Raw genomic sequence first — 57,671 nt, forward strand, 5'->3', positions numbered from 1 at the left:
TTTTATACCTATATATATGGGGTTAAACCTCCACGTACCCCAGCTATCGACTGATCTGAATTTTCAGACAGCACCCCGAAAACTGTGTCGGCACGTGTGTGATTTTGCCTTTGCTAAGGCGCGCATATTATTCCACAGTTACCAACTAAAACAAAGCACCATCAGTATATCGCTTTGATTCCGCCGCTTTGCTGGCGGTTGACGGGTTTTTACGGCAAACTATGTCTTCTCATTTTATCGTTAACAGCAATCAGGATCTGGCATGGGCGTGACCATTAAAACAGCCGAAGAAATTGAAAAAATGCGTGTGGCAGGCAAACTCGCTGCAGACGTGTTAACCATGATCGAGCCACATGTGGTTGCGGGCATTACTACCGATGAATTAAATACTATCTGCCATGATTATATTATCAATGTGCAAAATGCCATTCCTGCCCCGCTGAATTATCACGGTTTTCCGAAATCTATTTGTACATCGGTGAACCATGTGATTTGCCATGGCATTCCAGGTGACAAAAAGCTCAAAGATGGCGACATCATTAATATCGACATCACCGTTATCAAAGATGGCTATCACGGTGATACCAGTAAAATGTTTCACATTGGAAAGACCTCTATTCTAGCTCAGCGTCTGTCCAGAGTAGCCCGTGAATGTATGTTGATTGGTATTGATATGGTCAAGCCAGGTATAAAATTGGGTGATATTGGTCATGCTATTCAACAGCATGCGGAGAACGAGCATTTTTCAGTTGTCAGAGAATATTGTGGACATGGTATTGGTCAGGTGTTTCACGAAGAACCACAGGTTTTACATTACGGTTCGCCAGATACCGGCATGACCTTGCAGGCTGGCATGACATTTACGATCGAACCAATGATTAATGCCGGTAAACGTCATGTACGGCAACTGCCTGATGGCTGGACGGTGGTCACCAAAGATCGTTCGTTGTCTGCACAATGGGAACATACCATTCTGGTGACAGATGACGGTCATGAAATCTTAACCCTTCGGGATGAAGAACGCTCATAGGAGCCCCCAACAATGGCAATTTCTGCACAATCTGTCTGGGAATTTGGCCAGACAGATAATGCAATAGGCTGTCGAGATCTTCTCGCTCAAGCCTCCCAGCATTTAAAAAAATGCTTTTTTGAAGACCAAGCTGACATTGATTGGCTGGTGCATCAACAATCGCATTTTGTCGATGAAGTGCTGCAATTTTTATGGCAAAAAAACCTGGCGACTGAAACGACCGTAAGTTTGATCGCAGTAGGTGGTTATGGCCGCGGTGAATTACACCCGCACTCTGATATTGATTTACTAGTACTATTGGATGATTCAGTAGCCGAAACACCGCCGGCCGCCTTATCAATATTTCTCACACAATTGTGGGATATCGGCCAGGAGATAGGCCACAGTGTTCGCACAATTAGTGAATGCCGCCAACAAGCCGAAGAAGACATTACTATTGCCACTAACCTGCTGGAAGCACGGTTTTTATCCGGCAATAAAACGTTATTTGAACAGTTACAGCAACTGACGGTTTCCAACAAAACCTGGGATAACCGACTTTTTTACGAACGTAAGAAACAGGAACAAATCCAGCGCCATCATAAATACAACGATACCGGCAATAATCTTGAGCCCAATCTGAAAGAATCTCCCGGCGGTCTGCGTGATATTCAGGTCATCAATTGGGTCGCACAACAACACTTTGATGTACGTAATCTGCAAGGTTTGAAATCCAAAGGTTTTCTGGCAGAAAGTGAGTTCGATATTCTGCAGCAATCGCGCCGTTTTTTATGGCGGGTGCGTTTTGCATTGCATCATCTCGTCGGTCGAAAACAAGAAAAAATGATGATTGATCATCAACGTGAGCTGGCAAAACAGTTAGGTTACGTTGAAACCAACAGCCGCATGGCCGTTGAGCATTTTATGAAGGACTATTACCGAACAGTCCGTGCGGTAAGTCAGATGAATTCATTGTTACTTCAGCTGTTTGAAGAAAACATCATCCTGGCCGACGAGCCACGGGATATCGAACCGATAAACCGTCGCTTCCAATCACATAACGGCTATCTGGAAACCATCAATTCCGGGATCTTTGCTTACTATCCGTATGCCCTGCTGGAAGTGTTTTTGATCCTGCAGCAAAATCCGCATATCAAAGGTATTCGTGCCTCGACCATCCGTCAGATCCATGCACATCTGCATTTAATCGATGAGCGCTTTCGGGCTGATATCAAAAATCGCACTCTGTTTATGGAAATCATCCGTCAGCCTAAAGGTGTGACCCATGAATTTCGTCGAATGAATCAACTTGGTGTATTAGGTGCATATTTGCCGGAATTTGGCAGAATTGTCGGCCAGATGCAGCATGATCTATTCCATGCTTATACCGTGGATGAACACACGTTATTTCTGGTGCGTAATTTACGGCGTTTTTCCTGTCCTGAATTCAAAGATGAATTTCCGCTATGTTCCGAAGTGTTTTACCAACTGCCTAAACCGGAATTGCTCTACATCGCCGGTATTTATCACGATATTGCCAAAGGACGTGGCGGAGATCACAGTATTTTGGGCGTGCAGGATGCAGAGCAATTTTGTACCCAACATAATTTAAGTGATTACGACACCAGCTTAGTGACCTTTCTGGTTCGTCATCATCTGGCGATGTCCTCTACCGCCCAAAAGAAAGATCTGGAAGACCCTGAGGTTATTCAGGACTTTGCAGCTTTAGTCGGCAGCGTGAATCGCTTGAATCATTTATATCTGCTCACCGTCGCCGATATCCGGGCAACCAACAATAATTTGTGGAATGGCTGGCGTGATTCCTTGCTCAAACAGCTTTATCACAGCACCTATCAATGGCTGGAACACACAGAAGTCCAGGCAAAAAACACGCAGGAAAAAAGTCTCAAAAAATATCAGCTTGCTCTGGATAAGCTGGTTGAAATGGGTTGGGATCATGAAAAAATCACAACTTTATGGCATGAATACGATCTGGATTATTTTCTGCGCCATACCGTTGATGAAATCGTCTGGCAAAGCAATGGTCGTTTGGAAAAACCAGATCAAGAACCTCTGATTCTGGTACGCCAACATAATGATAAACACACGCTAGAATTATTTATTTTCGCTCAAGACCGTCGTGGCTTGTTTGCCGCCATGACAGCCTGTCTGGAACAATTACAATTAAACATTCTCGATGCCAAAATCAATATCAGCAGTGATGGCAAAGCACTGAATACATTTATCATTAATGGTGCTCAGCAACGCTATGAGGACATCATTACAGCGTTAAGCAAACAACTTGCCCGAGAAGAACTCACCTCTGGATACAAACCGCAATTGATGCCACGCATCACCAAATTGTTTAAAACTGAACCAGTTATAATTTTTTCAACTAATTCACAGTTAAACCATACTGTTATGGAGTTATATACACATGATCGGCCAGGGTTGCTGTCTGCCGTAGCACAGGTTTTTCTGTCACATCAGATACAGGTAATTAATGCAAAAATGGTGACCTTGGGCGATCAAGTAGAAGACGTATTTTTCATTACAAACAGTGATGATAATTTTTTAACTGAAGCCGAAAAACAAAACTTGGATGAAGATCTGAAAGATAAGCTAGTGATTCAAGCAGAATCGGCCGTATCGACTTCCGTTGCTTTTTAAAGACTCATAAAAAAGGTGAGGTTATTAGCCTCACCTTCTTCAAATTTAACAACACCGGTTCAGTCAGATACCGTTACTTGCTCCGCTAAACTAGCCACTTTCTTTTCACCGACACCTTTGACATTGACAAGATCATCAACACTGGAAAAAGTACCATTTTCCTCACGATATTGCACGATAGCTTCGGCAGTAGATGGTCCCACACCTTTCAGCAACTGCAATTCATCTGCAGATGCTTTATTGATATTGATTTTATCTGCTGCGAAGGCAGCAAATGAAGAAAGTGATAACGCCAACAATAAAGAAATAATCCATTTCTTAAACATCTTTCCATACTCCTTGTATTAATTGAATTCAGTTCATCCGAACTGCAATCAGATACTAAAATATTGATGCACTGGACGTCTAGCGGAAAGCTTTGCAAAATTACTTATCAGGAAATAATCCTGTTTCAAATAGAGACATCGGTCACAAATCATTTAGTTATGCTCATGGCTCGCCATGACTTAAATCAGTTTTAAAATGAAAAGTACCCCCTAAATCATAACCAAGAAGAGAGAATTTACAAATTGGCTCTTTTGACAAGATCACGATAAAGCCCTGCGTATTTTTCTACCATTTCATCGGCAGTAAACAGTTGCCAATATCTTTTTTCAGCTTTTATACCCATTTGCGATGCTGCTACTGGATTATCCCAAAGCCAGCTCATAGCTTGACTGAGTGCAGCTGGATCGCTCGGAGGCACCACGATCCCCGTCTCTCCATCAATATTAATGAAGGTTGTTCCGGTTCCAATTTCACTGGAAATCATAGGCTTGCCATACATAGCACCTTCCAATAATGATATCCCAAACGCTTCGGAACGCAGATGAGATGGAAATACAACGGCATAAGATAACTCGAGCAAAGCTACTTTATCAGCGTCTGAAACACGACCAGCAAAATAAATATTTCTCAGTCCGAAACTATCAGCCAGCGCCTTTAACTCCATCTCAACAGGTCCAGCGCCTACTATCACAATGGGATAATCTGCCGTTCGCGCAGCCTCGATCAAAATATGCAGCCCTTTGTAATATCGTAATACGCCAACGAATAGGAAAAATTTATCTCCCACTTCATGGCGCCACTCATTAACACGTTCTATTTCGGGTGTAGGATAAAGACTTTTATCGATTCCAATCGGGATGATTTCCACTTTTTCCTTAAAACGTTTGAGAACATCACTGCTTTTAAGGTAGTTAGGTGAAGTAGCAACAATTCTATCTACGCTTGACAGAAAGCTGTTTTTCAATGGCTGATAAAACTTCATCAGCCGTTTTTGTCTGACAATATCTGAATGATAGGTAACTACACTTGGCTTATTGACGCGTGTCAGCAGATGCACCATATCCATAAGTGGCCAAGGAAAATGGTAATGTATTACATCTGCTTGCTTGGCGAGTTGAGAAAAGCGAAGAAAAACTGAAAAAGAAATCCCTGTAGAAGCAATGTAAAAATCTTGTTTTGCACGATGTACTTTATGACCGTTTAGCGTGATAGTACGTTCGACTTTTGTTTTACTTAACGAAAGTACATGCGTTTCAATACCATGTGCAGCGGATCCACGTGCGATTTGATTAATAACTTGCTCAATACCACCATAGGAGTCAGGAAAATAGGTTTTGAAAAAATGTAAAACACGTATTTGTTTTTTAGCCATTGTTAATCTTTTTGGTATATGGCTAAAGTCTCATCTAGACACTTTTCCCAAGTAAATTGTTTTGACCGAGCTTTTCCTAGCAAACTATATTCCTCCCGTAATGTATTGTCAGACAAAAGCTGTTGCCAACCAGATCTAATATCCTCCGAAGAAGTCGGATCAACCATCATACAACTGTCACCTGTCACTTCTGGGATAGAGGTTGTATTGGATGTAAGTACGCTAGTCCCGCAAGCCATTGCTTCCAGGACAGGCAAACCAAAACCTTCATACAAGGATGGATAAATAAATATAGCCGCAGCTGCATATAGCTTAGGCAAATCATCCTCTGCAACATAGCCAAGATACTTGGCATGTCCTGCAACGACCAACCTTTCAATAGCTATGTGTATATCATCACTTAACCACCCTTTACTACCCACTATCACAAGAGGGTATTCCGCTTTCAAGTTCTCCGGTAGAGAGCTAAAAGCATTAATTATACGGCGAAAGTTTTTTCTGGGTTCAACCGTTGATACTGCTAAATTGAAATGTTTATAACGTAAACCATATTTTAGCAAAATATCGAAACACTGGGACTCATCATATGCTTGGAAATTACTGTTTACCCCCAAATAGATGCTGGAAACCCGATTATCATCCACATTCAACAGCTCGCATATTTCCCGACGTTGAAACTCCGAATCAGTAATAATTTGATCAGCTCGTTCAGCAACTTTATGGATATGCTTTTTCCAGAACTCTACCCTATCGACCGGATGAAATTCCGGATGTCTCAAAAAAGACAAATCGTGAATAGTCACCACCGATCGTCCTTTAAATGGTAAGAGCATATAGTTGGGAGCATGGTATACATAATCAGCTAAAGCGCTTGACCGAGCCGTAAAGCATTGAGTAATGTATTGGTGTCTTGCCCAGCGAAATAGCGGCCTGAAAGGTATCCTACGCGCGACCTGCCTCGCTGAGGACGGCCCTGCTTCTAACGTTAATTCATTTAAGATTTTGCCCGAACGAATATATTTCAATTCTTCCACTGCACTAGAAGTCTGTAGGGCAGAAACCAGATTCAGAGTATAGCGCCCTATGCCAGATAATGGTGGTATTAACGCATCAACATCAATTAAAACCTTCAAAAACTTGCTACTCCTTCAGCATCCAACCAAGTGTCTCTTCTAATGACGGCATCTGCCAATCATTTATAACTCTATGAAGTTTTGCTCCGTCGCCACAAAGGCGTTTAACTTCATTTGATCTGACAAATGCAGGATTTACCTTTACTGTAATTTGCTGACCAGTGATTTTCTGACATAAGTCAATTACATCCCGCAACGCATATAATTGTCCTGAACAAATATTAAACACTTCTCCCACCGGCGCACTTTCAAGCAATTTAACATAGGCTTTTGCTACCGCTCGGACATCTCCAAACTCCCTCCAAACGTCCAAATTTCCAAGCTCAATATCTGTTGTTTTTTGGCGGAAATGGCTGACTATTTTAGGTATCAGAAAATTATCCGATTGCCCAACACCGGTGTAATTAAAAGGTCTGGTGATCACAATGGGTAGTTTTGGCAACCAGAGTCTAGCCATATATTCCATGGCTAGTTTACTAACAGCATAATCATTGGCTGGTGCGGGTAACATGGATTCATTCATGACCCCTTCTGTATTACCATAAATATTCGCGCTACTTGCTAATAGCACTTTATTTACATCAGGCGCATTTTTAGACAATGCCAACAATAAATTTCGCGTGCCAAGCACATTGACTTGATAAATTGCATCAACATCCCCATGAGCAACAAATGCAATAGCTGCAAGGTGTATTACCGCTTCAGGTTTTTTGTCTGCAATTTCAAATTCAACTGCCTTACTGTCTAATAAGTCTGCTGTTAAACCAATGACTTCATGCCTTGCATTTTGCAGTGCTTTTTCAACATATTGCCCAGTAAACCCATCCAACCCAGTGACTAAAACCCGCATTTAAATAACCTTTTATCTATCATTTAGAACATAAAAACAGTCATTAAGAGTAAAGCCCAAGAATGTGTTTAAAGTGAAAAGCCTTTTTCATTTCGACGTAAATCGGCTTTCACCATCATGGAACATAATTCTTCAAGTGTTGTTTCAGGTGCCCAACCCAATTTGTGTTTCGCTTTCGTTGCATCACCAATCAGTAACTCAACTTCAGCAGGCCGGTAAAACTTTGGGTTCACTCTTACTAACATTTTACCGGTAGCTTCATCAATACCAATCTCATTTTCTGCTTCACCTTCAAACTTAAGATTGATATCGACTGCCTTAAAAGCCATCAATACAAAGTCTCTAACTGTTTCGGTACGATTTGTTGCCAGTACAAACGTACCAGGCTCATCTGCTTGCAACATCCGCCACATACCTTCAACATATTCTTTAGCAAAGCCCCAATCTCGTTTTGCATCCATGTTGCCCAGTTCGAGGATGTCAAGTTTACCCAGCTTAATTTTAGCAACGCTGTCTGTAATCTTACGTGTGACAAATTCTCGACCACGTAGCGGTGATTCGTGATTAAACAAAATGCCGCTAGAACCAAAAATATCGTAAGACTCACGATAATTAATTGTCATCCAATGAGCATAGAGTTTAGCAACACCATATGGGCTACGAGGATAAAATGGTGTTTCTTCGGTCTGTGGGATTGACTGCACTTTACCAAACATTTCAGAAGTAGATGCTTGGTAAAAACGAATTTTGGGATTAACAATTCGAATCGCTTCAAGCAAATTAACAGCACCTAACCCAGTGATCTCAGCCGTCGTAATCGGCTGTTCAAAGGAAACACCCACAAAACTCTGAGCGGCAAGATTATAAACTTCCGTAGCTTCAGTGTTTTGCAGCAAACGGATACTGGCTGACAAGTCAGTAAGGTCATACTCTACCAAATGAAGATTTTTATGTTGATTTATCCCCAACTCTTCGATTCGCCAGAAACTGACTGAACTTGTTCGACGATAGGTACCATAAACTTCATAACCTTTTTCAAGCAGCAACTCAGCAAGATAAGCGCCATCTTGACCAGTAATCCCAGTAACAATTGCTTTCATGTTGATCCTATATTTTTTTAATATTTCGTAAAGTTTTAATATATGTTAAAAAAAAACATCTTATCGCGGGAAAACTCACTCTAGATGAATACATTTTCATTCACAAAGTGAATCGATTCTTTTTATAAGCTCAACTTCTTGTGAAAGCACCATTAGAATATTAGTAAACATTTGGGTTTCAGGGGCGATTTCATTGTTAGATAGAGCTTCTAAGTTTGCTATTGATGTTCTTTTAGGTGAATCATGCCATCTACTAATATCCCATAACACATATTCGGAACTAGGAAGTAAATCTAAAAGCTCTTTTACCTCACCGCCACTTTGAGTTATTCCATATGGCCAAAATTCAACTATTATTGATTTAGGACGCATTACGGAATTTAATGACTCTTTAAGACCTTTAAGAATCATTATCTCAGCCCCCTGACAATCAATTTTTAACAATTTTGGCGCCTTACCTCTTTGTTTAATCAAGTCATCTAACGTGATTAATTTGATATTGTTTCCACTAGATTGATCTTGGCTAGGATAAATTCTATGATCTCCAAAGTTCCAATTCGAAGAGTAAAGCATACCATCTCCTTGAAAATCGCTAGCAGCAGCACACAAAAGTTTTACATTTTTAATCTGATTGAGTTTTACATTTAAAGAGAGGATGGAAAAGTTCTTTTTATCAGGTTCAAGAGCAATAATTTCACCTTGAGAACCAATTAGTTTTGAAAAAAGTACAGTGTAATAACCAATATTCGCTCCCACATCAATTACAAAGTCATTAGGTGAGAGTATTTCAATTACACATCGAGTCTCTGTCGGCTCCCAAACTGTAATTTTGTGCATTTTCCTAGAGACATGATCATCTTGGTTATGAGTAATAAGTTCAAACGATTCATTGATAATTGGAATTTCAAAATCAGTAAATGGAAGACACTTTACTTTTTTTACGTATATGGCAAACAGAATATTTAGAAATTGCATTTTAATGTACTTATTTTCCATTTAATTAACATCTAATAATTAAAAACTTGTTTTAAAATTTATATGTCTTGAAGTTTTCTACTATCCGAACGATGCCCCATCCAATCATTTCCATTTTTTTGTCCATATTTAGGTGATACGAATGCCTCATTAGCATCAAGTGGAGTAAAGGGTTTACGGATCAATTCATTCTTAATGAAAAAAGCATTAACCCCTCTTGATTCACATCCAACTAACGAATATCCACGAGCTCTGAGTATATTTATCCATGCAACTAAGCTGGCACCAAAATAGTTTGTACCTTGCCATGTTAAATCAGGATCATAGACTACAGTTTTTGATTGAGGAGGGGGATATGACGCATTATATTCAACTATAATCACTCTTGGTGAATAGCAAGCATTAATTGCTTTATAGATCCAATAATCATTGGAATCAATATCAATAGAAAGAAGATCAAACTCATGTGGGACTGAATATTTTTCGAATAAAGAATTTATATTCTCAGCAGTAATTTTTTCATGATAAACAAACGAATTATCTGATTTTGTCCCATCCATCCATAATCCATTCCAGCCGTTTTCTCGTAATAATCGAGTATTACATTCATTTCCATCGCCGACCCCAAACTCAACAAAATAAGAATTTTTAATACCTATAACATTGAATATTGTTGTAATTATTCCATCTTCACCATTTTGCGAAAATATTTTTTTTTCATATTGTGACAATATACTGGTCATTTTAAATCTTTCTTACGGGTTAAGAGATTTTTGATAATAAAAAAAGCTATGTCCACCTATTTCATCTAGTACTTCAACCGGGATGTTTGCATTCAACATATCATTCTCATTGAATAGACTTCTCAAATTAAAATGTCTTATCTTACTTGCAAATTTTTCTTCTAAATAAATTGGAAAATCCTCTGTTCCGAATAACCTCATATGGTCAAACTGAGCAAAGCGCCTGGTCCTCTCTTCAGCAGATAAAAGTGGTGATAAATCTTCAACTGTAAATTTTCCTATAAATGGAACAGAAAATAGATGCATTCCACCAGGAGCGAGAAGTCGATTTAGATCCGTAATTACAGGAGTAATATCACAAGGAAGATGCTCAAGCACATGATTATGTAATATTAAATTGAACACACCTGAAGGCATCATAGATGCATCACGACACAGATCTATTGGAAATATATGACAGTGTTTATTTTTATATTTTGCAGGATTGAAATCGCAAGGATGATAGCTTTCACCATACTTGATGGTGAACTTTTCAAGCAAGCAGATTTCTGGAGCAATATGTAATATTCTTATACTTGGGGTCAATGAATTTGTTTTAAGTAAGATCATCCACATTAAACGTGACCGCTCTAAAGATTTACAATTTGAGCATTGGGCATTACTACGCCCATTGAAATCTTTAAAATTTGTAGATTTACAAATTGGGCACTCAAAATTTATCATTTATGCAAATTCCTCCACTTTCTAAGCTAGTATTAATTACCAATACGCTAACTATTGAGACCACTTCCCTGCAGGCTGGATAGGTGCATGACCAGATAAATTCCCAACTGCTTGGAATTTTTTCCAAGGAGAATAGGATAAGAGTGTGAAACTATCTTGCTGGTAAACGATGATATTAACTAAATAAAATCCTGCATTTAGATACAACTCTCCTAAATCACAAGTAATTGGCATACTCATGTCCAGTTTTTTATCCGCCCGCTCCGATCTGAATTCTAATATGGCTCTGCCTGAATCATCTGCCAATTGAACAGATATAATTGAATCTTTAGGAATATTTTTTGGAATAATCTTTAAAAGCAATTTAGTTCCAAAACTTACTATGGGATAAACATTGTGTTCAGCAGAAATTAATGAAAAAGCTAAAAGCTCAGGATTTAATCCCTTACTTTGTCCAACGTCACCCACAGAAGTTACAGCATGTTGATAAAGTTCTATCGATTTCAATATATCTCCATGATAAGTGACCCTTCCCTTATCAAGAACCATGCCTTGGTTACAAAAACGTTTAATATGCCCTAAAGAGTGTGAAACAAATATTAAAGCTGTATCTTTCAAATGATCGGCAATAAACTCATAACATCGCAAACGGAAATCTAAATCCCCAACGGCTAAGGCCTCATCGATAATTAATATATCTGGCTTTCTCATCGTTGATACTGCAAAACCAAGTCTGGCTTTCATACCAGAACTGTAAAACTTCACTGGTGTATGAATAGCATCTTGAAGCTCGGTAAATTCAACCATGGCATTGATTGATTTTTTGAATTCAATCTCCGATATACCTACTAATCTTGCCCTCAAACGTGCATTTTGATATCCCGTCATCATTGGATGAAAACCACTGGTAAGCTCGATCATTTGATCGATGCTACCATTAATTTTGATCGTCCCATGATCTGGCCGAAGAATACCGGCGAGTAATTTCATTAAAGTAGATTTACCAGCACCATTTCTTCCTAGAATCCCAAGTCTGTCACCTCTTTTCAATGAAAAAGAAACGTCTTGTAATGCCCAAAATTCACCTTTTCGTAACTTAGTATGATTTGTTTTGACCGGAAATATATTGTTTATCGAATCTACAAAACCATAATGAAGTGCTAAAGATAAATTACGACTGAATTTTTTAGACAGTTTATTAACTTCTATTAACACAGCATTTTTTCCTTTTATTACAAACGTTCAATAATGAGAGGACATGCTATGCGATACACACCCAACATAAAAATACTTAGAACACTCAATACCAATAACCATATTAAAGCTGCATTTAAGAAAATTAATTCGCCGCCAAAAACCACTCCTCTTGCCAATGTTAAAGTGGTAGCTAATGGATTAAAAACCTGTATCCAATAAAATGCTGAATCTGTTGAATTTGTTGCTGAATAAAAAATTGGTGTTGCCAGTAAGATACCTAATGAAATGGATTGAATGAATTTTCCTATGTCACTAAAAAAACTAGCCGGAAGCGCAAGAATGTAACCTATAGCATTTCCCGTAAATACTATTGCCATTAAAGTTATTGGGGCTAAGTAAAAAAGTGGTCCAACGGGCACCGAAAAGATCACCATAAAAATAATGAGTAGAATTACTCGAACGCCAAGATCTAGTAATGACAGGATAAACGCAGAAACAGCAAATATCTCCGGATCAATTTTTATATTCCTCAGAAATGCACTAGCGCTTCTAAGATGATTAAGCTGATTAGTTAGAGCTTCGTACCAAACTTGGTACAACATAATTCCGAAGAAAGCGAATATTATAGGATGAACCCCACCAGTATCAATTTCTGCTCCTTGCTTAGATAGTTGATCGCGCAAAATAACAAAAACCACACCATAAAGTAATGGTGATAGAATCGCCCAAAAATAACCCGCTTTAGACCCCAGATAGCGTCCTTGAAAATCACGCCATGCAAGTACCCAAGCCAACGAGAAGGTGTTCGGTAATCGTTTAAAAGCATGAATAATAGAACCAATAAAGTTCAAGATTAACCCCAAATTATTTTTATAATTTAACAAGATTCCTGAAAATATATATCTTTTAATTAAATAAATTAAACATCATCATTCTTTTCACCAATTACTATTGTATTTAATCCGGAGGTATGTCGAGAAATTAATTTATTAGCGGCCTCAACTTCCGTTAAAATATCATTTATTGAATAAATAATTTTTTCTTGGATATTTATGAGCTGCTCTTTGTCTTTTTGAAATTTATTTGAATTATATTGTATTAATTTTTCATTGTTTGAAACTATTTTATTCAAATCACTTATCCCATCATCGAGTATATTCAATTTTTCAATTAAATAGTTTTGGGATTTTAAGATTGATAAGTTATTTTTTTGATCACACTCCGAAATTCTTTTACGGAGATTATTTATATCATCATCATGAGCATTTAACCTTCTAACTAAAGTTTTTTGAAAAATGATCCACGACTTAATTTTTTTAAAGAATATCAGCATAATTTATCTTTTTTTAGCTTTACCATAAGATCAGATGCCATTTTAATATTTTGTTTTGCCTGAGTTATTTTGTCATCTTTGTTCAAAGAAATTTCATCACCAAAAAATCGATTAAATGTTTCTGAATAAACTGGTTCTAACTTGTTTTTATGGCATAAATACTGTAAAAGCTCTTCTGGGTATGGCCTGATGTGTGTTGGATCTCTGTAGAATGAACCTGCCATCACCCTAAGATCTTTGGCATTGGGCGTCACAATTACACTGTGCCCCATAGGTTTTAAAACCTTTTCAATTAATGAGATCAGTTTTTCGGCTTTATCCCAATCCATGTGTTCTATTAAATGTAAGCATGAAACAACATCAAACTGAATGTTATTTTCAACTAATAATTCCAGAACCTGAATCGCCTCTCCACAAAATATATTTGCTCCATCTTCTATGCCTTTCAGGGATAGACCATGATCAAGTTCAATACCATATGCATTAATATTCACTTCTTGAAGCACTGGCAATAATTGTCCAGCTCCGCATGCAATATCAAGCCAGGATTTAATATTTGGATTACGTTCCAATAATTTTTCTGATAGAAATTTAAGTTCTTCATACCTTCCGACAATAGCTTTATCGCTAGCTCGAAAATAATTCTCATATGATAAATATTCAGCTTGAACTGAATTTTTTTCGGGTTGAAACCTCAATAACAAGTCATCAATATTCATCGAATAAGCACTTATTGTTCACCATTGTAATATGTAGGTATGTTAGTGGCTTTAGACCAACTGTGAGCTAAACTGTCTGCAGTGATAGTTACAGTGAAATTATTACGAATATGATCATATGCTTGCTTTCCTAACATTTCAGCATATTCAGTATTTTTCATTAACATCAATATAGCCTCCACCAAAGCATCTTCATCATTTTCAGGAACCAATAAACCAGTTTTTCCATGAATTATATTTTCAGAGATTCCTCCAACAGCATACGCCACTACGGGTCTTCGGGAAATTCCTGCTTCTAGAGGTACACGTCCAAATGGTTCTGGCCATATATTTGGACAGACAACAACTGATGCACGTGCATATGCTCTGTAGAGCTCTTCGCGCCCCAAATACCCTATAAAAACAACTCTGTCAGAATATTTTTTGGACGCTATGAGGTTTTTAATATGAGCAGTAAGCCTTTCTCCTCTGCCCGCTATAACAATTCTGTAATCAACTAACGCTTCAGATAATCTATCTAACCACCTTACAATCCCTAGTTGGCCTTTATTTTCATTAACCATTCCTACAATAAGAATTTCTTTTGGATCAGCCTGACGAATAGTGCTTAGTATTGATTCTGAAAGCTCCATCTCATCAACGGGATTGCTCACTAAATCAATGTTTTGAACACCTGTGATGGACAGAATTTGATGTTTGAGAAATGTAGAAGTTACAACAACTCTATCAGCCTTAGTAAGAGCGTTTTGCCTAAAGAACAAATCTTTATCCATATATTTTTTAGTTAGCTCTTTTAGCTTAGAAGATAAATGATCTACACATTCAAAACCACATGATTGACATATTCGCCCCTTTACATTCATCGGCTGACCAAGATTTGCACAAAAAAAACGATTATCTCTAACTTGCGCTATCCATGGTAGTGAACTCGGTAATAATGCGGATGCCAAAAGAATACTTCTAAAATTATCTGCATGAACAAGGTCTGGTTTAAACTCTTTGATTATATTTTTTATATCTTGATGGGTAGAAGGAATATTAGAAATATCTTCATCCATAATTGGGAGGTATCTTAATAATTTTCTTTTTCTAAGAGCAGAAAAGAGTTTATATTTTTCGATTTTCTCTAATAAAATCCCATATCGACGACCTCTCATTAAATAATCAAAATAAGATTTTAATCGCCAAATTTTATTCCAGAAATAAATTGGTTTTTTGTGTGTTAGTGACCGATTTTCCCAAAAACCTGTAGGCCAGGAGGAGGAATATGGAACGCTATAAACTTGAATACCATTATGAAGAGTGAATAGAACTTCGTTCACTTTATCATTTAAAGTTATGACCGTAATTTCATAGTTATATTTTAACAAATGAGAAATAACTATAAAAAGACTAATCTCTGCACCACCTTCTGAGTATGGAGGAAATCTATCTGTCATAATTAAAATTCGTTGTTTGCGACTTACTATTTCTTTATTATTCATTTTAACTAACTAATTCCAATTACTTATAATTTTTGATGCAATTGTATTCCAATTAAATTTCGTTTTAATTTGGTTTCTTGCTTTTTCTACAAAATTAAATGATTTCTTATCATCAGATATCAATATTTTTATTTTCTCAGCTAATTCGCGGGAATTCATAGGATCAAAAAGAAATCCGTTTACATTGTCGCTCACAACATCAACCATTCCACCACTATTAGCTGCCATAACTGGGATACCAGCAGCCGTAGCCTCTAACAAAACAATTCCAAATCCTTCTACTTGCCCAGAAGGCAACTCTTGTGAAGCTAGAACAAAAACATCTGCGGCTCTTAAATAAGTCCATTTTTGTTCTTCACTGACTTCACCAAGCCAGAATATCTGTTTATCTACATCGTTTTCTTCCGAAAGATTTTTAAGTGAAGTAAGTTCAGGCCCATCGCCGATAACAGTAAAACGCACATCAGGTAAATATTTCAAAGCATTGACAATAAGACCAACATTCTTCGAGTTAACTAACCTCCCAACAAAAACTATCATTGGTTGTTTAGCATTATGAACATTTAGGATGTTTCGACGTTCGATTCTTATCTCACGGTCAAAATTTGGTGAAATTAAAAGCTCTCTTTCAAAATCATGCTGACTTATGCCACATCCGCTAATTTTCAATACAATATTATTCTTTACTCTTTTTACTAATGTTCCTGTGTAATTGCTAATAGCTAATATTTCATTAGATTTTTTTATTATCTTAAAAGTCCGTTGCCTTATTGAATTTGGTGAGTGACTTAGACCGTTTATTCTTTCTAAAAATGGGACTCTTGAAACTAACAAAGCATTGAGTTCATAACCATAAAATACAGAAGTTATTGGTATATGAGATTTTATTGAAAACATTAAAGTCGGAAATCCATAATAAAATGGATGCATCAATACAATCCTTGAGAAATGAAACTTTTCATTTAACCCTTGCAAGAACATCTGAATCCTCTCATCCTCGGTCTTTGCGGCGTCTCCTTCGCGAATATTTGTTTTTGATTTTTCATCAACGACTAGCTTATATTTTGCAAAAAATTCATCAGGAATGTATGAACCGCTTGGAGCCAATAAGGTAACATCGGCACCATTTGATACTAGAGCATTACAAAGATGATGAACCATTGTAGATATACCACCAACCTTTGGTAAAAAGTCTACTGCCACCACTAATAAATTAAGATTTTTGGTTTGCAAAACTAAGCCTTAAAAAAGTATTAAGATAAAAAATTAAAATTTGTTGACTATTTTCAACGTCTATATACATCAACAATCCGCACAATCTTATCTTTGTGCCGACATATTTTCCGGTTCGAACTTCTATGATCTCAAGTGATTCCTCTGTTACATTACATAGGTGGTGTTTGTGACTTGCAGGAATTAAAGTCGAGCCATTTTGTTTGATGGTCAAGATTTAGTCCTCGCTTCACCTTTAAGCACAAGCCAACGCCCTGGAATATAGATTTCCACTCATATACAGAATAAAAAAAAGCGGGATGTTTAACTCTATCCGTTTTATTTTAAAGTGCTTGCTTTTTTCAAAGATAAGGTAGCTCCCCCAATATCTCGATTGATGATTGTCGTGAGAGGTTCGCTGATGTTGTTTTGTTTTGCAGCCCCCCCCCTCTAACACCGCTTAGACTGATAAACGATTTGGGATGCATTGGACGGGAAAGTGACCAAATTTTTGAACCCGCATTACCACATAAAAGAGTGGGTATCAACATATATTTCTTTGATTTGGCAACAAAGGCTACGAATTAAATTGAATGGGAGTGTAATAAAAAACATTCCTTGTTAAAACATGTTCATCCATGGCTTTTAAACTATTTACTTGCGATAAAGAGTATGGCTCGAAATGATACTTGGGATGAATATGATACCAGACATTAAAGCTTCAGTAAGCCTTGTTCTGTTTAATACATTGTGTATTAAAGCACTCGGTCTCCGGCCCCCTTACCTAGTACTGTATGCAAAATACATCGGAAGTAGTTCAGAATTGAAAACTCAAACAACATTTTAGCATCAGTCTCAGCCAATAGAGTGGGGCTAGACATGTCAATATCATTAATTTGAGCGAGCCCGGTGATACCAGGCCTTACATTAAAAACTCCTTTTAACTTACGCTTATGGATTAATTCATGCTGATTAAACAAACAAGGTCTGGGGCCAACAAGGCTCATTTCCCCCCTCAATACATTCCATAGTTGTGGCAATTCATCCAACTTGGTTCGGCGCAGAAATCGTCCCCATCGCGTGATGGATGTTGCACTTGCAAGATGACTGGCCACATGGGCAGTTTCTTTTTTCATGGTTCGAAATTTCACTAATGTAAAAGGCTTTTGATAACGCCCCACTCGCTGCTGACGAAAAATAGGTGATCCGGTATCAAACCAACCGACAATAAACAAAATACACAGTATTGGTAAACTTATTAACAAACCAATAACAGAAAAGATAATATCCAATATACGAATAACAACAGAGGTCATGGAATTCTCATTTTAATGTTTTGTAGTGTTTGAGTTGATATCCCACTCGAACATCTTCTTAAGTTGTTGATCCATTGACGTTATGGGTTTCCAACCAAGCACTCGATGTGCTTTACCGATATCTATTTGTAAATCACCAAATAAACGAATGGCGATGTTTTGTTTACCAAGTAGTTTTGCAAAAAAGATCATCCAGGAAACTGGAACAGGTATCAATCGTGATGATTTTTTATAAGCTTTGGCAATTTTTTTTAGTAGCTCTGTGGTGGAAACATCCTCTCCATCCGCTATCAAAAAAATTTGATTGGTTGCAGCAGTATGCGTCATGGATAGCTTTATAAAACTCACTAAATTATCGATTGCCAACATGGACCGTTTATTGGCAACAGCTCCAAAAGGTAGAGGAATACCTTTTTTTATAATGTTTATCATATTGGCAAAATTAGCTTTAACCCCAGGCCCGTAGATTAAAGGTGGACGAATAACCACAATCTCCATAGAACTTGTATGGCCTAACTCGAATAATGCCTGTTCTGCTTCAAGTTTTGATTGTCCATAAGCATCTTCCGGAAAGGGTTCATCTGTCTCACGAAAAACTTCACGATTATCCGTAGATTCTCCGTTTACCTTAATCGAACTCAAAAAAATAAACCTCTTTACTCCTGTTCTGGCAGCTTGTTTCGCCAATTCATGAGTCGCTGTAACATTTACTTTCCTAAATTCAGTTAAAGGGTCGACTGAATTATCATTCATGATGTGCACTCGAGCTGCAGTATGAATAACTACATCAACATTTTTAAGAATATCAGTAAATGTATTCTGCTCATCCAGTAGCAATCTTAAATCACCGACCAGCTTTTGTTCGACTTCAACCGGTAATTCAGCAGAAATTGCTCTGACCCCAGCAATAACGCTATGTCCATCTGCAATAAGGTTATCAACTAAAGCTCGACCGACAAATCCCGTTGCGCCAGTGACAAAGATACGCATTAGCTATGAATTAACTGTTCAATTTCTGCCACTTTGGCATTCATCAATGCTTCATCAGCTCTAGATTCAACATTCAAACGCAGCAATGGTTCGGTGTTGGATGAGCGTAAGTTAAACCGCCACTGGCCAAATTCGAGGCTAACTCCATCGGTTCTATCGATAACTGGATTCTCAGCAGAGAAATGCTTAAGAATTTTATCGAGAATGACACTCACATCTTCTACCCGGTAATTGATTTCACCACTACATGGGTATTTCGCCATACGTTCATTGACTAGTTCAGACAAAGGCTTACCTGCTACGCTGATTAATTCAGCTACCAAAAGCCATGGAATCATGCCGCTGTCACAATAGGCAAAGTCGCGAAAATAATGATGGGCACTCATTTCACCACCATAAACTGCATTCTCTAGGCGCATACGTTCCTTGATAAATGCATGACCAGTTTTAGACTGAATCGGCTTACCACCAGCCGCTTCAACTTGATCAATGGTATTCCAGGTTAAACGTGGATCATGGATGATTTTTTCACCTGGCGACTTAAGCAAAAATGCCTCTGCCAGCAAGCCAACAATATAATAGCCTTCGATAAACCGGCCATTTTCATCAAATAGAAAACACCGGTCAAAATCGCCGTCCCAGGCAATTCCCATATCCGCTTTATTGGCAATTACTGCATCGGCAGTCGCTGCGCGATTTTCGGGTAATAAGGGATTGGGGATACCATTTGGAAAACTGCCATCGGCTTCATGATGCACTTTAATAAATTCAACGGGCACGTTAACTGATTTAAACCGCTCTTCAATCGCATCGATTACATGACCAGCTGCGCCGTTGCCTGCATTGACAACCAGTTTTAATGGTTTGAGTTTTGCCAAGTCAATATAGGTCAGCAGATGATCGACATACGGATCCAAAATGGATTGTTGATGATAAAGCGTTTTATTCGGCAATTCTTCAAGCGGAGACACTTCAGTCGACGGACCTGCTTTACTCGTATTAATTGTCTCTGGACTATCCTGCTCATCCCAATGAAAGCTGTAATCCATTTTTTTACTGTTTATCGTCTTGGCATCGGGTGTTGATACTTCAGCAGCTTGCCCAAAAGGTGAAACCAACTTCTCAGCCAAGTCACGAATATCATTCAAGCCGCTATCACCACTTATCGGCAATGCACCTCGCCCGACCAGCTTCATACCGTTATAGTCCATCGGATTATGGCTGGCCGTAACTTCAATGCCACCATCAACATCAAGATAAAATGATGCAAAGTAAATTTCTTCAGTGCCCACCATGCCAATATCAATCACTTCTGCCCCAGCATCCATCAAACCTTGAGCCAAAGCCAGTTTAAGCGGCTCACTGGTATGGCGGATATCTCCACCAACGACCACCTTTTTTGCATCTAGATGTTTGGCGTAAGCGTAACCAATACGGTAAGCGACATCTGGATTAAGCTCATCACCCAATTTCCCTCGAATATCGTAGGCTTTGAAACATTTAAGTGTGTTTTCATTAACCATATTTATTCCTTGGTTCGTCTAATGACATCAGGTAATGTGAAGATTTATTCAGCATCTTTTTTTCGACCCCATGCCACATAAAATAGGCTGTCAGCATAACGGCAATCACTGAACTAATCATTGCCAAATAAGGGTAACTCGCAAAATACTGGTATGAAATGAACGTTTGAAGTATTGGAAAGTGCAATATATAAATACCGTAAGAAAAATCGCCATATTTGCCGAAATTACCAAGGTACTTAAAAACAAAGCCAAAATACACAACGAAGATGCCTAATGAGGCAGCATACAACAGTCCCGTTTCAAAAAAGCTCTCTACAAAATAAGCCGCTATCGCCAGTATCAAAAGCGGCGTTGCGTTTTTTTGGAAGAAATTAAACGAATAATACAGGGCTCCTCCAGCAATGAAAAACATCAGCTGGCCGGGAAGTTGTCGTTGTATTTCAACAAAAATGCCACCATGCTGGTCAATCAACAATTGCATGCAAAAGCTATAAATAAATGAAGTCAGATACAAAAAGGTCAGCCCTTGCCAAAGTCCAATTCTGCGAAACAACCACACGAAAACCGGTACGCTTAAATAAAACATCACTTCAATTTTAAGTGTCCACAATGCTCCATTCACAGCCGCTAATGAATTTTCCGAAAACACTCCAGGTAGACTAGGTTGAATAAAATTCAAGAACACTAAATTAGCAATAAGGTAACGGTAAAACTCAGAACTGAAAAAGTACTCTGAGTAACTGTATGTGCTTAATAAAGAACCGAATAGAGCACAAATAACTACCACTGAAAAATATGCCGGATAAATCCGCCTTGCTCGCTTTTCAAAGTATCGATTCAAGCTACTAGAATGTTCGTAGCTCATAAAGATTAAAAAGCCACTCACCACAAAAAAACATTCAACCGCCATTTTTGCTGAAAAAATTGTATTGAATATAGAGAGACTCGCTGAATCAGATAAATGGTATGCATGAACCAAGAAAACAACGAAAGCAAAACTGAAACGTAAAAGATCAAGATTGTTGTTTTTTGGAATACGGACCTGATGATTGGGCGGGGCATTTTTTTGCTTTTCTATCGCCAACTTCACTTAATATCTTCCATGGAAATGTGTTTTTTTGGATAACGACCGAGATGCTTAGCAAAAAAACGAATCATACTTATGAGATGCCAACGTAAATACTTTAAACGCCTATGACTCTGCCTTTGTGCTTGATGGAGTACATTTACATGTGGTAATACAGCAAGCGGTAACTCTTTTTGCCAAAGTCTCACACAGATATCAACATCCTCATAATAGAGAAAATAGCGCTCATCAAACCCCTTAACCAATTGAAATGCACGCCTATCAAACAGCATAAACATTCCCCCAACCCAGTCAGGGTAAAAAAAACTATCCGTTAGTTTGAAGGGATAAACTTCATGTTTACCAAAAAGCAGTCGTTTTAATAACCGCCCGAAGGTTGGAAATTTTCGAGCACTATCGTCAAATTGCCCATCCACACCTACAATAGCAGGCGCAATTAGTCCAAGGTTCAAATCTTTCATCACTTTTACTAACTTGATGAAAGGATTATCAGTCAACCGAATGTCGGGATTTAAAACACATAAATAATCACCTTTTGCTTGTTTCAAAGCAGCATTATGATTAGCACCAAACCCTTTTGGAATATCATTTTGAATTAAACGCAATGGTAGTTTTTTAAGCTGAAAGTCCGATTGTTCTGGGATATTCAATGTCAGAATAACCTCGTTTAGCCAGTCCAGATCAACCAAATTATCCAAATCATCAAGGAGGTTCCTGACCAGATCCCCTTGTCCATGACTTACAATTGAAATACTTATTGAATAACTCATTGGTTCATTTTATTTTTACTAAATCGTTATTTATCAAAAAAATGTACTTTTCGAACCATTGACTCGAAGTTGGATATTTTTTAAATCGAGTTAAGGACAGCATAGAGTGAAATAAATATAAATCTTTGTCATCAACTAACGAATTAACCTTAACCATACAATCAGCCACATCATTTTCATTGAAATACGTGCCCGCTTCAGCTACGACCGATCGAGCATAATCAAGAGAGGGTACCAAAACAGGTAACCCAAAACACATTGCCTCAATTAATGGATTACCAAAAGTTTCGGCTTCAGAGGGAAAAATAAAAAAATGGGCTTTTTTATAATGCTCAATCAACTCAGATTGTTTGAGCTCTGTTAGATTAATTATTGAAACATCATGCTTAGCGATATCTCTCAAAAATGGAGCCGCTTCTTTGATTGAAGGATCAACTGTAACTTTAATTACATTTTTAATATTTTTAGAATTCAAGTATCTTGATAGCAAGACAAGAAATTTATGATTCTTGTGCGGATAAAACCTACTAACGTAGAGTAACTCAATCGATTCCGTCATTGTTGACAGACGTTGCTCCAACAATGCTGAAAAATTATAATCATCAGAGATTCTGAAACTATCACTGATAGGATTTGATATAACATCAATCGAAAACTTACCGACAGGATATTTTTGTATCAGTAATTGTTTCATATAATCACTTTGAACCACTACTTTGTTAACATTTTTGGTTGTAAGATAAAAAGCAAAGCGTTTAAGTGACTCAGACACTTTTTCTCTAATAGGTAATTGTTTAAAAAGCTTGTCATCAACCAAATAAGGATGATGCAACAAAACTATCTTGCGAAGATTAACTGGAGTAAATAGAAAATTACCAAAGGCCAATAAGCTTCTTACATGTAATTTTTTTACCAGAAATGGAATCAAAAATATTTCGATATAAATTCGAAAAATTACTTTCATTATCATACTAGAGGGGCAAAGCAATTTAATAAACTCAACGTTTTCAATTGAAACTAACCGCTTATACTCTTTGAAGTTTGGAACAAGAATAACAAACTTCTCTGCACCTCCCTTTGTAATAGCTGTATTGATAAAATTAAGTGCAATATTTTTAGGTCCAGCACCTTTTTGGTTATAAAAGTTGATTAAGATCATTTAACATTTTTCACTTGGATGATTTATCAATAATACTGAACACAACTTCCCACATATCATTAGCTAGACTTTTCTGTATTCCTGCATTTTTAGTTAGTCGTTTAATCAAACCCTCTCTAACTTTACCGTCAAACAAATTATCAATCTTTTTTCTTATCTGAGTTGGATTATCAGTGACTGAAACAATACCTTCAGGATATTCATAATCATTAAGTAACTCAGCGTACTTATGAGACCAACCGGTAGTAATAGCAGGAACACCCTGACAAAGTGCACTCACCAACCCATGAAATCTACTGGTTATTATTGCATCACACTGGCCAATAATCCCTTTTATAACTAAAGGGTCTGAATCAAAAATTATTGGTATTTCACCAACCGTTTCTTTGATTTTTCCTGCTAAAAAAATGTCATTTTCTTCGTGGATTAATATAAATGGATTCAAATCCTTTGCTTTTAGATAGCGAATACATTCGATAAGAAATGGCAGATATAATGCGCTAATTTCAGCCGTTGTTTTATCCATCATTCTGCCATTAGGTATTATGGCCACCCTATTAGTCGAATAATCAAAGTAATCTGGCAAATAGCCATCGATCAAACAGGTAAAATCAGGGTATTTTACTATTTTTGTGGACGCCTCAATCTGTGTAAGAGATTGGTACGAAAACTCATCTCTAGGGAAAATGGCATCTGAAAACTCTATTATTTTTTTTACATATTTGGATGTTATTTTAGACTTGAACGGGCCGAAAGCTTGAGGCATGAGGATAATTTTTGTCTCATTTTTTTTCCACCGTTTTACTGCTCTGTATAGTTCTCTTGTTGGCTTGATACCAAAATCTTCACTATAAGCAAAACCCGCAGCATCAATGACTACGCTTACCTCTTTGTCTAATTTAATACCATACATTTCACGTAGCTTACTGGGTAAATAGCGTGCAAAATCTCCCAACTGAATATTAAATAACCACAACCAGGCTTTAGGATAAAATCTTTTTGCCACGAGCTTTTCGAACGGTTGAGAACTCTGTGCATGTGTTGGTGCCATAGTTAGCTGTGCATTTGGATAGCGATTATTTATTTTTTCAAGAATCGCATATAACATCAGTTCGGCACCTTTATTTGTAAACCCCGCCTTTCGAATCTCGATCAACATTAAAACTTAAATCCTCTGAATAAGATGCTCATTCTTTTTTTTCTGTGAATACGGGATGCCGCCTGCTGGTTCGGCATAGCCTATCGCAATTAACATGATCACACGCTCATAGTTCTCTATATTGAGCTTAAGTTGTATTTGTTGTTCAGATTTTTCGATATCAGGCCAGTTAATTAAACAACTTGATATACCCATTGTTTCAAGTGCTAAGACTAATTGCATACTGGCAAGTGCGCCATCGATATATATAAGATGCCTATCACGCTCTAAGGGATAAGCTGATAAGTCCCCCACCACCACGATCAATGCTGGAAAATTTTCTGCAAATCCTTTCGTTCCACCCGCACAAGTTGCAATTTCAACAGCTTTGCTTCTATTAGCCGCCACAATAAAACGATAAGGTTGTCGATTACAAGCAGAAGGAGCCGAGCTGGCTAAATCAATTGCTTTTTGTATCAGCGAAAAGTCTACCTCTTTATCTTGATACCATCTGACAGAACGTCGTCGCTTAAGTAGTGATGCAAACTGTTCGACACTTATAGCTGGCTGTGGAAGTTGTTCATGTGAATAAGGCTTAAAAAACGGGGTTGGCTTTTTTTCGGTTAAATTACTGTCCGTTTTTAAAATAAACTTTTGCCTAGCTTTATCTATAATTTCTGATGTACCAACAATTGAAAAGTATTCTTCAAGAACATCATGAGCCCACTTTTTTTCATCCAAACAGAAATTGTCATTGACGGAGTTTTTTAAATAACTATCAACCGTCTCTCCGATATAGTCTTCAGCAAAAACCGGCTTCCTTGGACGCATAATGAGCCCTTTTTCTAAACGATGAATATTCCGCCTTAATTTTGCTGAACTAGTGGCTGAAGAAAACTGTGCGAAATGGTAAGCAAGCTTGCCACGCAAAACACTGACATGCTCTCTATCAAACTTTCTACTGAATAAAAAATAATAAAAACTTGCTGTTACACCTGTTAACGAGAAGACCCTAATAACATTAATGTGAAAAAGCCAAAGTATCTGCTTTAGGATTAATCGGATGTGTAGAGGAATGACTCTTTTAAGGGCCTTTTTCATCGAGCCAAACCTCTAATAGTTCGAAGATATCTAACAGGTGAAACTATTGCTAGCGTCATCATCCAGAATATCTTTCGAGTTTTAGCGTATATCAGTAACGAAAAATATGACGCTGTAATATAGGAGATGACTGTTGCGTATGCTGCTCCCATACCACCATATTCAGGAATAAGTAACAAATTCAGAAAAACATTAACCACGGCACCAAGCCCTTGGGTAATAAGAGAAAATATTAAAACATTTTCAATCAAAATCCATTTTGAAAATGCTGCGCGCATAAAAACAAATAGTGCTGCCCATATATGAACAATGAGAATCGATGCAGCTGCAGCGAATTCCACCCCAAAAAACAGAACAACAAACCACTCGGCAAAAAATGTCATGATAATGGCTACTATAAAAGCCAAAATAAACAATAAATCAAATAATTGCTGCAACCTTTGATTAAAAACCTGCTCATTTTGTTGTCTTAATTTAATAAGCTTAGGAAAAACTGTCGTGACAATCGCTGCAGGGAGAAAATACCAAGCTTCCGATAATTGAGCAGCCACAGCATATTGACCGAGTTCATCCATACTGCTTAACCAACGAAGCATGATTTGATCAATTTTCATATAAATGATCGCGAAAAACGTACCTAGGTAGACAATCCATCCTTGGCTAAACAGTTCACGCGCTCGTTGCCCATTAAATCGCCACTGACCGATTGATTGTCTTGATTGATAGTAAAAAATTACCACTAAGAAAAATGCACCCAAAATGGCTTGTAATACATTTGCAAAAGCAAAGAACACCAGGCTAGCGCCTGCTATTACGAATGCTACGTTTACGGCTGATGAAATACACAAAGAGATTAATCTGGCTAGACTGACATACTTTGCTTGCACATAAGCATGAAATCTGAATTCGATAACGTCAAAGGGTTTGAATAAAATCATACTACCTGCAATTAATATCAAATAAAATGCAGTTCCCGACGTTCCTTCATAAAGCAATGCATAAACTAATAAAGCTATATATCCGACAATAACACCAGCCAGTTTAAGTACAAAGGCTGTTCCCAGCGTGATAGCTTCTGACTCAGGTTTTTTGACTACTTCTCGGATAACAAGTCCACTCAGCCCCATGTGGCCAGCGACAGATAATATTGATGCCAATGTTATTGCGTACGCCAATAATCCATATTGCTCGGGTCCTAAATAACGAGCTACAAAGACCATCACTAAAAAAGTGATGCCCATCATCAGCAACTTATCAGCCAATATCCAGAAAGTGTTATTTATATATAGCCGTGCATCTGAATATGCATTGTGTAACTTCGAGAGCAACATTTTTTTCGTCAGCCGTTAAAAAGCGGTCAGATAACAATCTCTGGAAACGTCTATATTCCTGCACCTTTCAGCTGCAACAATACAGGGACTGTAAATCACTCGACCGTTACCGACTTCGCTAAATTCCGCGGTTGATCAACATCAGTGCCTTTGATCAAGGCAACATGATAACTAAGAAGCTGAAGTAGGATGTTGTAGGTAATCGGTGCTGTTATACGACCCACATTGGTGGTGGCTTTTACAACCTTGAAACCCGACTCAGAACTTATATCCGAACGCTCATCTTCGAATACAATCATTTGGCCGCCACGTGCTTTGACTTCTTGGAGATTGGATTTGAGCTTTTCCAGCAGATCATCCAGTGGTGCAATGGCAATCACCGGCATATTTTCATCAATCAACGCTAATGGGCCATGTTTCAGCTCGCCAGCAGGATAGGCTTCAGCATGGATATAACTGATTTCTTTGAGCTTCAATGCTCCTTCAAGAGCAATGGGATACATGGTGCCCCGACCCAAAAATAGCGCATGTTGCTTGTCGGCAAAAGCTTGTGCAATATCCTGGATCTCCTGCTCATGCATCAAGGCATTCTGAATCAGGTTAGGTAGTTTTTGCAGACCTTGAGTAATGTGTTTTTCACGTTCACGTGAAATGCGTTTTTTGACTTTGCCGATACAAGTCAGCAGCAAGGCTAATGCCACTAGTTGTGTAGTAAAAGACTTGGTTGAGGCGACACCGATTTCAGGACCGGCATGGGTAAGATAACTCAGATCAGCTTCACGTGTCAGACTACTTTCTGCCACATTACAAATGGATAATGTCGGAATATTTTTTGCTGCAAAAGCGTCAGGACTTTCTGCTGCATGCGCTTTAATCTGTTGTAATGCTGCAAGTGTATCGGCGGTTTCGCCTGACTGACTAATGGTCACAAATAGAGTGTTGTCTTCAATCACCGGATTTCGATAACGAAATTCACTGGCGACTTCAACCTGACAAGGTAAACGTACAATATCTTCCGCCCAATATTTTGCCACCATGCCTGCGTGATAGCTGGTGCCGCAGGCAATAATATGTAACCGTTCAATTTTCTTGAAGATTGACTCAGCGCCCGGTCCAAAGGTGGAAACTAGCACTTGATCCTGTGTCACCCGTCCTTCTAAGGTATCGATGACCGCTTGTGGCTGATCAAAAATCTCTTTGTGCATGTAGTGGCGGTGTTCACCCAACTCCACCGCCGTAATATTCAGCGTGGATTGTTTGACAGCCCGGTCGACCTTCTCACCGGTCAATGCACTGTATATTTCTACGCTGTCTCTCGTTAGTTTGGCAACATCACCATCTTCCAGAAAAATAAAGTTCTGGGTAACAGGTAATAATGCGGAGACATCGGATGCAATAAAGTGCTCACCGATACCAATACCAATCACTAAAGGGCTGCCTTTACGTGCGGCAATAAGCGTATTTGGATCATCGGTGGCAATGACCCCAAGTGCATAGGCACCCTCAAAATCACGGGTTGCTTCCATGACAGCTTCTAACAACGAAAGACTGGTTCGCTGTGCTGTTGGTGAAGAATCACCATAGAGATACTGGTATATCGAATGTGCAGCTACTTCGGTATCCGTTTCAGAGGTAAATCGATAGCCCTGATGGATTTGTTGCTGTTTAAGTACTTGGTAATTTTCAATAATGCCGTTGTGAACAACGGCAATTCGATGATTACAGATATGTGGGTGGGCATTATTTTCGGAGGGAATGCCATGGGTGGCCCAGCGGGTATGTGCGATGCCCATTTGACCAGAAAAACTGGTGTTTTCTGCATCAATTTTGGCTTCGAGTTGCTTGATTTTGCCCAGCGATCTGACACGATGAATATTGGCGTCAGTATTGAGCAAGGCTACACCAGAAGAGTCATAACCTCGATACTCCAGCCTGCGTAACCCCTCCATTAAAATTGGGGCTACATTCCGCTCAGCAATACCACCGACTATTCCACACACTGATGGTCATCCTCCAAAAAAGCAAACAAGGATTATACATCAGCTAACCAATAACGTCTGTTGTTCACTATGACTCATAAAACAATACCGTTTCGCTTCATATAAGAAGCTCATTAGAAGTATTAGTATACTGCCCAGGCTGATTTTGATTTTTTCAGATGTTCCAATTACTTCGTATTGAAGTGGCTAATATGATTATTTGAAACCAAGAATAGTTTTGGAAATAAGTTCGGCATTGTTGTTGTTTTTACTTGATGTAAATTTCGACGGTCCATTATAGTCCGCTTTTTCTATCTCTAACTTTTCAGTAAGCGCTTTAAAAAAGAGTTCGGGATGAGCACAAAAATCCTCGTATTGAACCGTCAATTTCCTGTTCATATCTACTTTATCTAAACCTTTGTCGACTGCTTTATTGATGTAATGAACCTGCCCACACGCTTGAGTTACTGGATCCATTTCTTTCAGTTGGTGGTATTCAGGGATTTCGAATGAATACCAATCAGCTTCATTGCCTAACTGCCGTTTACGCGCCTCAAGAACTGAAGCTACATTGCTAACCGGATCTCGTTTTATTTGAATGAAAATCACTTTTTCAAAAAGGCTATTGAGGAATGGAATGTTGTAGTTAAACAGCATCCCTTTTGCAGCAAACGGTTTCTGAAATACATTCATCATGCCGATTAGCTCTGCCCGAAGAGTTTTGCTATCCATACTCTTTGTTAGTTCATCATCAGTCCACACATCACGTTGTGGTTCAGATAGAAAACGCCGCCAGAAATACCAGAACTCATTAGGAGCCAGCACACCTTTGGTTTTGCCATTTTCAGATTGATATTCAGCCTGCTGGATAAATTCCCCTAATTCATCGCGAAAGTTAAATCGTGGATCGGTCAGCAATAACTGAATTTTAGCTCCAAGGATTGGGGCTTGATAAAAACGTGATAACAAGTTGGTTGGATAAGCAACAAGACCAGTATTGGCAAGCCACTGAGTAAACAATGTTGTACCACTGCGTAACGGTCCCATCACCATAATCAATGGAAATGGCATTTGTTGGTTGGCAGTTGAGTTGAGTAAATTTTGTTCGCTTAATTGCAGATCGGCATTGAGCTCGGTAAGAAGCTTTTCAAGCAGTATATTTTTACGAAATTGTTGGGTTCTGTGTTCAGACAATTCCATACTCCCTGACCATCTGTTGACATTGTTTCTGGCTGTTAAACATCATTACATCAATAATCGATAGATTTGGTATGAATACGTGGCTATTTTGCTCATATGACTGGATAACAGGCTCAAGAAATGATAATTGAATTTCCTGCTCTGCAAAGCTGCCATGATCGTATAGTGCCCTACCACCCGGCACATTGATATATTGTTTCGCACCCAACTCTTCACAAATAGCCAATACTTTTTGCTGACCACGCAACGCATTATCTTTATTTAAATCTGACGAGAGATACCATTTCCTATCGAGTCCAAGATAATCGCAGATTTGCCTTAGACTGAAATTCAGAAAAGCTGCTAAGTTTGTCTCTTCAGAATAGAGAATCTTTTCAATTAGCGGTATCACATCGTCATAATAATTGGCGCGTGAATAACTCTGTTGGATTGTTTTAAATAGCTTGTGACCAGAATTGCCAACATGGATTTGATTGATTAACTGATTAGGACTTGCACCGAGCAACTGGAGGGTAATGCGCAGCTTATCTCCATTTGAAAGAATAAAATTACGATTAATCCATCCCCCTTTAATGAAGTTAACATCGTCATATACGACAAAGGTATCAGCAGCCGATATCAGTTGGAAATAACCGATATAGGGGAAAAAGTAGGGCTGCATGATCGCTAACTTCATGCTATTGATTGATACGGGTTCTAATTATCTGGCAAACCATATCAACAGCATCTTCAGTCATTGCTGTCCCTGTCGGTAAAACTATCACTCTGTCTGCCACCACAAGCGTATTGGGAAGCAGTAAACCAGCGTGTGGAAATAACTGTTTGTAGGGCTGCATCTTATGACAACCTGGCCAGAAGTATTTTCTGGCTCTGACATTTTCAGCATGTAACACATCAACCAATTCATCCCGACTAACAGGACAATCAGGACTGACTTCCATCACCACATACTGATAGTTGTTATGCTCATTTTCGTCAAATTGAAAAAGGCTTATTCCTGGAAGCCCATTAAGACCCTGTTGATAACGATGATAATGTTGTTTATTTATTTCTACGACGTTTTCAACGTTTTCCAGATTAACCAGTCCCATTGCGGCAGCAATTTCAATCATTTTGCCATTTGTACCGGGATGAATTACGTTGTCCAGTCCTGAGAAACCAAAGTTACGCATCAAACGCATTTTTTCAGCTAGTTCATCATTATTGGTCAGGACAGCCCCGCCTTCAAAAGTATTAAAAAATTTCGTGGCGTGAAAACTCAATACTTCAGCTTGGCCAAAATTACCGATTTTTGTACCTTTATAAGTCCCGTTAAAGGCATGTGCAGCATCAAACATAAGCTTTAAATCAAATTCATCGGCAATCTGCTGCAATTCATCAATAGGTGCTGTATGCCCCCATAAATGTACGCCAATAATACCACTGGTTTTGGGGGTTATCATGCGGCGCACTGCGTCTGGGTCTAGACAATGGGTTTGTGGATCTATATCGGCAAAAACTGGTGTGATCTCTTGCCAGTGCAGTGCATGAGCGGTAGCGATGAAGGTATAGGAAGGAATAATAACTTCACCAGACAAATTCAATGCACGAATAGCAATTTCCAAAGCGATGGTGCCATTACACATTGCCACGCAGTTTTTGACTTGATGCTTTTCGGCAATACGCTGTTCTAAAGTCCGAACTAAATCACCGTTATTGGTCAACCAGCGATTCTCAAAGATTTTATCGACGTATCCAATAAATTCAGACTTACTACCGATATTCGGTCGGCCAACATGCTGCGTTTCATCAAAAGCGGGGGCTGCGCCATTAATTGCAAGATCTTTTACAGAGCTAATTTTTTTCATTTCAGCGATTATCTCAAAGTGGGCTGATTTTTGATGACTCATAAACCAGCTATTGTTTCAAAATATCTTTTGGTCCCACTTCGAGCATACAGGATCTATGCCAAATGGTAGATCACCCTTCTATACGTAAAATATTTTTAGTCCTGACCAAACAAGTCCCGGGTGTAAATTTTTTCTTTTACGTCTTGAATATCGTCGGTAATGCGATTCGCAATAATTAATGAAGATTGCTGCTTAAAGGTTGCCAGGTCGTTTACCACTTTAGAACGGAAAAACTCATCATCTTCCAACACAGGTTCATAAACGATGACCTCGATCCCCTTCGCTTTGATGCGCTTCATAATTCCCTGTATGGCAGAAGCTCTGAAGTTGTCTGACCCCTGCTTCATCACTAGGCGATAAATGCCGACCACAGTGGGATTTTTCTTGATAATCTGATCGGCAATAAAATCTTTACGGGTGGTATTGGCATCGACAATGGCACGAATCAAGCTGTTGGGAACCGTGTCATAGTTGGCCAGTAACTGTTTGGTATCTTTTGGCAGGCAATAACCGCCATAACCAAATGAAGGATTGTTGTAATGATCACCAATACGAGGATCCAAACCAACCCCTTCAATAATTTGACGGCTGTTTAAATTATGAATCTCTGCATAGCTGTCAAGCTCGTTAAAATAGGCTACACGCATTGCCAGATAGGTATTGGAAAACAGTTTGATTGCCTCAGCTTCAGTCGCATCGGTAAATAATACCGGCACATCTTTTTTCACTGCGCCTTCAAGCAATAAATCAGCAAATAATTGAGCACGCTCACTTTGCTCACCAACTACAATCCGTGAAGGATAAAGGTTGTCATACAGCGCTTTCCCTTCACGTAAAAATTCAGGCGAGAAGAAAATATTGTCAGTGTTGAATTTCGTTTTGACTGTACTGGTATAGCCAACAGGAATAGTTGATTTAATGACCATTACTGCTGCCGGGTTGATTTCCAATACATCGCGAATAACAGCTTCAACAGAATTGGTATTAAAGGTATTAGTCACCGTATCGTAATCAGTTGGCGTGGCAATAATGACGAAGTCCGCTTTTGCATAAGCCGTTTTTTTGTCCGTCGTAGCCGTCAGATTTAACAGTTTATTGGCCAGAAAATCTTCAATTTCCCTATCGACTATTGGTGATTTTTTTGCATTAATCAGATCCACCTTCTCAGCAATAATATCCAGCGCAGTGACCTGATGGTGTTGGGACAGCAATACAGCGAGAGATAATCCGACATAACCGGTTCCTGCAACTGCAATATTGAGTGTTTTATCCATAATCCGTCTCTATATGAAAGGTTAATAACGATGCATGTTTATTGTCCGAAGCCACCAGCGCTGGACATGCTATTTACTGATTAACGACAACTTTCTGACTCAACCAGTCTTCAATCCCGCATTGCGGCATAAAACCGTCCACATATTTACTCAGAATTGTTCTGATTTGTTCGTAATCTGAACTGCTTACGGCATGCTGTAAGTCTGTCAAAATCAGCTGTAAATCGGGCCAGGCAATTACTCGCTCTTCAGCTCGCATGATTTTCTGATGAGCAGTCTGGCTGACATTTTCTCCGATTAACAGCTCTTCAAATAATTTTTCTCCAGGTCGCAGCCCGGTAAATATGATTTCAATATCACCATCAGGGTTTTCAGTATTTTTTACGGTAAACCCACTAAGGTGAATCATCCGTTTTGCCAAATCAACGATTTTGACGGCTGCTCCCATATCCAATACAAACACATCCCCCCCCTGTCCCATCGCCCCAGCCTGAATAACCAGTTCAGCGGCTTCTGGAATCGTCATGAAGTAGCGAATAATTTGAGGATCGGTCACCGTTACCGGCCCACCTCGGGCTATCTGTTCCCGAAATAAAGGTACAACGGAACCGGATGAACCCAGCACATTACCAAATCGCACCATGGTAAAACGTGTAGTCGAATTTTGTGCAAAAGCCTGCAACACCAGCTCTGCCATGCGTTTACTGGCTCCCATGGTATTGGTCGGTCGAACAGCTTTATCTGTTGATATCAATACAAACGTTTCAACCTTGGCTGCAATCGCAGCCTGGGCACAATGCAGGGTTCCAAAAACGTTATTACGGATACCCTCACCCACATTCTTTTCAACCATCGGCACATGTTTATATGCAGCAGCATGATAAATAGTCTGTACCGAAAAATGCTGACAAATTGATGTCAGACGGGCGCGATCAACTACCGACCCCAACAAGGCAATAACTTCGACTTGGGGTTCCAGATGATTAAGTTCCTGTTCGATTTGGTACAGTGCGAACTCACTGATTTCAAACAATAACAAACGACTGGGTTTAAGCTTGATAAGCTGCCGCGACAATTCAGAACCAATGGAACCGCCAGCGCCGGTCACCATCACACATTTCTGGCTGATATTAGCTGTCAACAATTGCGGATCAGCGGCAACGGCCTCTCTGCCAAGTAAGTCAGCTATGTCAACTTCCTGGATATCCGAGACTTCCAGTTTGCCCTCCGCGATATCGGTGAGATCAGGTAACGTGCGAATATGTACCGGATATTCCTCCAGTGAAAGCAGAATTTCATTGCGCCGACTTCGGGAGGCTGAAGGCATGGCCAACAACACGTCACGGATATGATATTTATCGATCAACTTGACGAGATCACGCGGTCGATAGACCGTTAGACCGTTAATTTGCTGGCGATAAAGCGTAGGTTCATCATCAATAAACGCAACAGGCCTCAGTTGGCGGCCCATTTTTAACAACGCTGATAATTGCGCTCCAGCCTGGCCTGCACCATAAATCAATACGGGAGGGATATAACGCGAATTATTCAGTTCAGTCAGAGGTTTGCGGGTGGTGCTGATAAATAACCAACGGGCATATAAACGCAAACCACCGACCACCAAAAACAGTAACACCGCATTAATAAAGTAAATTGTACGCGGAACCAAGCCAGCATATGGCCCGGAAATTACCACTACCGTGGCAAAAATTGCCGTAAACAAACTGATAGCTTTGAATATCGTCCACAGCGCATCCAGACCAATATAACGTACGATCGCCCGATATAATCCCAGCTTGATAAAGATAGGAATAGCAATCAGCGGGGCAAGCAGAAATAACCACCATTGCGATGAGGGCGGATCATAGAGCGTACTTAAACGTAGCGAAAATGCCAGCCACAGCACCAGCATCACTACAAGGTAATCAATGCAAATGCTCAATATTCGTTTGGTGGTTCTTGGACGGCTTAAAAACCACTGCATCAATCTGTTGTACGTGGTTCGTATCACTGAAACCTTTCCTCAATACCACATGCTGTGGTCAAACTGCACTTACAGTTTATAACTGCAAAACCCATTGTAAACTTAACTGCCAATCCGGTAATTGCAAACCGAAATGTTGCTGTAACTTAGAATTATCCATAAGTGAATTTAAAGGACGTCTGGCCGGAGTCGGATACTCTGCCGTTGTAATTCCTGTTACCTCTGGCACTCGTCGGCCATCCTGTTCTGCCAACTTAAATATTGCTTCGGCAAAGCCTTTCCAACTGGTTTGACCTGCTGCACTTAAATGATAAATACCAGTGTTTTTATTCCAGAAGCTTTCATCATTATAAGACTGTGCTAATGCTTGTACTGTGACATCAGCAATATGTCTGCTCCAGGTAGGTGTTCCCAATTGATCGTCAACAATGCTCAGCTGTTCACGTTCCTCTGCAAGTCTCAGCATGGTATTAAGAAAATTATGACCACGGCGATCATAGACCCAGCTGGTTCGGAAAATCAGATGATCGCATTGGCTGGCGGTAATAGCCTGTTCACCTTCAAGCTTGGTCAATCCATAATGGCTCAGTGGTCCGGTCGCATCTGTCTCGACCCAGGGAAAGTCTTTACTGCCATCAAATACATAATCAGTGGAATAATGAACTAACGGAATCGCTAACTTTTTGGCTTCCTCAGCCATTACGGCAGGGGCAATCGCATTGATTTGTCGGGCGAGTTCTGTTTCCTGCTCGGCTTTATCGACCGCAGTATAGGCAGCAGCATTTACAATCAGATCCGGCTTGAGTTCGTTAATCAACGATCGGATTGCTGAAATATCCGCTAAATCCAGTGAAAACCTTGTCGTGGTATGCAATTCGCCCAGACAGGCAAGACTGCGCTGTAATTGATAACCAACCTGCCCTTGTCCGCCTATCAGTAATATTTTCACCCTAAAATGTCTCCGCCAATTTAAAAGGCGTGCCTTGTTCATCTTTAGCGGATAAAACCGGAGTCAAACCATCCAATGGCCAGTCAATAGACAGATCTGCATCATCCCAGGCGACGGTTCTCTCGTATTCAGGTGCGTAATAGTCTGTGGTTTTATAGAGAAAATCAGCACTGTCACTTAATACCAGAAATCCATGAGCAAAACCGGCAGGTACCCAGAATTGTTCCTGTCCTTCAGCAGTTAATATTGCTCCTGTCCATTGACCATAAGTCGCTGAATTTCTTCGCATATCAACGGCAACATCAAAAACTTTGCCAGCGGTGACCCTGACCAGTTTTCCTTGGGGTTGTTTGATTTGATAATGTAGTCCTCGCAGCACACCTTTGGCTGATCGGGAGTGGTTGTCCTGGACAAAATCTATATCTAAACCGAGTAATTCCTTAAAGGTTTTTTTGTTATAACTTTCCAGAAAAAAACCACGTTCATCACCAAACTTTTTGGGTGTCAGTAATTTAACATCAGGAATATCGGTCTCGGTTACTAACATCAGTAAATGGTCTCGTTAATGATATTTAACAGATATTTGCCATAACCGCTTTTCAGTAGTGGCTGAGCTAATTGTTCAAGTTGCTCTGCATTGATATAGCCCATACGATAGGCAATTTCTTCCGGACACATTACTTTCAGACCTTGGCGTTGTTCCAGCGTTTGAATAAACATCGACGCATCCAGCAAGGAATCATGGGTTCCAGTATCCAGCCAGGCCATACCTCGGCCCATCACCTGCACATTAAGCTTACCATTATCCAGATAGGCCTGATTCACATCGGTAATTTCAAGTTCACCCCGAGCAGAAGGTTTGAGGTTGCGAGCAATCTCCACTACCTGATTGTCATAGAAATACAACCCGGTTATTGCATAACGTGACTTGGGTTTTAACGGCTTTTCCTCAATACTCAAAGCTTTTCCGTTTTCATCAAACGCCACGACACCATAACGCTCAGGGTCGCTAACAGGATAGGCAAAAACTGTCGCACCTTCTTTATTATTATCGGCATCCCGCATCATATCGGCCAGATCATGACCGTAATAGACATTATCACCTAAGACCAAAGCGCAATCATCATCACCGATAAATTCAGCACCAAGAGTAAATGCCTGAGCAATACCTTCCGGTTTATCTTGAACAATATACTGCAGATTCAAACCCCATTTACTGCCATCACCCAGCAATTGCTCCAGGCGTGGAGTATCTTGAGGCGTGGAAATAATACAGATGTCCCGCATACCGGCCAGCATCATGGTGGCCAGCGGATAATAAATCATCGGTTTGTCATAAACCGGCAGTAACTGCTTACAGATAGATTGTGTGACCGGATATAAACGTGTGCCACTGCCACCAGCTAATACGATTCCTTTGCGACTCATTTGCTTTCTCCTAAACCAAGTCGTTGCTGCTGGTAACTGCCATCCATCACGTTTTCACACCATTGACGATTATCCAGATACCATTGAACGGTTTTACGCAGACCGGTAGCAAATGTTTCCTGAGGCTTCCAGCCTAACTCACGTTCAATTTTGCTGGCATCAATGGCATAGCGGGCATCATGTCCAGGACGATCTGTAACAAACTCGATTAAGTTCTTATGCGGACGATGCGGTGATTCTGGCAATAACTCATCCAGAATCTGGCAAATGGTTTGCACAACATCAAGGTTGGTATGTTCATTAAAGCCGCCGATATTATAGCTTTCACATAATTTACCTTCGGCGAGCACCAGTCTTAATGCTCTGGCATGATCGTCGACATATAACCAGTCGCGGATATTTTCGCCTTTACCGTAAATGGGCAGAGGTTTTCCGGCTAATGCATTATTAATGACCACCGGGATCAGTTTTTCCGGGAATTGGTAAGGCCCATAGTTATTCGAACAGTTGGTCATCAATACCGGCAAACCGTAGGTATGGTGCCAGGCACGAACCAAATGATCGCTGCCTGCTTTGGTTGCTGAATATGGTGAATTCGGTTGATAAGGTGTGGTTTCGGTAAACAGACCGGTTTCGCCTAACGTGCCATACACTTCATCAGTGGAAATATGGTGAAAGCGGAATTTTTCGGCATCTGCTGCAGATAAAGATTTCCAGTATTTTCTGGCAGCTTCGAGCAAAACATAAGTACCGACTACATTGGTTTGCACAAAATCTGCGGGACCATCAATCGAACGATCAACATGTGATTCTGCCGCCAAATGCATAATTGCGCTGGGTTTATATTGAGCGAATATACGATCCATTGCCTCGGCATCACAAATATCGGCCTGCTCAAAATGATAGTTTGGCGAGGCATCGATCTCAGTCAATGATTCCAGATTGCCAGCATAGGTCAGTTTGTCGATATTAATAACCGTGAAATCGGTTTCAGTAATTAATTGACGGATTAATGCAGAGCCGATAAAACCAGCGCCGCCAGTTACGAGTAGGGTATTTTTATTCACGTTGCTGAGTTCACTGTTGAGTATGAGAAATTCAGATATGCCTTCCTTGGTCACGTGAAAGTTAGCATCGACAAGGGCTAAAAATCAACTTGAAAGTTTGGTCATTACATTAAGCTTGAGGATTGAAATAGGAAGTTGGCGAAAGTAAAAGCGGATTATGGCGAAAGTAGTTAGTGGATACTAACCTACAAAGTATTGAAGAAATGGTACGCCCGGCAGGACTCGAACCTGCTACCCTCGGCTTAGAAGGCCGATGCTCTATCCAGATGAGCTACGGGCGCATTGATAACTAAGTGAGGCTGAAGCAGTCAAAAAGTGGTCGGGGCAGAGAGATTCGAACTCCCGACCCTCTGGTCCCAAACCAGATGCGCTACCAGACTGCGCTATGCCCCGACTATTCCAAGGACAGACATCCTCGAAGAAGGCGAAATAATACGCTGATGCCTATAACGAGTCAACAGCACATTTACATTTTTTGCTGTGTCTGGCGTAACGCACGATCTTGGCCGTTTTTAAAAGTCTGCAACCTACCGGACGTCTACCCGGCTCGTCGACGGCAAAGTTACTGAAACAGACGCAGAAATGGCCACTCCCATGATAAGGATAACAATCGGATGCTTAATAACTAGGCGACAAAACCGCCGTAAATTATGTATTGTCAGCAATTTGGAAACCATGTTTGCTGGGGGAAAGCTGACTTTATTCCGGTGATTGGCCCAAACTAGGTGGCGCGACTGTGGTTGATATCGATATTAGCCGGCTGGACTATGGCAAACTAACAGGGGATGTTGAGTTTACAGCTAGCAACCAGCGAGCGACATGAATAACACCAGTTCCGGTCAGTGTAGGTTGGCAAACATCGGAAAACTCCTAGTTTGCAGCACTTTAACGATGGGTTTGCTAGATTAACTGAAGCGTGTTCAGTCAACAGACTGATGCATGAACGTACAGTCAATAGTGAAACAGGAGTTGTTTGTCAGATGACTAAGGCGCAACCAGCACTTTCAGTCAAAATTATTTTAGGCTGGTTAATCTTGTATAGCTTGTTTTGGCTTGTGCTGGCAGGCGGTGAGGGCTTAGCGTTTGGGGCGATCATGGCTATCGCAGCAACCTGTATCAGTTTTTATTTGGTACCGCCCCTTCCTGCTTTTCAACTGAGATATCTGCCACATTTTGTGATTTTTTTCGTCACCGAAATGGCCATAGGCGGATGGGATGTCGCAAGACGCGCTTTATCCCCTTCTCTGCCAATCAAACCCGAATGGGTCGTCTATTCGCTGCAAGTTAATTCTGAACCAATCAAATTAACCTTGTCCGCCCTGCTCGGGTTAATGCCGGGGACCCTGGCGACAAAATATCACAATCAACAATTACATCTACATGTTCTGGATAGCACACAAGACTGGCAAACCGTTGTGACAAAACTCGAACAACAGCTGTCGCGGCTCATGGGAGGGATAACAAAATGATGGTGCTGACCTGTCTTTTGTTGGTGACCATTATGGTGGGCTTATGGCGTGTTGTTATGGGTCCCAGCCGCATAGATCGGCTGATAGCTGTACAACTCTTTGGTACAGCTGGCACAGCCTTGTTGCTGTTATTGTCGCAAACCCAACGCATACCTGCCTTGCTGGATGCCGCCCTGATACTTGCACTGTTAGCCGCATTGCTCTCAGCAGCCTTAGTGCAATATATGCGAGGTGATCAACATGATTGAACTGATCAGTTTGGTGGTGATTTCCGTAGGGGTGTTTTTCTTTATGGCCGGCACCATCGGCTTACTGCGTTTTCCGGATGCTTTCAGTCGCCTTCATGCGATTACCAAAGCGGATACGCTCGGTTTGGGATTGGTGATATTTGGCTTGATTCTGCAGGCCGACTCAGCGCGCAGCGTAGTGCTAATGCTCATCATCTGGATACTGATGATGGCGTCTGCTGCAACGGCTTGCCAATTGTTAGCGCGCTATCAGAAACGTTCTGACGAGGATATGCAGCATGATGACTGACTGGTTGTTTGATGGAGTACTGGTCAGTTTGTTGTTGGCGCTTGCAGCAGCGAGTGTTTTCACGCGCAGTTTATTTAACAGCATCATGCTGTATATCGCCTTTGGTTTGTTATTGGCGATCACCTGGGCAAGACTGGGCGCAGCCGATCTTGCTTTAGCTGAGGCAGCGATTGGGGCCGGCATTACCGGTGTTTTGTTGCTATCAGCCTACGCACAATCTCATGTAGTTCAGGGTCAACCGCAAAAGCGGCGCATTCCATGGCTGGCTTTGGCTTTTTTAATGCTGATTTTAATCTGGCTGTTCCGGGCAGTTTGGCCGTTGGCAGACTTCAGCAGTACCTTACCAGATTTGAGTCAACGGGCTTTGGCAGACAGCGGCGTCAGTCATCCAACCACCGCTGTGTTATTGAATTATCGCGCCTGGGACACTTTATTAGAATTGGGTGTGTTATTGCTGGCCTTTCTGGGTGCCAGACAATTAGCTATTCGTCCGGTTAAACTGCCCACCAGCTGGCCGCTGTTAACCGCTTGGAGTCAGCTATTAGCACCCATTATTGTTGTTGTCGGTGGCTATATTTTATGGCGCGGTACCAGTGCCCCGGGAGGCGCATTTCAGGCGGGTGCGTTATTGGCGGCAGGGGCTATTCTGCTCAGATTAACGGAAGTCTTACCTCCATTCAGTTGGCGCTCGCTTTGGTTAAGAGGCTTAGTATTAATGGGGGTTAGCCTGTTTATCACTGTAGCTGCCCTCACCGCCTGGTTAGGGGATACCTGGCTACAATATCCACTGGCTTATAACGGCCTGCTTATTTTCAGCATTGAAGTGGCTGCAACGCTGTCAATCGCCGCTACATTGACCTGGCTGGTCGTGGGCGAAAGAGAGTTCAGACACACATGACTGCGATTCAACTGTATTTATGTCTTGGTGTGACTTTGTGGGGGCTCGGCAGTCTGGGTCTGTTACTGGCCCGAAACTTTATCCGGCGCATTATCAATATCAATATTGCAGGTAATGGTGTGTTTATGGTGATGGTGGCTTTAGCCAGCAGGGAAGCAACCATTGATCCCGTTTTACAGGCATTGGTTGTCACGGGTCTGGTCGTCGCAGTCTGTGCAACGGCGTTTGCTTTAAGACTTTCCGTAGCCTACGCACAATCAAAACAAGACGCTGACAGATGAATTTTGCCTTACTTAGCATGGCGCTGCCTTTGATAACTGCGTTGCTGTTGCTGTTTATGCATCGACGGGCAGGCAGTGTGGTGATTATAGTCAGCTTACTGAGTCTCGCAGCTGCTTTGACCGCGATGTATCAGGTGCACCTTTTCGGGGTTCAGCACTTGCATCTGGGGGGGTGGCAAACACCACTGGGCATTCGGTTTCAACTGACGCCAGTCAATTCATTGTTACTGGTGTTTACCGCCTTAGTGCACAGTCTGGTGGCGATGTATGCCGCCTATAGTCGCCATAGCGAAACCAATACCACCGATTTCTGGCCATTGGCTTTACTGCTGCACGGCAGTTTAGCGGCTTTGTGGTTGTCCGCAGATTTATTTAACTGGTATGTCACCTTAGAGCTATTAGGTCTGGCCGCTGTGGCGATGGTGGCCTTATCAGGGCCTAAAGCCTATCGTCCTGCATTACATTATTTACTGCTGTCTCTGACAGCTTCGTTAAGTTATTTATTAGGGGTGGCATTGATTTATGGTCGCTATGGTTTATTGGACATCGCGTTACTGGCCGAAGTCACACAAGCCGATGCCACCACTCAGTCCGCTTTAATTCTGATGACACTCGGCTTAATGCTCAAAGCCGCCGTCTGGCCGTTACACCTTTGGTTGCCCAGTGCCCATGCCAATGCACCAACAGCCGTCAGTGCATTATTGTCAGCGGTGGTGGTGAAAGGTCCGTTCTATATTTTGTGGCTTATCTGGACAGAGATCGCCCCTGCAGAATTGGCCCAACCTACTGGTCTTTATCTCGCCATTATCGGTATTGCAGCGCTGATTCTGGGGGGATGGTGTGCCATCAGAACACCTTATCTTAAAGTCTTAGTCGCTTATTCCACTGTCGCACAGTTGGGTTATGCGACGCTGGCATTAGGCTTATTACTCTATTGGCAACAAACGCAGTTGCTGGTCGCGTTATGGTTATTTGTTATTGCACATGGGCTGGCGAAGGTATCGATGTTTCTGGTGGCTGGTGAAATGCAAGCAACGCTGGGCAGTAAGCGGGTCGCGACCTTAAAAGGAGCAACACAGACCATGCCCGTCGCTATGTTTGCCTTTGCTATTGCCGGGGGCAGCATTATTGGCCTGCCCCCCAGCGGCGGCTTTGTCGCCAAATGGGCATTATTACAACCCACACTTTCATCGCCCATTCACTGGCCTTGGGCGATCGGTATTTTATTGGGTACCTTCACCAGTGCTGTCTACGTATTTCGCGTCGTTGTAGTGAGCTTTAATCGGGCGGATCGGGTTGCACCGGCGTTCTCACCGGATAGATTTTCACATTGGCTTGCCATGTTACCAGCCTTGATGGCATGGCTAATGGCCATTGTCAGCGCACAGTTGATCCGCTTCCTGGGAGGCTTGCCCTGATGCAAGATTGGCTGACAACCTATTTGCCACTGATGTTGGTGCTCAGTTCTGTCATCCCTGGCCTGATTATCTTCAGTTTAAAAGAATCCCAGTTTCTGTTGCGCACCACGCTGAACTTAATGGGTGTGTTTACGCAGTTAGTGTTGGTGGGCTATATGCTGTTTGCCGTTACCCACGGCATTCAATTTCAGTTTAGTCTGCCCTTTCTGCCGGCAGGCGATTTGATTCTGCAAGCAGATGCATTGTCCCTGCAATTTATCAGCTTATCGTCGGTATTATGGCTTGCCACCACGGTATATGCGATTGGCTATCTTGAAGGTTCCGCCTTACGATCCCGCTTCTTTGGCTATTTCAGCTTATGCGTCAGTGCCACAGTCGGGCTCGCCCTTTCCGGTAATTTACTGACGTTTTTGGTGTTTTATGAAATGCTGACGTTAGCGACTTTTCCATTGGTCGTACACAGCGGTACACCTGCAGCATTACGCGCCGGACGAACTTATTTGATCTACACGCTCGGCGGAGGGGCCATCGCCATGGTCGGGGTGGCCTTATTGCATAGCCTGACGGGGAGTCCTCAGTTTGTTCCGGGTGGCTATCTGGCTGAATTTACTGCTGATCATTCCGTCAGCTTAACGATTGCTTTTGTGTTATTGATTGTAGGGTTAGGGGTCAAAGCGGCGCTACTCCCCTTGCATGGCTGGCTGCCACAGGCGATGGTTGCACCGGCACCGGTCAGTGCGTTATTGCATGCTGTGGCAGTGGTTAAAGCAGGCGCTTTTGGCATTATTCGTGTTGTGTATGACGTATTTGGCATAGAAGCATCAGATCAGCTGCATTTAACCCAAGGATTATTATGGCTGGCGGCAGCGACTATTTTGTATGGATCTATCAAAGCCTTACAGCAGCAGGAAATCAAAAAACGCTTAGCGTATTCAACGGTCAGTCAGGTGTCCTATATCACTTTAGGCGTTGCCCTGTTAGGCCCCATTGCAGCTATTGGCGCGCTGGTGCATTTAGTGCATCAGGGGCTAATGAAAATTACTTTGTTTTTCTGTGCCGGCAGTTTCGCAGAAACACTTAATGTCACTCGCATTAATGAAATGAATGGACTGGGACAACGCATGCCGTTGACCATGGCAGCCTTTACTATTGGCGCTTTAGGCATGATTGGTGTCCCGCCGATCGCCGGGTTTATCAGTAAATGGTATTTAGGTTTAGGCGCTTTAGAAGTTGGCCAGGATTGGGTTATCTGGGTTTTTGTCGGTTCTGGTCTGTTAAATGCGGCGTATTTTCTGCCGTTGGTCTATCGCGGCTGGTTTGCCAAACCACCGAATAGCTGGCCGGATAACACCCATTTTGCTGGTGGGACAGCAGGCTGGAAGGAAACACACTGGATGTTACTGGTCCCCACATTATTTACAGCAGCGTTAGCACTGATTGCCGGTATCTTTGCTGGGACAGGTTGGAGCCCTCTCGCTTGGGCGCAGTTTATCGTTTCACAGGAATTTAGCTTATGAGCTGGCTACTGTGGACCGGGATTCCGTTGTTACCCCTTATTGGCTGGGGTCTGCTGTGCAGCTATCCGGCTCTCGGCAAATGGCTTGCTTTGGTCACATTTCCTGCGTTGATTGCTGTGTTCATTGTGCCAGCGTCATTGGCATTGCCCGGGTTATGGCCGGGTGCACAATTGGGATTGGGCTCACTGGTAAATCAGGCATTTCTCGGCTTCAGTGCGCTGTTATGGGCGATTGCAACGATTTATTCAGCGAGCAGTGAACAAGATCATCCTCGCCAAACACGCTACTGGTTTTTCTGGACAGTGGCTATGAGTGGTAATTTTTTGCTGCTGATTGCCCAGGATCCTGTCAGTTTTTATGCAGGATTCACGTTAATGAGTCTTGCCGCATATGGATTAATTGTGCATTACCAAGGGCCATTACCGCGCCAGGCTGGCAGGTTATATCTGCAACTGGCCGTGCTCGGTGAGATGCTGCTATACGCCGGGTTGGTGATGCGGGTGCATGAGACCGGCGGCTTAATGCTGTTCGCAGATTGGCAAACTGTACCGATACAGACCACCACCGCCTTTTTATTATTGGTGGGTTTTGGACTCAAAGCAGGTTTCTGGCCGTTACATATATGGCTGCCTTTGGCCCATCCTGTTGCACCGGCCGCCGCCAGTGCAGTGCTTTCAGGAGCGATGTTAAAAGCGGGCATTTTAGGCATCTGGCAATTTATCCCTGTGGAAAGTGCCTTCAGTCAGCAATACGCACCAATGTTGTTTTATATTGCGATCTTCAGTGCTTTTTATGGTGTGGCAGCCGGGCTGATACAACAAAAAACCAAAACGGTACTGGCGTTTTCATCTGTAAGCCAAATCTCCTATCTAGTGATAATCGTGGCCTTAGCCTGGCAGGATCCGGAAAACCTATCTGTTTGGATCACACTGCTGGCTTTTTATGCTGTTCATCATGGTTTGGCAAAAGGCGCCTTGTTTCTGGGCGCAGGACTAACCTCAAGCTATCAATTAACACGCTGGCAATTTGCCTTACTCTTTATCCCTGCGCTGGCACTGGCAGGCATGCCGTTCACTGGCGGAGCCGTAGTGAAAAACCTGTTAAAAGATGGTGTAGGAAGTTCTCTGTTTGAAGCACATTTGCCGATGCTGACCCTCGCCTCATTAGCCAGTGCGCTGCTGGTATTTCGGGCATTAAGCTGCATGTGGCGAGATCAACAACAAGTGGGATTACTACCCACTAAAAAAGCACAGGTTTACAGCTGGGTTTTATTGAGTCTGATGCCAATCGTCATTCCATTAAGCTGGCCTATCATGCATCACAGTTTTATCGACTTGCTCAGTCTGGCAAGTATCTGGAAACTACTCTGGCCCATTGGGCTGGCAGCATTAATCTCCGTTGTCTTTCTTCTCAAACCAGTGCAATTGCCCAAATTGTCTTCCGCAATCGGCCGCCGTTTATCGTTACGTGTGAAGTTTTGGCAAAATCATCTGCCGATTCCGGAAGGCAGCATTTTTATTAATGCCGCAAAATTGAGACGGGTCGAAAGAAGATGCAATCATCACCTTAAAGCCAGTGCTATTTCGTTTAGTGTCGTGATGATGGCCATCAGTCTTGTGCTTTTGGCCCTGTTATTAAGCTAAACGACCACCTTTATTTTTTGCCGTGGCTGACGCAACGTGCGATCATAGCCGCTTTTGAAAGGCCGGAATCCACAGAATGACTGCTCAAATCATCGACGGAAAGACAATTGCTGCCGAGCTAAAACAGAAAATCAAAGCGGCAACCCAAATGCGCCTCGCCACTGGCAAACGTCAGCCTGGACTGGCGGTTGTATTACTGGGTGAAAACCCTGCCTCACAGGTTTATGTGGGCAGCAAGCGTCGCAGCTGTGAAGAAGTGGGTTTTAAATCTGAATCCTTTGATTTGCCGGAAACCACAAGTGAACAAGAGCTACTGGATCTGATTACTCAGCTCAATCAAGACGATGAAATTGATGGCATTCTGGTCCAGCTACCTTTACCAGCACATATCAATTCCGATGCAGTCATCGAACACATATCCCCCAATAAAGATGTTGATGGGTTTCATCCATATAATATCGGCCGGTTAGCGCAACGTAATCCCCAATTACGTCCTTGCACACCGAAAGGGGTGATCACGATGATGCAATCTGTTGGCATCGAACTTAAAGGCAAAGAAGCAGTGGTGGTCGGTGCATCCAATATTGTCGGTCGTCCCATGGCACTTGAATTATTGCTGGCTGGTTGCACAACCACGGTTTGCCATCGCATGACCAAGGATCTGGAATCGCATGTTCGCCGTGCTGAGATTTTAGTGGTTGCTGTCGGTAAACCCGATTTTATTCCAGGTAACTGGATTCGCGAAGGTGCGGTGGTGATTGATGTCGGCATTAATCGTTTAGAAAACGGTAAATTAACTGGTGATGTCGAATTTGACAAAGCCAGTCAAAAAGCAGCGTGGATTACGCCGGTTCCAGGCGGTGTAGGTCCGATGACTGTTGCCACACTTCTTGAAAACACCTTATTTGCTGCAGATCAGCTACACCCTTAAACATTACTTGCCCCTCCAAAATCAGGAGGGGCAAGTTGAATTTCCCAATTAACTATTCCACTGCCAATCCCGAATTTCCGGTAGGTCCTGGCCATGTTCGCGGATATAGTCATCATGTTCGGCAAGTTTCTGCTGAATAAATAAATTGAGTTCAGATACCTTCTCAGATGGAAGTTGAGGTAAATGCTTGACGGCGTTTTCCATCAAATGAAAACGATCTAAGCCATTAATAACGGCCATATCAAACGGCGTGGTGGTGGTTCCCTCTTCTTTAAAACCATGCACATGCAAATTCTCATGATTGGTACGACGATAAGTCAAACGATGAATCAGCATCGGATAGCCATGATAGGCAAAGATAACAGGTTTATCTTGAGTAAATAACGCATCAAAGGCATCTTCTTCGAGTCCATGTGGATGCTCACTCGGAGATTGTAATTTCATCAAATCCACGACATTAATCACGCGGATTTTCAGTTCAGGTAAAAACATCCTGAGTAATTGGACTGCAGCCATTGTTTCCAATGTCGGCACATCACCGCAACATGCCATTACCAGATCAGGCTCTTTACCTTCATCATTACTGGCCCACTCCCACACTCCGATCCCTGCCGTGCAATGTTTGACCGCGGATTCCATATCCAACCACTGTGGCGAAGCCTGTTTACCGGCGACCACCACATTGACGTAATTCCGGCTACGCAGACAGTGATTGGTCACTGATAATAACGTATTGGCATCGGGTGGCAGATAGACACGAACTACTTCAGCTTTTTTATTCACCACATGATCGATAAAACCAGGATCCTGATGCGAAAAACCGTTGTGATCCTGACGCCAGACATGCGATGACAATAGATAATTCAGCGACGCTATGGGTTTACGCCAAGGAATCTGATTACAGATTTTCAACCACTTGGCATGTTGGTTAAACATAGAATCGATAATATGAATAAACGCTTCGTAGCAGGAGAAAAAACCATGTCGACCGGTTAATAAATAGCCTTCCAGCCAGCCCTGACACTGATGTTCACTGAGCATTTCCATCACTCTGCCATCCTTAGACAGCTTGTCATCGCCTGGGATCATCTCGCCCATCCAGGTTCTGCCAGTCACATCCAAAACATCCTGCCAGCGATTGGAGTTATTTTCATCGGGACTGAATAAACGAAAGTTGTTATTCGGAAGATTCTGCTGCATCACATCGCGTAGGAATTTACCCATTACCCGGGTAGCTTCGCCTTTTGTTCCTCCGGGATTTTTGACTTCCACAGCATAGTCGCGAAAATCAGGCAACACTAAATCCTGCAATAACTGTCCACCATTAGCATGTGGATTCGCTCCCATGCGACGTGTGCCAGAGGGTGCTAGTTCTGCTAATTCAGGAATAAGCTTACCGCCTTGGTCAAACAGTTCTTCCGGTCGATAGCTTTGCAGCCATTTATTGAGGATCTCGACATGGCCTTCCTGATCCATATCGCCCATTGGCACCTGATGGGAACGGAAAGTCCCTTCGGTTTTTTTGCCATCCACCTCTTTCGGACCTGTCCAGCCTTTTGGTGAGCGCAGAATAATCATTGGCCAACGCGGCCGCAGATGCACACCATGCTCCCGTGCATCAGTTTGAATATGCCGGATTTGTTCCATGGCTTTATCCAATGTAGCAGCCATTAACTGGTGCATTTGCTGCGGATCATCGCCTTCAACAAAATACGGCGTATAACCATAGCCATAAAATAACGCTTCAAGTTCATCATTAGGGATCCGCGCCAGCACAGTCGGGCTGGCGATTTTGTAGCCATTGAGATGTAAAATTGGCAATACCGCACCATCATGCTCAGGGTTCAAAAATTTATTGGAATGCCAGCTGGTTGCCAGAGCCCCCGTTTCTGCTTCACCATCCCCGATCACACAAGCCACAATCAAATCAGGATTATCAAATGCAGCACCATAGGCATGTGATAAGGCATAACCGAGTTCACCACCCTCATGAATCGAGCCTGGTGTTTCGGGTGCAACATGGCTTGGCACACCACCCGGAAACGAAAACTGTTTAAATAAACGTTTCATTCCGGCTTCGTCTTGGGAAATTTCCGGATAGGTTTCACTGTAGCTGCCTTCCAGATAGGTATTGGCCACCAATGCCGGACCGCCGTGCCCCGGACCGGCAATATAAATCACATTCAGATCATGTTGCTTGATGACCCGATTGAGATGCACATAGACAAAGTTGAGCCCGGGGGTGGTGCCCCAGTGTCCCAATAATCTAGGTTTAATATGACTCGCGTGTAATGGTTGTTTTAATAATGGATTGTCATAAAGATAGATTTGCCCTACAGACAAATAATTTGCCGCGCGCCAATAGGCATGCATCTTATCCAATAAACCCTGATCGAGTGGCTGTAATGTCTTTGATGTTTCAGATGTCATGGTTACTTTTCCCCTTGATGATTCAGGTTCAACTGATCACACATGGATTGTGCAATCATTAATTCTTCATTGGTCGGGATCACCCAAACAGTTACCCTGCTTTGCGGTGTTGAAATACGCAGAGCATTTTGCTGATTCAATTCGTTATCCAATTCAATGCCGATAAATGCCAAGTCTTGACAAATCAGTGCCCGAATTTCCGCTACGTTCTCGCCTATACCTCCAGAAAAAACCAGCGTATCCAAACCGCCTAACGCCGCAGCATAAGCACCAATCTGTTTTCTCGCCTGATAACAAAACACATCAACAGCATCCCTGGCATGCGAATCTTCTGAACATTTTTCCAATAACTGCTGCATATCACTGGTGATGGTTGAAATGCCCAGCAACCCAGATTGCTGGTTAATCATTGTTTCAAACTGATCGCCAGTCATGCCTTCACTTCGGTTAAGCAGGCCAAATAATCCTGGATCCAGATCACCACTGCGACTGCCCATCACCAATCCTGCCGCTGGTGTCATCGCCATTGTGGTATCAATAGATTGCCCATTTATGACGGCTGCCATACTGGCACCATTACCCAGATGCGCCAGGACGATCTTGTCCTGCAGAACTTTTTCGCCAATGTGCTGATGTAATATCTGCATCAGGTATCGATAAGACAAACCATGAAAACCGTAACGGTATATTCCCTTCTCGTAATAAAAACGAGGGATGGGCAATAATTTGGCCACCACTGGCAGGTTCTGATGAAACTCGGTATCGAAACAAACCATTTGCTTTAACTTTGGGAACTGCTGCCCAAATGCTTCGATTAACTGAATTTCACCGGGTAAATGCTGTGGATCAAGAGGCGTGATTGCGGATAGATGATTGAGTAAATCTTGAGTAACCCACTGAGGTTTTTTGTAAAGATGACCGCCATGAACAATTCGATGTCCGATAGCATTAACCGAGCTGATATCAAGATTATCCTGAAACCATTCAACCAATACCGTCACCGCTTGCCGATAATTATCGGCTTTGACATCAAATGCTGATTCTTCTGCTTGAATTGGATTTTTGACGCGCAGACTGGCTGTTGGCAATCCCAGACCTGTGAGTTTGCCGGATAGAACGGGAACGAGCGATTCGGTTACGTTATACAACGTAAATTTGATACTGGATGAACCACCGTTGATAGTAAGTAGATACGTTTTATCTTGGGGCATAATCGATCCATTAGATTGAATTCGATCATGCCCAGACTAAAACGCTTTGTATACCCAAAAAGCAGATTAGCAAAGCTGTCGTTGACTTAGATCAAGCACTACCCGGAAAAATTTAATTGTCTCAGCTACTATCAGCAGGTGGTCTACTACGAACTTTAAATTTTACGCCAGCTGGTTTTACCTGCAGCATCTTCCAACACAATTCCCATTGCCGTTAGTTGATCACGTACTTGATCTGCGCGAGCCCAGTCTTTTGCGGCACGGGCAGCATTACGTTCAACAATCAGCTGTTCGATTTTGCCCGATTCATCCTGCTGACCACCGGTAAGGAAGTCTTCTGCGGATTGCTGAAATAAACCAAGTACATCACCAAATGCCAATAATAAACCAGCCAGATAAGCTGATTTTTGCTGGTCATTTTCTTCGCGAGCTTTGTTGAGTGCCTGACGCACATCTGCCAATACCGATAATGCCAGAGCCGTATTAAAGTCATCATCCATGGCTTCAGCAAAACGTGGCGCAAACTCAGCATCATCCTGCCATGTCACTTTTTGAGGGGTGATATCACGCAGCGAATGATAAAAGCGCGTTAATGCAGTTTTCGCTTGCTCCAGCTGATCTTCCGCATAGTTCAATGGACTGCGGTAATGACTCATCAGAATAAAATACCGCACAGCTTCTGCCGGATATTTGGCTAATACTTCACGCACAGTAAAGAAGTTACCCAGCGACTTGGACATTTTTTCGTCATCAATCCGCACAAAGCCATTATGCATCCAGTAATTCACATACTGGCAGCCATGCGCCCCTTCGGATTGAGCGATTTCATTTTCATGATGCGGGAATTGCAAGTCCTGCCCGCCACCATGAATATCAAAATGATGGCCCAGGCTATCTGCGGACATCGCGGAACATTCAATATGCCAACCGGGACGACCCGGTCCCCAGGGCGATTCCCAGGAAGGTTCTTCCGGTTTTGCCGCTTTCCAAAGCACAAAATCCAGTGGATCGGTTTTTGCCTCATTGACGGCCACACGCTCACCGGCACGCAAGTCGTCAATATGTCTGCCCGATAATTTGCCGTAACCTTCAAATTCGCTGACATCGTAGTAAACATCACCATTGTCAGCCACATAGGCCAGACCTTTATCAATCAGGGTCTGCACCATCTGTTGCATGGCATCAACGGCTTCTGTAGCTCTTGGCTCAAGATCAGGCCGCAAAACACCTAATGCATCGGCATCAGCATGCATTTCATCAATATAACGATCGGTTAACGCCTGAATAGATTCGCCATTTTCCATAGCGCGTTTGATGATTTTGTCATCGATATCCGTAATATTGCGGATATAGGTCACATCATAACCACTGGCCCGCAGATAACGCGTCACCACATCAAACACCACCATTACCCGAGCATGACCAACATGACAGAGATCGTATACCGTCATACCGCAGACATACATTTTAACTTTGCCGGGTTCGATGGGTTTAAAGACTTCTTTCTGCCTGGATAAGGTGTTGTAAAGTTTTAACATTTTTTATTTATCTGAAGTTTCTTTTAGACCAATGGTCAGATTGAATACCGGCATATCCGCACTATGATCATAACGATCACTGACAAAATAGCCTTCTCGTTCAAACTGGAAAACAGTTTCGGGTTCACAATTCACAATAGCCGGTTCTGCAATCGCCTGAATGACCTTTAACGAATCCGGGTTTACGTCATCAAGATAGTTACCCGTTGCTTTTCCCGGAGCTTCCGCCAAAAACAATCTGTCGTATAAGCGCAATTCGACTTGTTTGCCTTCCGTGGCTGAAACCCAGTGAATAACTCCCCGTGGTTTTATGTCAGCTGGTGGATTCTGGCCAACCGTATCAGGCACTAACGAGGCAATCACTTCAATGATGTCACCGTTGTCATTCTTGATGACATCCTCAGCCTTAATGACATACGCCCCGCGCAGACGCACATAATCGCCAATTACCAAACGCTTGAACTTTTTCCGGCTCAGACTGGTGTCTTCAGTAAAGTCGGAGGCATCAATAAAAATCTCTTTAGTGAATGGCAATGAGCGATGGCCCATAGCTTCCTGTTGCGGGTGATTGGCAACTTCCAGCCATTCAGTATTATCAGGGCCGTTGGTGATGCTGACTTTCAAAGGATTCAGCACACACATGGCACGCGCTGCGTTTTCATTCAAATCTTTGCGGATTTCAAATTCCAGCTGGGCAATATCCACAATACCGTCTGTTTTAGCTACAGCCAGACCGTCACAAAAAGCACGTAATGCAGCAGCGGTATAACCGCGTCTTCTCATCCCTGAAATCGTTGGCATTCTGGGATCATTCCAGCCGGTAACAATATGTTCATCGACCAGTTGTTTTAAGTTGCGCTTACTGGTCACCGTATAATTAATATTGAGTCGACCAAACTCATACTGCTTTGGCTGCGTGGGCACAGGCAGGTTTTCAAGAAACCACTCATACAAAGGACGGTGGTCCTGAAATTCCAGCGTGCAAATACTGTGGGTAACGCCTTCAATCGCATCGCCCTGTCCATGAGCAAAATCATAGCTGGGGTAAATACACCATTTATCACCCGTTTGGTGATGCGACTGCTTACGAATGCGATAGAGAATAGGATCACGCAGGTTCATATTCGGCGAAGCCATATCGATTTTCGCGCGCAAAACACAAAAACCTTCAGCAAAATCGCCTTGCTTCATTTTTTCAAACAAAGCCAGGTTTTCTTCTACGCTGCGATTACGAAATGGAGATTCTTTACCCGGCTTGGTCGCCCAACCCCGATACTCACTGGCTTGTTCGGCGGTTAGATCACAGACATAGGCTTTGCCTTGCTTGATAAGGTGAATGGCCCAATCGTAGAACTGCTCGAAATAGCTTGACGCATAACGCACCTCACCGGCCCATTGAAAACCCAGCCACTGAACATCTTCCATAATGGCTTCAATGTATTCCAGCTCTTCTTTGGCTGGATTAGTGTCATCAAAACGCAGATTGCACTCACCGCCGAACTCCTCAGCCAAACCAAAGTTCAGGCAGATGGATTTGGCATGTCCAATATGTAAAAAACCATTGGGCTCGGGAGGAAAGCGAGTCACTACTTTTTCGGCAACCCTGCCAGCGTTAATATCTTCCTGAATAATAGGGCGTATAAAATTATGATTGACAGCAGATTCAGACATATTGAATGTTTACAGTTAAATGTGAACGCGCATTATACGCTGTCAGCAGCGTCGGGTAACAGCGCTGTTTCGTTATGTTGCCTCAGAAAAACTGTTTCGAGTTCACCTGAATCCCTCTGATGCACTATCATGATGGTTTTTTGCAATTTTGGAATTAAGCCACCATGAAAATACTCTATCGCCATCTGGCGCCTTTGTTTATTGCTTCGTTTTCTCTGGCAGCACATGCGGAAGGCGGCAGCTCGCAACCCAAAGTGAAGCTCACTACCAATCACGGCGATATTGTTATCGCGCTGAATGCTGATAAAGCACCTGAAACTGTCAAAAACTTTATTCAATATGTTGAAGCTGGTTTTTATGACGGCACTATCTTTCACCGTGTCATTGAAAACTTCATGATTCAGGGTGGTGGATTTGATGAATCCTTCCAGCAGAAAAAAACCGAAGCGCCTATCCAGAATGAAGCGGATAACGGTTTGAGTAATAAACTCGGTAGTATTGCTATGGCTCGTACCGGCGATCCGCATTCAGCAACTGCCCAGTTTTTTATCAATACTAAAGATAACGACTTTTTAAATTATCGGGGTAAAACCATGCAGGATTGGGGTTATGCCGTGTTTGGGGAAGTGATTGAAGGTATGGATGTAGTTGATGCGATTCGCAAAGTGAACACCACTATGCGTGGGGGTCATCAGGATGTTCCTGCAGAAGCAGTTGTAATTGAAAAAGCGATTGTGGTCGAATAGTTCATCCTGCTAAAACTGATGAAAACCCTGTTTATCTCAGACCTGCATCTTAGTCCTGACCAGCCGGAGCTTATCCGGCTGGCTACCGACTTTGTTGCAAGTCAGGTTGATGTCGATGCTTTTTATATACTGGGCGATATTTTTAATACCTGGCTGGGTGATGATTTAATTCCTGGGGAATTTGAGCCATTTATCCACGCATTACAGGATCAGCAACGCAATGGTGCCCGTATTTATCTGATGGTCGGTAATCGTGACTTTATGTTAGGCCACGACTTTGCCAGACTGGTTGGCGGCTCTTTAATGGAAGATCCTGTGCTGGTAGATATTTACGGCCATTCTATATTGTTGATGCACGGTGATAGTTTGTGTACGGATGATGTGAGTTATCAGCGATATCGTAAAGTGGTTCGTAAACGCTGGCTGCAAAAACTGTTTCTGGCCATGCCGCTGACAATTCGGCAACGTATTTCAGATAAAATCAAAGCTAAAAGTAAACAGCAAAAGCAATATAAACAGGCTCAGATCATGGATGTTAATCCAGCTGCTGTTCGACAGGTAATGAATCAGCATAACGTTCATTTGTTACTGCATGGTCATACTCACCGTCCGGCGATTCACCAGCTGGGATCTGTGCAAAACATTCCAAACTATCGAATCGTCTTAGGTGACTGGCACTCTGAACCCAGTTATATCGAAATTACCGCTGAGAAAATACGCTTGTTCGATACACGCTTGCCTGAGGGTGAAACTCAGCTCTCATTTACTTGAGCCGAGATACTCATCCAGAATCTCACGTAGTTTTTTGGGTGGCACATAGCCCGGTAACATCTGTCCATCTTCCAGAAAAATAGCCGGCGTACCACGCACTCCCAATTTGCTGCCGATTTCGAAATGCTCAGCGACTGGGTTGTTTTCACATAAAGAGGTTTTTTTCACTTCTCGCTGTGCTTTGGCATCGGTCATCGCTTTCTGTTGATCTTTAGCGCACCAGACTTCTATTAGTTTATTGGCAGACTCTGACTCCGCCCCTGCCCGTGGATAGGCCATATATCGAATGCTGATCCCCAAATCGTTGTAGTCTTTTACCTGGCGATGTAATTCACGACAGTAACCACAATCAATATCGGTAAAAATGGTTACCGTATAATCCGGTTTTTTCGCGGCAAAGGTAATCAAACTTGCTTCGTCCAAATCATCCAATATGGCTTTTTTCATTTCCATACGCCGAGTTTCGGTGATGTTCTCGCGTGACTCAAGCGCCAACAAATCACCTTGCAATAAATATTTACCATCGGCAGTAAAATAATAAATGCGATTATCAATAATTCCCTCATACAAGCCGGTATCACCAACTGGTTCTAACGATTGCAATTGCATATCGGGTAATTGTTTTTTGAGTTCAGCTTTAAGTTTTGCCATTTCATCGGCATGAGCAAAACTCATGCAAAACAGTAATGGCAACCATGCCAGTCGGCTTAATTTCATTATTAATAAGTCTCTTAATCTCGAAAGTTGTTAAATTGCAGTGGCATATCAATAGAATCATGGCTTTTCAGTAGCGCCATTACCTGTTGCAGATCATCGCGTTTTTTGCCGGTAACTCGAACACTATCTCCCTGAACGGCCGCTTGCACTTTGATTTTGCTCTCTTTGATGAGTTTCACGATGGTACGTGACAAGTCTTTTTCGATACCTTCACGGACAATCACATCCTGTTTACGCATCTTGCCATAGCCGACTGGATCTTTAAGCTCAAGGCAGCTGATATCAATACCGCGCTTCACCAGTTTCATCCTGAGAATATCGAGCAACTGATCTAACTGGAAATCACTGTTGGCAAACATGGTCAGCGTTTTGTCAGACTGATCGACCTTGGCTTCGGTTCCGCGAAAATCAAAGCGGTTATCCAATTCACGGTTTGTCTGATCCACTGCATTGGTCAGTTCATGCTTATCGACTTCAGAAACAATATCAAATGAGGGCATTTGGCTTCTCCCAATCTAATTAATTTTAACCGGCAAGTTTAACATTGACGTTACATTGATACGAAAACTTATCCCCGTGGATGGTGCAGATGATGCATTTGCTGCAACCGAGCTTTTGCAACATGGGTATAAATTTGTGTTGTCGATAAATCAGCATGTCCCAGTAACAGCTGAACCACCCGTAAATCAGCACCATGATTTAACAAATGTGTGGCAAAAGCGTGACGTAATGTATGCGGTGACAGCGGTTTATCGATATGTGCCAATTTGGCATAACGTTTGATGATGTACCAGAAAGCCTGACGGGTCATTGAGCTTCCACGGCGCGTTGGGAACAGATCATCGGTGACCTGGCCTT

General features: G+C 41.8%; 54 protein-coding genes and 2 tRNA genes (1 of these 56 running past the window's edge). 13 read left to right on the forward strand and 43 right to left on the reverse strand.

Annotated elements, in window-relative coordinates:
• Positions 1–262 precede the first annotated feature (262 nt).
• Both map and glnD read left to right on the forward strand, forming a co-directional pair.
• Positions 263–1,030 (forward strand): type I methionyl aminopeptidase, encoded by a 768-nt coding sequence (map, locus tag Q7V21_RS17505; protein ID WP_304918518.1) that lies wholly within the window; start codon positions 263–265, stop codon positions 1,028–1,030.
• A 12-nt stretch (positions 1,031–1,042) separates the two neighbouring features.
• Positions 1,043–3,679, forward strand: coding sequence for a [protein-PII] uridylyltransferase (gene glnD, locus Q7V21_RS17510; RefSeq protein ID WP_304918519.1), 2,637 nt, complete (start codon positions 1,043–1,045; stop codon positions 3,677–3,679).
• A gap of 59 nt (positions 3,680–3,738) precedes the next feature.
• On the opposite strand, the gene Q7V21_RS17515 is transcribed toward glnD, so the two are convergent.
• The 36 genes from Q7V21_RS17515 to Q7V21_RS17690 form a co-directional block, all read right to left on the reverse strand.
• Positions 3,739–4,005, reverse strand: coding sequence for a helix-hairpin-helix domain-containing protein (locus Q7V21_RS17515; RefSeq protein WP_304918520.1), 267 nt, complete (start codon positions 4,003–4,005; stop codon positions 3,739–3,741).
• Between the two features lie 236 nt (positions 4,006–4,241).
• Complete coding sequence (locus Q7V21_RS17520; RefSeq protein WP_304918521.1) at positions 4,242–5,378, reverse strand: glycosyltransferase family 4 protein; 1,137 nt, start codon at positions 5,376–5,378, stop codon at positions 4,242–4,244.
• Between the two features lie 2 nt (positions 5,379–5,380).
• Positions 5,381–6,511: a glycosyltransferase family 1 protein gene (locus tag Q7V21_RS17525; protein WP_304918522.1), complete on the reverse strand. Its 1,131-nt coding sequence runs from the start codon at positions 6,509–6,511 to the stop codon at positions 5,381–5,383.
• A 7-nt stretch (positions 6,512–6,518) separates the two neighbouring features.
• Positions 6,519–7,361: an NAD-dependent epimerase/dehydratase family protein gene (locus tag Q7V21_RS17530; protein WP_304918523.1), complete on the reverse strand. Its 843-nt coding sequence runs from the start codon at positions 7,359–7,361 to the stop codon at positions 6,519–6,521.
• Between the two features lie 68 nt (positions 7,362–7,429).
• Complete coding sequence (gmd, locus tag Q7V21_RS17535; protein WP_304918524.1) at positions 7,430–8,461, reverse strand: GDP-mannose 4,6-dehydratase; 1,032 nt, start codon at positions 8,459–8,461, stop codon at positions 7,430–7,432.
• Positions 8,462–8,557: 96 nt separating this feature from the next.
• The gene (locus Q7V21_RS17540; RefSeq protein WP_304918525.1) at positions 8,558–9,436 is read right to left on the reverse strand and encodes an FkbM family methyltransferase; all 879 of its coding nucleotides are present in this window, start codon (positions 9,434–9,436) and stop codon (positions 8,558–8,560) included.
• A 59-nt stretch (positions 9,437–9,495) separates the two neighbouring features.
• Positions 9,496–10,179 carry a hypothetical protein gene (locus tag Q7V21_RS17545; RefSeq protein WP_304918526.1) on the reverse strand — a complete coding sequence of 228 codons (684 nt, stop codon included), beginning with the start codon at positions 10,177–10,179 and terminating at the stop codon, positions 9,496–9,498.
• Positions 10,180–10,191: 12 nt separating this feature from the next.
• Positions 10,192–10,902, reverse strand: a complete 711-nt coding sequence (locus Q7V21_RS17550) for a class I SAM-dependent methyltransferase (protein WP_304918527.1) — start codon at positions 10,900–10,902, stop codon at positions 10,192–10,194.
• 51 nt (positions 10,903–10,953) lie between these two features.
• Positions 10,954–12,117 (reverse strand): ABC transporter ATP-binding protein, encoded by a 1,164-nt coding sequence (locus tag Q7V21_RS17555; RefSeq protein WP_304918528.1) that lies wholly within the window; start codon positions 12,115–12,117, stop codon positions 10,954–10,956.
• A 17-nt stretch (positions 12,118–12,134) separates the two neighbouring features.
• Positions 12,135–12,983 (reverse strand): ABC transporter permease, encoded by an 849-nt coding sequence (locus Q7V21_RS17560; protein WP_304918529.1) that lies wholly within the window; start codon positions 12,981–12,983, stop codon positions 12,135–12,137.
• 35 nt (positions 12,984–13,018) lie between these two features.
• A complete protein-coding gene (locus tag Q7V21_RS17565) occupies positions 13,019–13,432 on the reverse strand; it encodes a hypothetical protein (protein ID WP_304918530.1) in 414 nt (137 codons plus the stop codon).
• Positions 13,426–14,151 (reverse strand): bifunctional 2-polyprenyl-6-hydroxyphenol methylase/3-demethylubiquinol 3-O-methyltransferase UbiG, encoded by a 726-nt coding sequence (locus tag Q7V21_RS17570; RefSeq protein WP_304918531.1) that lies wholly within the window; start codon positions 14,149–14,151, stop codon positions 13,426–13,428. The genes Q7V21_RS17565 and Q7V21_RS17570 overlap by 7 nt, the downstream gene beginning before the upstream one ends.
• A gap of 11 nt (positions 14,152–14,162) precedes the next feature.
• Positions 14,163–15,635 carry a glycosyltransferase family 4 protein gene (locus tag Q7V21_RS17575; protein ID WP_304918532.1) on the reverse strand — a complete coding sequence of 491 codons (1,473 nt, stop codon included), beginning with the start codon at positions 15,633–15,635 and terminating at the stop codon, positions 14,163–14,165.
• 9 nt (positions 15,636–15,644) lie between these two features.
• Entirely contained in the window at positions 15,645–16,868 is a 1,224-nt protein-coding gene (locus tag Q7V21_RS17580) for a glycosyltransferase family 4 protein (protein WP_304918533.1), read from the reverse strand.
• Positions 16,849–17,082, reverse strand: coding sequence for a hypothetical protein (locus Q7V21_RS17585; RefSeq protein ID WP_304918534.1), 234 nt, complete (start codon positions 17,080–17,082; stop codon positions 16,849–16,851). The genes Q7V21_RS17580 and Q7V21_RS17585 overlap by 20 nt, the downstream gene beginning before the upstream one ends.
• 520 nt (positions 17,083–17,602) lie before the next feature.
• Complete coding sequence (locus Q7V21_RS17590) at positions 17,603–18,163, reverse strand: sugar transferase (RefSeq protein WP_304918535.1); 561 nt, start codon at positions 18,161–18,163, stop codon at positions 17,603–17,605.
• Between the two features lie 12 nt (positions 18,164–18,175).
• On the reverse strand, positions 18,176–19,153 hold the full coding sequence (locus tag Q7V21_RS17595) for an SDR family oxidoreductase (protein ID WP_304918536.1): 978 nt from the start codon (positions 19,151–19,153) through the stop codon (positions 18,176–18,178).
• Positions 19,153–20,676 carry a phosphomannomutase CpsG gene (locus Q7V21_RS17600; protein WP_304918537.1) on the reverse strand — a complete coding sequence of 508 codons (1,524 nt, stop codon included), beginning with the start codon at positions 20,674–20,676 and terminating at the stop codon, positions 19,153–19,155. Before Q7V21_RS17600 ends, Q7V21_RS17595 begins: the two co-directional genes overlap by 1 nt.
• A complete protein-coding gene (locus Q7V21_RS17605) occupies positions 20,669–21,769 on the reverse strand; it encodes an acyltransferase (RefSeq protein ID WP_304918538.1) in 1,101 nt (366 codons plus the stop codon). The genes Q7V21_RS17600 and Q7V21_RS17605 overlap by 8 nt, the downstream gene beginning before the upstream one ends.
• The gene (locus Q7V21_RS17610) at positions 21,766–22,536 is read right to left on the reverse strand and encodes a glycosyltransferase (RefSeq protein ID WP_304918539.1); all 771 of its coding nucleotides are present in this window, start codon (positions 22,534–22,536) and stop codon (positions 21,766–21,768) included. The genes Q7V21_RS17605 and Q7V21_RS17610 overlap by 4 nt, the downstream gene beginning before the upstream one ends.
• A 4-nt stretch (positions 22,537–22,540) precedes the next feature.
• The gene (locus Q7V21_RS17615) at positions 22,541–23,695 is read right to left on the reverse strand and encodes a glycosyltransferase (protein ID WP_304918540.1); all 1,155 of its coding nucleotides are present in this window, start codon (positions 23,693–23,695) and stop codon (positions 22,541–22,543) included.
• A 10-nt stretch (positions 23,696–23,705) separates the two neighbouring features.
• On the reverse strand, positions 23,706–24,854 hold the full coding sequence (locus tag Q7V21_RS17620; RefSeq protein WP_304918541.1) for a polysaccharide pyruvyl transferase family protein: 1,149 nt from the start codon (positions 24,852–24,854) through the stop codon (positions 23,706–23,708).
• Positions 24,855–24,860: 6 nt separating this feature from the next.
• Entirely contained in the window at positions 24,861–25,934 is a 1,074-nt protein-coding gene (locus Q7V21_RS17625; protein ID WP_304918542.1) for a nitroreductase family protein, read from the reverse strand.
• Positions 25,931–27,265, reverse strand: a complete 1,335-nt coding sequence (locus Q7V21_RS17630; RefSeq protein ID WP_304918543.1) for a flippase — start codon at positions 27,263–27,265, stop codon at positions 25,931–25,933. Before Q7V21_RS17630 ends, Q7V21_RS17625 begins: the two co-directional genes overlap by 4 nt.
• 95 nt (positions 27,266–27,360) lie before the next feature.
• A complete protein-coding gene (gene glmS / locus Q7V21_RS17635) occupies positions 27,361–29,265 on the reverse strand; it encodes a glutamine--fructose-6-phosphate transaminase (isomerizing) (protein ID WP_304918544.1) in 1,905 nt (634 codons plus the stop codon).
• A gap of 195 nt (positions 29,266–29,460) precedes the next feature.
• Positions 29,461–30,315, reverse strand: a complete 855-nt coding sequence (locus Q7V21_RS17640; protein ID WP_304918545.1) for a sulfotransferase — start codon at positions 30,313–30,315, stop codon at positions 29,461–29,463.
• A 115-nt stretch (positions 30,316–30,430) separates the two neighbouring features.
• Positions 30,431–31,120, reverse strand: coding sequence for a WbqC family protein (locus Q7V21_RS17645; RefSeq protein ID WP_304918546.1), 690 nt, complete (start codon positions 31,118–31,120; stop codon positions 30,431–30,433).
• Between the two features lies 1 nt (position 31,121).
• Positions 31,122–32,333: a DegT/DnrJ/EryC1/StrS aminotransferase family protein gene (locus Q7V21_RS17650; RefSeq protein WP_304918547.1), complete on the reverse strand. Its 1,212-nt coding sequence runs from the start codon at positions 32,331–32,333 to the stop codon at positions 31,122–31,124.
• Between the two features lie 95 nt (positions 32,334–32,428).
• Complete coding sequence (locus Q7V21_RS17655) at positions 32,429–33,607, reverse strand: nucleotide sugar dehydrogenase (RefSeq protein ID WP_304918548.1); 1,179 nt, start codon at positions 33,605–33,607, stop codon at positions 32,429–32,431.
• Positions 33,608–33,680: 73 nt separating this feature from the next.
• Entirely contained in the window at positions 33,681–35,618 is a 1,938-nt protein-coding gene (locus Q7V21_RS17660) for a nucleoside-diphosphate sugar epimerase/dehydratase (protein ID WP_304918549.1), read from the reverse strand.
• A 49-nt stretch (positions 35,619–35,667) separates the two neighbouring features.
• Positions 35,668–36,540 (reverse strand): dTDP-4-dehydrorhamnose reductase, encoded by an 873-nt coding sequence (rfbD, locus tag Q7V21_RS17665; RefSeq protein WP_304918550.1) that lies wholly within the window; start codon positions 36,538–36,540, stop codon positions 35,668–35,670.
• 1 nt (position 36,541) lies between these two features.
• Positions 36,542–37,087 carry a dTDP-4-dehydrorhamnose 3,5-epimerase gene (gene rfbC / locus Q7V21_RS17670; RefSeq protein WP_304918551.1) on the reverse strand — a complete coding sequence of 182 codons (546 nt, stop codon included), beginning with the start codon at positions 37,085–37,087 and terminating at the stop codon, positions 36,542–36,544.
• Positions 37,087–37,968 carry a glucose-1-phosphate thymidylyltransferase RfbA gene (gene rfbA / locus Q7V21_RS17675; RefSeq protein WP_304918552.1) on the reverse strand — a complete coding sequence of 294 codons (882 nt, stop codon included), beginning with the start codon at positions 37,966–37,968 and terminating at the stop codon, positions 37,087–37,089. Before rfbA ends, rfbC begins: the two co-directional genes overlap by 1 nt.
• A complete protein-coding gene (gene rfbB, locus Q7V21_RS17680) occupies positions 37,965–39,035 on the reverse strand; it encodes a dTDP-glucose 4,6-dehydratase (protein WP_304918553.1) in 1,071 nt (356 codons plus the stop codon). The genes rfbA and rfbB overlap by 4 nt, the downstream gene beginning before the upstream one ends.
• 204 nt (positions 39,036–39,239) lie before the next feature.
• Positions 39,240–39,316: transfer RNA gene (locus tag Q7V21_RS17685), tRNA-Arg, on the reverse strand.
• Between the two features lie 35 nt (positions 39,317–39,351).
• Positions 39,352–39,428, reverse strand: a tRNA-Pro gene (locus Q7V21_RS17690).
• 587 nt (positions 39,429–40,015) lie between these two features.
• Between Q7V21_RS17690 and Q7V21_RS17695 the strand changes: the two genes are divergently transcribed.
• The 9 genes from Q7V21_RS17695 to folD all read left to right on the forward strand — a co-directional run bounded on the left by Q7V21_RS17695 (position 40,016) and on the right by folD (position 47,729).
• A complete protein-coding gene (locus tag Q7V21_RS17695) occupies positions 40,016–40,504 on the forward strand; it encodes a Na+/H+ antiporter subunit E (protein WP_304918554.1) in 489 nt (162 codons plus the stop codon).
• The gene (locus Q7V21_RS17700) at positions 40,501–40,752 is read left to right on the forward strand and encodes a monovalent cation/H+ antiporter complex subunit F (protein WP_304918555.1); all 252 of its coding nucleotides are present in this window, start codon (positions 40,501–40,503) and stop codon (positions 40,750–40,752) included. The genes Q7V21_RS17695 and Q7V21_RS17700 overlap by 4 nt, the downstream gene beginning before the upstream one ends.
• The gene (gene mnhG, locus Q7V21_RS17705) at positions 40,745–41,041 is read left to right on the forward strand and encodes a monovalent cation/H(+) antiporter subunit G (RefSeq protein ID WP_304918556.1); all 297 of its coding nucleotides are present in this window, start codon (positions 40,745–40,747) and stop codon (positions 41,039–41,041) included. Before Q7V21_RS17700 ends, mnhG begins: the two co-directional genes overlap by 8 nt.
• Positions 41,031–41,939, forward strand: a complete 909-nt coding sequence (locus tag Q7V21_RS17710; protein WP_304918557.1) for a hydrogenase subunit MbhD domain-containing protein — start codon at positions 41,031–41,033, stop codon at positions 41,937–41,939. Before mnhG ends, Q7V21_RS17710 begins: the two co-directional genes overlap by 11 nt.
• Complete coding sequence (locus Q7V21_RS17715) at positions 41,936–42,220, forward strand: NADH-quinone oxidoreductase subunit K (protein WP_304918558.1); 285 nt, start codon at positions 41,936–41,938, stop codon at positions 42,218–42,220. The genes Q7V21_RS17710 and Q7V21_RS17715 overlap by 4 nt, the downstream gene beginning before the upstream one ends.
• Positions 42,217–43,638: a complex I subunit 5 family protein gene (locus tag Q7V21_RS17720; RefSeq protein WP_304918559.1), complete on the forward strand. Its 1,422-nt coding sequence runs from the start codon at positions 42,217–42,219 to the stop codon at positions 43,636–43,638. Before Q7V21_RS17715 ends, Q7V21_RS17720 begins: the two co-directional genes overlap by 4 nt.
• On the forward strand, positions 43,638–45,155 hold the full coding sequence (locus Q7V21_RS17725) for a proton-conducting transporter membrane subunit (RefSeq protein WP_304918560.1): 1,518 nt from the start codon (positions 43,638–43,640) through the stop codon (positions 45,153–45,155). Before Q7V21_RS17720 ends, Q7V21_RS17725 begins: the two co-directional genes overlap by 1 nt.
• On the forward strand, positions 45,152–46,798 hold the full coding sequence (locus Q7V21_RS17730) for a complex I subunit 5 family protein (protein WP_304918561.1): 1,647 nt from the start codon (positions 45,152–45,154) through the stop codon (positions 46,796–46,798). The genes Q7V21_RS17725 and Q7V21_RS17730 overlap by 4 nt, the downstream gene beginning before the upstream one ends.
• Before the next feature lie 76 nt (positions 46,799–46,874).
• A complete protein-coding gene (folD, locus tag Q7V21_RS17735; protein ID WP_304918562.1) occupies positions 46,875–47,729 on the forward strand; it encodes a bifunctional methylenetetrahydrofolate dehydrogenase/methenyltetrahydrofolate cyclohydrolase FolD in 855 nt (284 codons plus the stop codon).
• 48 nt (positions 47,730–47,777) lie between these two features.
• On the opposite strand, the gene Q7V21_RS17740 is transcribed toward folD, so the two are convergent.
• From Q7V21_RS17740 to Q7V21_RS17755, 4 genes are all read right to left on the reverse strand, one after another.
• The gene (locus Q7V21_RS17740) at positions 47,778–50,159 is read right to left on the reverse strand and encodes a phosphoketolase (RefSeq protein ID WP_304918563.1); all 2,382 of its coding nucleotides are present in this window, start codon (positions 50,157–50,159) and stop codon (positions 47,778–47,780) included.
• Between the two features lie 2 nt (positions 50,160–50,161).
• Complete coding sequence (locus Q7V21_RS17745; protein ID WP_304918564.1) at positions 50,162–51,370, reverse strand: acetate/propionate family kinase; 1,209 nt, start codon at positions 51,368–51,370, stop codon at positions 50,162–50,164.
• Between the two features lie 155 nt (positions 51,371–51,525).
• Positions 51,526–52,908: a cysteine--tRNA ligase gene (gene cysS, locus Q7V21_RS17750; protein WP_304918565.1), complete on the reverse strand. Its 1,383-nt coding sequence runs from the start codon at positions 52,906–52,908 to the stop codon at positions 51,526–51,528.
• Between the two features lie 3 nt (positions 52,909–52,911).
• Positions 52,912–54,579 carry a glutamine--tRNA ligase/YqeY domain fusion protein gene (locus tag Q7V21_RS17755; RefSeq protein ID WP_304918566.1) on the reverse strand — a complete coding sequence of 556 codons (1,668 nt, stop codon included), beginning with the start codon at positions 54,577–54,579 and terminating at the stop codon, positions 52,912–52,914.
• A gap of 164 nt (positions 54,580–54,743) precedes the next feature.
• On the opposite strand from Q7V21_RS17755, the gene Q7V21_RS17760 reads away from it, so the two are divergent.
• Positions 54,744–55,325 carry a peptidylprolyl isomerase gene (locus Q7V21_RS17760; protein WP_304918567.1) on the forward strand — a complete coding sequence of 194 codons (582 nt, stop codon included), beginning with the start codon at positions 54,744–54,746 and terminating at the stop codon, positions 55,323–55,325.
• Between the two features lie 18 nt (positions 55,326–55,343).
• Complete coding sequence (locus Q7V21_RS17765; RefSeq protein ID WP_304918568.1) at positions 55,344–56,096, forward strand: UDP-2,3-diacylglucosamine diphosphatase; 753 nt, start codon at positions 55,344–55,346, stop codon at positions 56,094–56,096.
• On the opposite strand, the gene Q7V21_RS17770 is transcribed toward Q7V21_RS17765, so the two are convergent.
• The 3 genes from Q7V21_RS17770 to xerD all read right to left on the reverse strand — a co-directional run.
• Positions 56,085–56,813: a thioredoxin fold domain-containing protein gene (locus tag Q7V21_RS17770; RefSeq protein ID WP_304918569.1), complete on the reverse strand. Its 729-nt coding sequence runs from the start codon at positions 56,811–56,813 to the stop codon at positions 56,085–56,087. The genes Q7V21_RS17765 and Q7V21_RS17770 overlap by 12 nt on opposite strands.
• 14 nt (positions 56,814–56,827) lie before the next feature.
• Positions 56,828–57,313, reverse strand: coding sequence for a YajQ family cyclic di-GMP-binding protein (locus Q7V21_RS17775; RefSeq protein ID WP_304918570.1), 486 nt, complete (start codon positions 57,311–57,313; stop codon positions 56,828–56,830).
• Between the two features lie 68 nt (positions 57,314–57,381).
• Positions 57,382–57,671, reverse strand: partial view of a site-specific tyrosine recombinase XerD gene (xerD, locus tag Q7V21_RS17780; protein ID WP_304918571.1) — the final stretch only. Its footprint extends 616 nt past the window's final position; only the last 290 of its 906 coding nucleotides appear in the window; the start codon falls outside the window, past its right edge; the stop codon is at positions 57,382–57,384.

It is taken from the genome of Methylophaga sp. (assembly GCF_030651745.1).

Bases quoted from the DNA above. Each gene is read 5' to 3' on its own strand.
- map (WP_304918518.1), top strand. From the start codon at position 263: ATGGGCGTGACCATTAAAACAGCCGAAGAAATTGAAAAAATGCGTGTG.
- glnD (WP_304918519.1), top strand. From the start codon at position 1,043: ATGGCAATTTCTGCACAATCTGTCTGGGAATTTGGCCAGACAGATAAT.
- Q7V21_RS17515 (WP_304918520.1), bottom strand. From the start codon at position 4,005: ATGTTTAAGAAATGGATTATTTCTTTATTGTTGGCGTTATCACTTTCT.
- Q7V21_RS17520 (WP_304918521.1), bottom strand. From the start codon at position 5,378: ATGGCTAAAAAACAAATACGTGTTTTACATTTTTTCAAAACCTATTTT.
- Q7V21_RS17530 (WP_304918523.1), bottom strand. From the start codon at position 7,361: ATGCGGGTTTTAGTCACTGGGTTGGATGGGTTTACTGGGCAATATGTT.
- gmd (WP_304918524.1), bottom strand. From the start codon at position 8,461: ATGAAAGCAATTGTTACTGGGATTACTGGTCAAGATGGCGCTTATCTT.
- Q7V21_RS17540 (WP_304918525.1), bottom strand. From the start codon at position 9,436: ATGCAATTTCTAAATATTCTGTTTGCCATATACGTAAAAAAAGTAAAG.
- Q7V21_RS17545 (WP_304918526.1), bottom strand. From the start codon at position 10,179: ATGACCAGTATATTGTCACAATATGAAAAAAAAATATTTTCGCAAAAT.
- Q7V21_RS17550 (WP_304918527.1), bottom strand. From the start codon at position 10,902: ATGATAAATTTTGAGTGCCCAATTTGTAAATCTACAAATTTTAAAGAT.
- Q7V21_RS17565 (WP_304918530.1), bottom strand. From the start codon at position 13,432: ATGCTGATATTCTTTAAAAAAATTAAGTCGTGGATCATTTTTCAAAAA.
- Q7V21_RS17570 (WP_304918531.1), bottom strand. From the start codon at position 14,151: ATGAATATTGATGACTTGTTATTGAGGTTTCAACCCGAAAAAAATTCA.
- Q7V21_RS17575 (WP_304918532.1), bottom strand. From the start codon at position 15,635: ATGAATAATAAAGAAATAGTAAGTCGCAAACAACGAATTTTAATTATG.
- Q7V21_RS17590 (WP_304918535.1), bottom strand. From the start codon at position 18,163: ATGACCTCTGTTGTTATTCGTATATTGGATATTATCTTTTCTGTTATT.
- Q7V21_RS17595 (WP_304918536.1), bottom strand. From the start codon at position 19,153: ATGCGTATCTTTGTCACTGGCGCAACGGGATTTGTCGGTCGAGCTTTA.
- Q7V21_RS17600 (WP_304918537.1), bottom strand. From the start codon at position 20,676: ATGGTTAATGAAAACACACTTAAATGTTTCAAAGCCTACGATATTCGA.
- Q7V21_RS17610 (WP_304918539.1), bottom strand. From the start codon at position 22,536: ATGAGTTATTCAATAAGTATTTCAATTGTAAGTCATGGACAAGGGGAT.
- Q7V21_RS17615 (WP_304918540.1), bottom strand. From the start codon at position 23,695: ATGATCTTAATCAACTTTTATAACCAAAAAGGTGCTGGACCTAAAAAT.
- Q7V21_RS17620 (WP_304918541.1), bottom strand. From the start codon at position 24,854: ATGTTGATCGAGATTCGAAAGGCGGGGTTTACAAATAAAGGTGCCGAA.
- Q7V21_RS17625 (WP_304918542.1), bottom strand. From the start codon at position 25,934: ATGAAAAAGGCCCTTAAAAGAGTCATTCCTCTACACATCCGATTAATC.
- Q7V21_RS17630 (WP_304918543.1), bottom strand. From the start codon at position 27,265: ATGTTGCTCTCGAAGTTACACAATGCATATTCAGATGCACGGCTATAT.
- Q7V21_RS17640 (WP_304918545.1), bottom strand. From the start codon at position 30,315: ATGCCATTTCCATTGATTATGGTGATGGGACCGTTACGCAGTGGTACA.
- Q7V21_RS17645 (WP_304918546.1), bottom strand. From the start codon at position 31,120: ATGAAGTTAGCGATCATGCAGCCCTACTTTTTCCCCTATATCGGTTAT.
- Q7V21_RS17650 (WP_304918547.1), bottom strand. From the start codon at position 32,333: ATGAGTCATCAAAAATCAGCCCACTTTGAGATAATCGCTGAAATGAAA.
- Q7V21_RS17655 (WP_304918548.1), bottom strand. From the start codon at position 33,607: ATGGATAAAACACTCAATATTGCAGTTGCAGGAACCGGTTATGTCGGA.
- rfbC (WP_304918551.1), bottom strand. From the start codon at position 37,087: ATGTTAGTAACCGAGACCGATATTCCTGATGTTAAATTACTGACACCC.
- rfbA (WP_304918552.1), bottom strand. From the start codon at position 37,968: ATGAGTCGCAAAGGAATCGTATTAGCTGGTGGCAGTGGCACACGTTTA.
- Q7V21_RS17695 (WP_304918554.1), top strand. From the start codon at position 40,016: ATGACTAAGGCGCAACCAGCACTTTCAGTCAAAATTATTTTAGGCTGG.
- Q7V21_RS17700 (WP_304918555.1), top strand. From the start codon at position 40,501: ATGATGGTGCTGACCTGTCTTTTGTTGGTGACCATTATGGTGGGCTTA.
- mnhG (WP_304918556.1), top strand. From the start codon at position 40,745: ATGATTGAACTGATCAGTTTGGTGGTGATTTCCGTAGGGGTGTTTTTC.
- Q7V21_RS17710 (WP_304918557.1), top strand. From the start codon at position 41,031: ATGATGACTGACTGGTTGTTTGATGGAGTACTGGTCAGTTTGTTGTTG.
- Q7V21_RS17715 (WP_304918558.1), top strand. From the start codon at position 41,936: ATGACTGCGATTCAACTGTATTTATGTCTTGGTGTGACTTTGTGGGGG.
- Q7V21_RS17720 (WP_304918559.1), top strand. From the start codon at position 42,217: ATGAATTTTGCCTTACTTAGCATGGCGCTGCCTTTGATAACTGCGTTG.
- Q7V21_RS17725 (WP_304918560.1), top strand. From the start codon at position 43,638: ATGCAAGATTGGCTGACAACCTATTTGCCACTGATGTTGGTGCTCAGT.
- Q7V21_RS17730 (WP_304918561.1), top strand. From the start codon at position 45,152: ATGAGCTGGCTACTGTGGACCGGGATTCCGTTGTTACCCCTTATTGGC.
- folD (WP_304918562.1), top strand. From the start codon at position 46,875: ATGACTGCTCAAATCATCGACGGAAAGACAATTGCTGCCGAGCTAAAA.
- Q7V21_RS17740 (WP_304918563.1), bottom strand. From the start codon at position 50,159: ATGACATCTGAAACATCAAAGACATTACAGCCACTCGATCAGGGTTTA.
- Q7V21_RS17745 (WP_304918564.1), bottom strand. From the start codon at position 51,370: ATGCCCCAAGATAAAACGTATCTACTTACTATCAACGGTGGTTCATCC.
- cysS (WP_304918565.1), bottom strand. From the start codon at position 52,908: ATGTTAAAACTTTACAACACCTTATCCAGGCAGAAAGAAGTCTTTAAA.
- Q7V21_RS17755 (WP_304918566.1), bottom strand. From the start codon at position 54,579: ATGTCTGAATCTGCTGTCAATCATAATTTTATACGCCCTATTATTCAG.
- Q7V21_RS17760 (WP_304918567.1), top strand. From the start codon at position 54,744: ATGAAAATACTCTATCGCCATCTGGCGCCTTTGTTTATTGCTTCGTTT.
- Q7V21_RS17765 (WP_304918568.1), top strand. From the start codon at position 55,344: ATGAAAACCCTGTTTATCTCAGACCTGCATCTTAGTCCTGACCAGCCG.
- Q7V21_RS17770 (WP_304918569.1), bottom strand. From the start codon at position 56,813: ATGAAATTAAGCCGACTGGCATGGTTGCCATTACTGTTTTGCATGAGT.
- Q7V21_RS17775 (WP_304918570.1), bottom strand. From the start codon at position 57,313: ATGCCCTCATTTGATATTGTTTCTGAAGTCGATAAGCATGAACTGACC.